Below are 57671 nucleotides of genomic sequence, written 5' to 3' on the forward strand. Positions count from 1 at the left end.
ATATAGATATATTAAAAGCTTATTACTATAACACCGTTACGAATGAATATACAATTGCATTAGCACATTTAGAACAATTCCGAGAAAAACTAAAAGATATACCAATTTTTCAAGACGATGGACTGTATTATCTTGAAAAAGGAAAATCTCTGTATGGTTTAAAACATTACAAGGAAGCTTTAGAAGTATTAGATCGTGCTATCATACCGGATTATATGAGTCATCCACTTGATCAATCGTGGTTATTAACAGCTGGATCTTATCGTGCCCTTTGCTATATAGAACTTCAAGATAAAAAATCTGCCTTGAAAGAAGCAAAAGAAGCAGTTCAAGCGATAGATAGCTATCCTGATTCCATCTTCTCTTCATTTATTAAAGAAACATTACAAATAATACAAAAACTTTAAAAATGTCTCGAAATGGTATATTATTCCTCCTTTTTTGCAAAGATAATAATGATGGGAGGAATATAAATGAATATACAACGTGCAAAAGAGCTTTCCGAGTCATCTGAAGAAGCCAATGTCAGTTTTCAAGGCATGCCTGTTATGATTCAACACGTCGATGAAAGCAACGAAACCGCCCGCATATATGAAGTAACAAATCCAAAACGCGAATTAACTGTTCCAGTTAATAGCTTAGAGGAAATATAAAAAATACCACTTCGACTTTTGAAGTGGCATTTTCTTTTATTATATGCTGCATCACTTGTTTTTCCTTTTTAATAAACCGTACAACCCTATACAAATTACAATGAGACCTACTATGCCAAAAGCCAGTTTTTCAAATAAATCTCTTGTTTCATACCTCCTCATATCTACTATACTTTTGTCTTGTCTTTCAATTTCATTTTGCTTTGCTTCTACTCGCTCCCCATACACTAACAAACGATATTTACTTGATGTATATGGTTCACACGTAAGCAGTGTAACTTTGTCTTTTCCTTTTATTACATTTAATTTATCCACTTGATTTGGATAAATAATTTCACGGCCAATTACTTTATACACTTGCTGCTTTCCAAATACCTTTACATAGAATACATCTCCATCACTCAACTGATCAAGATGACGAAACATCGTTGCCCCGTGATATCCACGATGTCCTGCCAATACAGCATGTGTATCTTTCCCACCAATCGGTAATGAAGTCCCTTCAATTTGCCCTACTCCTTTACTTAAGTTTTCTTGACTTGCTCCTAAGTAAATTGGCAACTCCTCATTTATTTTTGGAATAGAAATCGCACCAAATATTTCATCTTTGTTTATAAAATTTAACGGTTCCGTACTTATTTCATCATCCTGTACAAATGGGTCACTCATTTTGAAAGTAGTTTTCCCTAACGATTTATTATATGTTTCCATCTTTCGAAACTTCTCATTAACATCTTCTACTTTTAAATCATCAACCATTTTTTCATAACGTATCACTTCTGTCTTATACACATACTTGTTTATATAATTAGCGATCATTGGATATATAAATAGAGATAATCCTGTAAGAAACAATACTACGCTTATAACTCCCCTTCTCACACACTCACCACACAATACATACTATTTTCGTTTTTTTAAATAGATTATTAGAAGGACAATGCAAATAATACCAATAGGAAAAACGATCATCCAATCTTCTAAAATGAAAGGTTTTGTAATCATTTCTTTTTCTTCAGCATCATATGGAACACGGTGTCCTCTCACTAGTAACCTATGCGTGTTCACTCCATAAGGGGTACACGTAATTAATGTTGCGTAATCTTGTCCTTGTACAACTAATAAATCTTCTGTTTCATTTGGTAATACGATTTTTATTTGATCTACCTTATAAGCAAGTACTTTATCTAACGAATGAATATAAAACACATCATTCTTTTCAATTTTGTCTAAATGGGTAAACATAAGCGCTGAGGGTAAACCTCGATGTCCTGTTAAAACTGTATGTGTATTTTCTCCACCTACCGGTAATGAGGATTCATTTAATTGCCCAATTCCACGGCTTAGCACTTCTTCCGCCGTTCCTTGATAAATTGGAAGGTTCACATCTATTTTCGGAATTTCTATATATCCCATAATTTCGCCGATATTTAGCACATCTACATGGGAACTTTTTTTCTCCTCACCATTTTCATGAAACGGATCCGAAAATGTCTGCGTCGTATTTTGAACTTTCTTATTATACTCTTGTGCTTCTGTTTCTTTACGATTAATCTCTTCCTGCTCCAGCCCCTTTATCGCTTCAGCATACGTACTTACTTCTGAATAATGTGTTCTTGTTGCAAACCAATTGCTTACAGTTGGATAGAGAAATATACTTAATCCTAGTAAAAAAATACTTCCAAAAATTATATTTCGTTTCATAATAGCCTCTTTCACTACGGATAAAATGTGGAAAAGAGGAAAGCAATATGCCTTTCCTCTTTACTAAACTCAATTATTATAAAGATATCAATTAAGAATTCTTAACAGGTTTCTTTCTAAAGAAAATAAGCGCTGCTGTCATCATTAATAAAAGACCAGTTACTGTGAAGAGAATTGTACCCATACCACCTGTTGCTGGAATAATCCAACCGCTCTTATTATTCTCAACTTGTAGCTCTATTGTTTGATGTTTTTCATCAATCGTAATATCAATCGGATCTCTTAACTTTTGATAGTGTTCGACTGCACCGTCTTTATCTTTATACTTTGGTGCTTCCGTCTCAACAATTTGATATTCACCGTACGGGATTTCATTCCATGTAATAATACCATTTGCATCTGTTATATCATTCATTTCTTTCCCATTAACTTTTATAACATTACCTTTTTTATCTTGTAATTGGAACTTCGCACCTTCTAATTTAAGCGTCTTATCCTTACCATCAACTTTTTCAATTTTAATATTTCCCGTTGTCGGTGTGACCACCACTTCATTAGATGGCTTTCCATCTTTTTCTGATGAAACATCATCTTTGTTTACAAAATCAAGTACTGCTTTGTTTGGAATTTTCACTCCAGATTCAACATCACTTTTAATTTTTGCAGTAATTTGTAAATGAAGCTCTTTTCCATTTATTTTTGAAAAATCTTCAATCGTAGCGGTTACTTTTTGGCCTTCTACAACTACTTTTACACTATCATCTTCAACTTTCTTTCCATCAACCATAACAATTGGTAGGCCTTTTATTTCCAAACGATCATCTAAAATATCTGTTACAACATATTTTTTATATGATTGAATATCTTCAGGAAGTAGTGTTTTAATATCATACGTATAATCTGTCTCTTTATTAATTCCAGCTACTTTTGAACCGTTATTTATACTTTTAGTAATGGTAGGTTCTTTATAGTTCTTTATATCATCCAGCTTAACTACTTCACCAGATTCCTTAATAGAGAAAGGACGCTCCTCTTTACTAGTTAAATAACCTGTTGGAGCCTTATGCTCAATAAAATAATAATAATCCCCATATTCTAGCGAATCAACACGAACTTTACCATCTTCACCTGTTACTAATGAACTCGGTGTCTTAACTTGTGTACTAGTTCCATCCTTATTCTTTTTAAATAAATGGAACTCTGCATCTTTTAATACTTTACCGGCTTCACCTTTTTTTACGAATTCTACTGAACCACGTTTTGTTTCATTTTTAGGGTAAATATGAACATCGTAATTTAAATCTTTACCGTCTGCACTTGTCATTGGAATATCGACAATAAAAGTAGTCTTATCCAACGCAATATGTTTTGGACCTTCAATTGCTTTTACTTCATAACGTCCTAGCGGAAGATTTGTAAAAACAGCTTCCCCTTTTGTGTTTGTTACCTTTGTTATTGCAGCGTCTTTTACTGGTTTTGCATCTTCTTTTATAACAGTTCCATCATTTGAAATTTTTTCAAATGACTCAATTCGTTTAATTTCAAAAGTTACACCTTCTAAAGGATTTGCATCTTCTGGAACAGTTTGTCCTTCTTTCCCATTACCTTCTGTAGTTGTTTTAGAACCTTTACTTTGTTCAAACTTGTGAATCGTTAAAGTACCTGTACTCCTAGATTCCGCACTAACAATTATGTTAGATAACGTTGAAAAAGCTAACATACAGATTAAAAATAAACTAAAAATCTTTTTCATTGTCGTCCACTCCCTATCATTTTCATTACTTTTGTTATTTCTATCTCTCATTGTTTCTCTTTCTAACAAAGAGGAACAATGTAACCAACATCAATATTCCACCAATTGCATAATAAATAATTGTCCCTATTCCACCAGTCTCTGGAATAACAAATTCACTCTTCTTATTTACTACTCTTATTTTTTGTGAATCCATTCCAGACTTCACTTCTATTTCTACTGGCTCTCTCATCAACATATATCCTTTTGGTGCCTGTACTTCTTTTAATGTATATTTCCCAATTATTAATGGAGTTGAAGTTGCTAAACCATTTTTATCAGTTGTTAATGTACATACTGTATGTCCATCTTTACTTATCACTTCAAATACTGCGCCTTCTAATTTGAGATTTTCATCGTTCGCATCTACTTTTTCAATCTCAAACTTCCCTAATGTTGGTGGTACTACGAATGCTTCATTTGATATGGATTTCCTCTGATCAAACAGTAACTCCGCTTTATTTGGAATACCATTATTCTCTTTATGTTTCGTTAGTATATCTGCATTTACATTATCGTTTAGTCTTGACTTAATATGCATTGTATACGATTGATTCGCAAGATAATCATAATTTCCATCCTGCTTCGGTAACTCAATACTTACTTTCTTTAATTGTTCATCAATTTGCGGTATAACTTCTATTTCTTCTCCATCGCTGTTTACAAGTCGTACTTGTAGGATAGTTAAAACATCTTCTAAGTCATCCTGCAATACCACTTTTTCAAGGTTCATAACATCATTACCAAAATTATAGTTTACATGCCATGTAAACTCTTCATCTATACTTTGTAATGTCGCTTTTTCCACTTCTTTTTCATCTGCATCCGAAACCATCTTTCTTACTTTAGGTTCCTTTGCTTCCACATTCGTTTTTACATTCGGTTTTTGTGGAGGTAAATCTTCATTATCTGGTGTTTTCCCTTCAACAACTGCTATGTTCTCAATTTCTTTAGTTTTTAATGCATCTTGCGTAACTTTCACTTTAAAAGTTACCGTTCTTTCTTCTGTATCAAGTACGTCACCAAAGTTTACTTTGATCGTGTTATCCTCATACGATCCTTCATCTTCGTCAATTGCATCTGTCAATAATTTTCCATTCAATTTCATACTACCGGCTACATATTCTACTCCTTCAGGAAGTTTATCCATTAGACGCATATCTTTAATAAGCCCATTTTCCACCTTATTTCGAACTTTAATTTGATACTCGAATTCATCATTGACATGAAATTTTTCTTGCCTTTTATCAACAATCTCTTTCTTCGATTCTAGTTGTCCAGACAACGGGTCAACCGGTGTTTCAACTTCTGGTTTCTCCTTATCTTTCGAACTATCCGTCTCAACTATTGCTATATTTTTTATTTTCTTATTTGCCATCTCCGGCTTTACAACAACTTCAAACGTAATTGCTTTCTCTTCCTCACCTTTAAGGTCGCCGAGATGAGCATAAATCGTTCCATCTTTTATATGTGCATGATCTTCATCTTCAACATCCGTTTGTTCCTTCCCGTTTATCTTCAACGTATTTGGAACATATTCTACTCCTTCAGGGAGTTTATCCGTAATTTTAACAGATTTTAAGAGAGAATCTGGCACACTATTTTTAGTATGAATTGTATACTCTAATTTGTCGCCAACTTTCAGCGTACCACCGTTTATATCTTTAGCTAGTTTAGTAGCTACTAACTTCCCAGGTTTCTCTTCTCGTTCGGGTAATACTTTAACTACTACTTTATTAGAACCATTAGCTTCAACCTGACTTCCTGTTAACTCATCAATCCCTTGAACCACAGCGATATTGGGAATTTCTGTTTCTACCTTTTCTCCCTTTAATTTCGCTTTAAATTCAATGGTTGTCTCAGGTGTTTTATCCGTATAGATTCCACCTTTTGTAGCATTTGCTCCTTCACCTATTCTTATTGTTAACTTTCTTGTTTTTGCATCATAGTCAACCTGTTCTGTTTGATTTCCAGCATTCGGGCCAGAAATGATTTTCACCGAATTCGGCACAAATTCTAGACGCGAATTTAAAACATCTTCAATTTTTGTATCAACAGAACTCGAATTCGGTTCAATGTTTTTCACCCTTAAACGATATGTAACTTCATCACCTGGCTCGTATTTTTCTTTTGCATCTACTACTTCCTTATCGATTACAAGCTCTGGCGCTGTTGCATTTACAGCAAAGGCTAATGTGTTTAATACATAGTCATCACCAGATGTCGCAGCTTTTAGGCGTATTTCCTTTTGCTCTGGTTTAATATATCCTGCTGGTAACCTAATTAAATCTGCATCAATCCCTAAATTATTTTTATAATCGGGATTAAAAGTAGCTGGATACTTATCTCTCATATGTTCCTCATATTCAGAAATAGTGGAATTAAATATATTACCTGTTGGATTCAGCTTATCAGTAACTTCCTTCCAAGTATTATCTGTATGAACAAAAAGTTTATCACCTTGCCAATATCTATCACCTTGGACAGCGAAAACAGAAACTTTTGGATCTAAATCTCCAGTTTTTGAAGCAAGAAAGTTTTTCACCGTGAATTCTTTTTCACCAGATCCAGTAGCTCTTTTCAATCCACCATCATAAACAGTAAATGCTTTTCTTGTTTTTGACTTATCCTTTGTAATTACTAACATGTACCATCCGGCAAAAGAATAATATCCAGAATTATACGCAAGTTTTGTATTTGGATAAGGGATATTTGCTAAAGTATAGCTTCCTCCTTTTGAATTAGAAGACTGTAAAAGCTTTGTAACATCTGCATAGTTAGAATAATAAGTACCATCAATACCAAAACCATAAAGCAAACCACTTCCGTAATACGTATTACTTGGTTTTACTTGAAAGCTCTTCCCTACCGGAGTAGTAAACTTAATTGGTGCTACATACTGCTGTTGCGTTAATTCGTAACGTGTTGAACTCCAATAGAGTCCCGCCCATTCAACTTCAGCATCTTCTGGAACAGGAATGTATGCCTTAGATGAGTTTGTAGTCATTGGATCATCGTCCACGTCAATTAGTTCACGTATATAACCATTTGGTGCTGTCCCATAAATAGATGTTATATCCGAATACAACGCCGTTTTCTTCTGAGCTTCAGTAGCTTTAATACCTAAATTCACATTCCCAGTAGAATACATATCACCTTTATGAATAGATTGATAAGTAGGTGTATCAAACCCTTCTGCATCTGTAACTGCTGCCGTTGCCTTATCAATCGGACTTAAAAACTGTAACTGAGATAACAGCAAGAATAAACTCATAACAACTATAAATACATTTAATATTTTTTTATTTTCTTTTATCCTACTGTGCAAAGAGGTCACCTCCTTCAATAAAATTTATTAACATATTATATAAATATACCTTACACGTATTATTCTAATATAAATCACATGTTTTGTTAACAAAATATGTGATTTTTTCCTATTTTAAACATTTATATATAAAGATTTTTATATTTAGTGATAATAAAATTTCGAACATCAATATAGAAACCATCTTACTTCATTCAAGTGACAATAAAAAAAACGAAATATTAATAAGAACCCATGACTTCTTTTCTATTTATTACATGCTAAACTATATGAAAAGGAGGATTGTATATGAAAAATACTTCACAAAAAACAAGTCATTATTATGCTGTTATATTCACTTCTAATTTATCAAATGATACAACAGACTATAGTGCCGTTGCTGAAAAAATGGAGGAACTTGCAAAGCAGCAACCCGGATTTCTAGGTGTAGAAAGTGCACGAGATCATTCAGGGCTCGGAATCACAATTTCTTATTGGAAATCACTTGAGGCAATTGAAAATTGGAAACAGAACGCCTTACATAAAGAAGCGAAAAAAAGAGGTCGTGAGCAATGGTACAAAAACTTCCACCTGCGCATCTGCCTTGTTGAAAAAGAATTTAAGTTTCATAGAGGTACTTTATAACGATGAAGAAAAAATTAGCTCTCATTGCTGTTCATGAAATATATGGTGTGAACGACCATATGCATCACGTTATCCATCACTTTACTTCATCTCATATAGATGTATTCTGTCCTAATCTGCTACAATCACAACATGCATTTCCTTATAGTAATGAAGAAAAAGCATATCATTTTTTTATGAATCATATTGGATTTGAAGATGGAAAAAAGCAAATTGAAGAATTCATTACTCATCTTTCTAGTAATTACACACATATTGGACTTATCGGCTTTAGTGTTGGTGCTACCATCTCATGGCTATGTAGTACCAATCCGAAAATAGATTTTATTATTGGATGTTACGGTTCCCGTATACGTGACTATATTCATATGAAACCAACATGTGCTACCTTACTTATTTTCCCTGAAAAAGAAGCTAGTTTTTCAGTATCCTCTTTAATCCAATCATTGCAACAACAAAAAAATCCTTTACTAGAAATACAACAACTACACGGTGAACATGGATTTCTAAATCCGTACACTGAAAAATATAACGGGCACTCTACAAATCAAGCATACAATTTAATAGATTCATTTCTTGTAAAAAACACTCTTATAAAGGAGAGTTAAATGACACTTACATTACTCTTACTGATTTTCATACTCATTGTCTTTTTCTCAGCGCTAACTATCATTTTTGTAACCGTAAAAAAGAGGGAGTTTTCCAAACGTCCCTACTTACAATCTATTATCGTTTACATTTTATTTTTTACAAATTGGATCTTATATTTATCAACTTTTTATGCGTTACTTCCCGAGAAAGTTAGCGAGTTCCTATTCCTGCCCATTTGGTTTTTTCTTTGTATTTTAGGATGTATCGTTTTCTGGCGCGAATGGAGAAATAGTCGTGTGTTCTCAATATGTATAGGTTTTCTTTCCTTTATGAGTTTTTTATTTGGGCTGTTTTTGTTAGTTCTTTCGGGGATGTGACTGTTATAAAGAGGATAAAACCTTCTTTATAACAGTTTTTTTCGTTCCATGACTAAAGGAATTAGTAAATAAAAAGCGTAAGCAATAACCATCCAAATGGTAAATGATATGATTTGCTGTGAGGATAATTGTGAGAATATACGAGAAGAATTATATAAGATGTAAGAATCTAAAATTAAACCGATTGCTGTACCACATATACCTAACTTAATAACTGCATATTTCGAAGTATCCAGTTTTTGATATAGCCACATTACAAAATATAAAGCTATAGCTGTCCCTAATTCAAGCAACGCCATTTGTAGAAAAAAACTATTTGAAGTGTATTCTAATAAGACTGAAGAACCAAAGACAACAAAGAATGCTGAGGCAACAAACCAAATCCCAATAGAAAATAAAATAGTGAGCCAAAGTTTAGTATTCACTACCATTACCTCCTTTTTGTAGCTCTATAAACTTTTCCAATAGCAGGTGCAAATCACCATATACTTTGTATCTGGAAAAAGATGGATTGAATAAGGCTTGTAATGCCAATCCATCAACTAATGCATTACATAAAACGCTCCACGTTTCAGTTGAAATTTGTGATGCCATTCTATCTCCTATTTTTTTATTTAATAATTTTGTTAATTCTTCATTTTCATAATGTAACAGTTCACCAATTTTATCTTTCATTGCATCATTTTGTAATCCACTAGCTACTAATTGAAAAAACAAATGATGATACATTGAATCTTTCACACATCTACTTTCGGCAGACTGCAAAGCCTTTTCTAACTGTACATCCTTTCCTATTTGTTCCCAAGACTCTTTACAAAACGATCCAGTCACTTCAAGTAGTAATTGATCCTTCGTTTTAAAATGATAATATACGGTACCTTGTGTAACTTGAGTACTTTCTGCGACTGCTTTTAATGTCAACTTTTCCATCCCGTGCTCTGCAATAATTTCTTTTGCTGATTCTAGTAACTTCTCTTTATTAACAACATTCGGCTTTGCCATTTCTATGACCACCTTTTAAGTTAGTTAAATAACTAACTTAAATTATACAGAAAAATCAGATAAAATAAAAGGAAGAAAAGCCAACATTCAACTTTTCTTCCTTCTATGTTTACCTTTAGATTTCACTGTCACTGATTCACAAGGTGAATAATAAATTTGAGGTGTCGCCCTATCAACAAACATCATAAACGTAATAAAGCCGATAATAAAGAAAATAAACAACGTTAACAAAATTGCTCCTATCGTTAAAAGTATCATAACACCACCCCTATATTTTTCATGTTATTACACCTTTCGCTATTATATGAGCGTAATCCTTTTTAGAAAAAGAAACGTAACAAAATAATCACAATCACTCCCGTTAATACTGTGCCTAATAAACTACGAGTATATATTGCTACAAGAAATGTTGGAATTGCTGCGATAAGGTAATCCCACTGCACCGTCTCATGCATAAATAATACTTGTGCTAAAAGTGATGCTAATATCGCAATTGGTATGTAATTTAACCATTTTAAACCCCAGTCTGGAATTTGTAGTTTGCTAAATACGAGTAGAGGTAAAATACGTGGCACGAGTGTGACAGCTCCTGCTGCTAGTAAAAGTAATAGTACGTCTAATCTCATTTCCATTTTTCAATTACCACTCCAATCGTCGCAGCTAGTAATGTTGCGATAATAACCGCTATACTATCTGGCATAAATAAGTGTGAAACGTATGCAATCATCATCGCTACAATTGCAACAGTAAGATGAATTGCAAGTTTCGGTTTACTACTGATGAGCTGAAGTACAAATAATCCGATAAACATCGCTGGTAATGCATAATCCATCCCGTACGTATGTGGATCTGGTATCCACTCACCAAATAACCCGCCAATAATAGTAGCAAGAATCCAATTTAAATATGCTGTGACATTTAACCCCATCATCCACCTGTCACCTACATATCCTTTTTGCGCTGCATGCTGCACTGCAACGCCGAACGTTTCATCTGTAATTTGAGAACCGATCATTACATTTTTTAATAGCGGAAGTTTCGTAAAGTATGGTGCAAGGGCAGCACTCATTAGAAGGTGGCGTAAATTAACAAAAAAGACGGTGAAAATAATTGCTGAAGCAGGAGCACCAGCTGCATACATACCAGCTAATATAAATTGGGCAGAACCTGCATAAATTAAAGTGGACATAAACGCAATTTCAATAATGGAGAAACCTGCTGTTTTTGCAATTACACCAGCTGCTATGCCGATGCTTAAATAACCAAATACAGTTGGTAAACAATCTTTTACTCCTTGCTGAAATGTATCATCGCTCTGCAAAGCTACATGTGCCTGAGCTTTACTCATCTCTATCACCCTCCATTCCTTCTAAAGTTCGTTTCCCTGTTACGACATGAACTAAATCTATATTTTCACGCCATAACGTATCTAACTTATCCGCCCCAAATTCCTTCGTGATTTCTTCCACCATAATATCGTGCCGCACATACTCTGTAGCAACAAGAACTAGTGCTGGGTCATACGTTGTAACGGCCCATGAAGTGCTATCATTTGAGAAGTTCGCAATTAATACTTCCTCTCCATCACGAGCAATAACAGTTAAATGACCACCCATTCTCTTTTCAACAACATGGGGTGTCATATAATTATGGTGAAACGTCGCGCCTATTTTTGTATTGGGAGCGCCAAATAAGATTGAAAATATATGTACACCTTCCTCTTCCTTTTGACGAATATATGGCTCAATTTCATGCACTTGATCTTCCCATACAGAAATCCATAACTCTTCCTTCGCCCTATTAATTATATTGCATATTTCTTTTAAGACACGATCATTTGAACGAATATGCGAAATTACATCTATTTGTCGCTCTTGCTCTAAATAATTTAATTTCTCGTCTAAAAATTCAAAGGACTTCTCAAAATCTTTTCGCATTCGATTCATTAATTCGGTAGCTGGTACTGGTACATATTTCACAGGTTCTGACGGAACGATATGCACCGCTCCTTTATCCATTAATTTACCGAGCACTTCATAAATCATCGAACGAGGTACCCCTGTTTGTTTACTCACCTCATACCCAGTTACTGGGGAATGTTTTAATAGGCCAATATACGCTTTACATTCGTACTGAGAAAAACCTAACTTTTGTAATTCCTTTATAATTTCATCCATCAGTAATCCCTCACATTCTATATAACTCTCATTTAAAAACGATGCATGTATATTAGTAGTTATTACTATACCTACTAATATAAAAAAACAGACCTACAAAGTCAATTGATAATTCCGAAATTTATACCAAAAATAAAAAGCCTTCTTATGAAAGGCTTTTTCTACACACTATTCTACTTATTTTAACTGCAAAGTTTTTGGTGACTTCCCCCCTAAATGCTCTCGTAAAGTAGAACCTGTATACTCTTGCCTAAATACACCGGCCTTCACGAATGAAGGAATAACTTCACTAAAGAATAGATCTAGTGACTTTGGCGGTCCTCCTGGAATAGCAATAAATCCATCTAACGCTCCTGCCTCAAATCTATCCATTATTTGTTTCGCAACGTCTTGCGCTGTACCAACCGCAACCCAATGAGCCGATCCAACAACTTCTGGTCGTTCTAGTATTTGTTCAACAGTTGGTTCATTTTTAATAATGTAGTTCCGCAATAATTCTGCATGTGTTTTACTCCGAACAGTTTGATCCCGACTTGGCAGCATCTCTTCCGTAATCTTACTTTCTAGTGGAACCCCTCTAGCATCTAATCCGAGAACCATTTCGAGTAACGAGTATCTCTTCTCTTTTGTGAGATGTTGATGGGCTTGCCTATGCATTTCTAACGCTTCTTCATATGTATCACCTATAAAGAAATATAATCCAGGTAATACGCGTATATCATCTTGGTTACGGCCATGCTGTTCTGCTCTTCTTCTTAAATCTTGACGCAGTTCCATTCCGGCCTCTACATCCGGCGTTGCAGCAAAAATTGCATCCGCAACAGAAGCAGCGAAATTCCGGCCTGACTCTGAAGCACCTGCTTGGAATAACGGCATTTCCCCTGACATATGCTGCGGAATATTAAGTGGCCCTTTCACATCAAAGTATTCACCATTATGCTCGATAGGCTTTACCATCTCTCTAATCACATCAGGGTTATCTACTTTCAATACTTCATTAGGATGACTTCCCCAAAGTTTTCTTACTAACGCTGTACATTCTGCTGCTTTCGCGTATCGTTCCTCTGATGATGGCATCACTTCCTCACCAAAGTTTTCAGCGCCGTCAATGGATGTAACAATATTCCAGCCTACTCGGCCGTTACTAATCCAGTGTAAAGATTGTAATTGCCTCGCTAATATATATGGTGGATAAAACGAAGTTGAAGCAGTCGTAACGACTCCAATTTTTTCTGTTGCATAAGCAATAGCAGTAAATAGTAACGTCGGATCCAAAATGACATTTCCTTTATTACGAGCGATTAAATCTGGGTGGGCCACTAAATAATCTGCTTTGAAAACAAAATCTAACTTAGCCTTTTCTGCCCGTTTCGCTAACTCTACTTGTTCGTTAATTCCTGAATCAAATAGACTATCTTCTTCTTTCTTGCTAGAAATTAAACATAACCCAATGCAAAGTTGTTTCTTTGTAGACATATACACACCATCCCCTTGTTTTTAATTTACCTAGTTAAGCAATGTTGCTGTCATTATGAAATTCCATTCTTATGAAAAAACATAAAACGATATTGATAATCATTATCATTTTATGATGTAACTGTAATAAAAGCAATAATAAAAAAAGACTTCCGCTATGGGAAGTCTCTTATCTCAATATTTCATTCGCTTCTTTTTCATAAATTTTATCAAATGAAGTCATAACGCGTTGTGATGCTTGAATCATTTTTTGATCCGTCATAAGATCAGCCATCTCTTTCGTCATATCTACATTTGAATTTTCTAGCATATGATTTTTTACTGTCCCTGCTCCGTTCGGTAAATCAGCAATGTTTCCTTCTGCTAGTGTAAAGCTTTTGTTCTCTCTCTGTACGAGACGATTATTCGCTTCTGCACCTACTGTTTTTGTTTGCAGGCGGGCAATATTATTTTGTGTTACTGCATCATATAACGTACCGTCTGCTTGTACAGCTACTTTTGCTCCTTCTGGAATACGAATACGTTCATTATTCTCTCCCATTACGAAAGCGCCTGAAGTTGTTTGCAGGTAACGATCACTATTTAATGTAAAACTACCGTCTCTCGTTAAAAACGTTTCATTATTTTTAGATGTAACGAAAAACGAAGCTGTGCCAGCAGTTCCATCATCTAAAAAGAAATCTGTATCACTATTTGTCATTTGTATATTTCCTTGTACTAAGTTCACATGCGTTGCGGCTGGTACTACAGCGTAATCAGTCGAACCGATATTTGTCACGGCCCCATCTCCGCGGCGATATGTGTCTTGTACATCAAACACTTTAGAAGTCATATTTTCTGCTTTAAATCCTGTCGTTTGAGCATTTGCAACGTTATTCGAATGAACATTAATGCGCTGCATGTAATTCATCATACCCATAGAACCTATATAAAGACCGTTCATATTCGTTTGAATAAGGCAGTTGCCTTATCCTTCACCTCTTTTCTATGATGTTTGCAACATTTGTTTCGCTAAATGTTCAGCTGTAGCGATATGTATATGTTGCTTCACGTCTTGTCCGTCTGTCATTAATACAATTGGAGCCGATGATACTGCTGGAATTTTCAATAATTCACCACTACTTGCTGTTTCATCAAATTTCGTAAATACGATACCATCAATATGAATATCTTTAAAATTCGTAATGATTTCAATCATGTCTTTACTTTTCATCGAAGCTGATAACGTTAAACAAATGTAATCTGGCTCTACTTGTCCCATCGTTTCAATCATTTCTTCTACTGTTTCTGACGCACGATAATTTTTTCCGGCTGTATCAATTAAAATATAATCGACGCGCGCTTCTTCTTTAAAATACGTAAGTGCTCTTGTCATTGCAGCTTCATCACGTACAGCGATTACTTCAAATCCAATTGTCTTGACGTAATCTTGCAGTTGCTGTACTGTCCCGATGCGTGAATGGTCTGTCGTAATAAAACCGACCGTTTTTTTCTTACCGTGAAACTGCCATGCCATTTTCGCAAGAGTCGTCGTTTTTCCAACTCCAGTTGGACCGATTAATGCAATTGTTTGCACTTCTTTTTCAAAAACGTTTTCCGTATTGAAATGAGATCTCATATCTTCCAATATGTATCCGATCACTTCTTCTTCTGTAATCATCGTTGCATTCTCAAACTTCACTTTTAACTTTTCAGCATATGCATGAATGAAATATTGTTCTACATCGTTTTGCTCTAGCATGCGAATTACCTTTTGAATAATAAAAGGTACAGATTCTTGCTTTTCTTTCTTTACAACAACTTCTTCTTTCTTAACGGGAACGACTTTTTTCACAGGTTTTTGCTTTTCCGTTACTTTCGTCTCTTCCGTCTGTTTCACAACGACGATACCTTTTTCAAACAGCTTTAATAGTTTCTCTTTCTTTCTTGTCCATTCTTCACTATTTCCTGTTTGCATCGCCGCATATGACATAGAAGTCGTCACGTTTTCTAAATTGTGCAGTACCGATTGAATTCCGTTCGCCTTCACAATTTGTTCTGAATGATCATTTACAACATCCATTAGTTGTTCATGAAATTGAGCTGTGCCTTCATTCACTTCTTCCTGTTTATCCTCTGGAAAAGCAACTAACATTTCATAATTCTTTTTCCAAAAAAACGGGATATTTCGTTTTACACTTTCATCGACAACGTAATAATAATCTGTACCATATTGGTCAAATAACTTTCGATACAATTCATTTTTCGAAGCTGCTTTTATTCGCATTAACGCTTCTTTCTTTTCTGTACTTTCCATTACTTCACCCCCTACTATTCAATATAGGCAATTTGATCTACAACAATTTCCGGTGCTAATTCGCTAATACAAAGTACTTGCGCTTCTACTTGATAACGCTCAAGAAGTCTTACAATCGCAAATCTGAAATCTTTTCTACGCGTTAATAATACTGGTTCTCTTCCCATTAAACGAGCTTGTTTAAAGACACGCTGTACTTGTTCAACAACACGTGTTTCTAAATCTAAATCCCAGTTTAATAAGTAACCTTGGTATGAATTATTTACAACATCCGCATCTAACTCGATTGAATCTGAGAAGAGCGCCGCATAAATTTTACCGTCAGGATTTTTTGCATTTTCACAAATCACTTTTGAAATACATTCACGGACGAATGACGTTACACCGTCTACATGATTTTGATAAATTTCTTTTCCGTCAATAATACCTTCGATAATAGTTGGTAAATCACGAATAGAAATACCCTCTTTTAACAATTGTTTAATAACATTTTGAACGAGTGATAAGTCGATTTCTTTCTTCTTAATTTCTTCTAATAAAACACCGTTATCATTTTCAAGCGAGTTAATTAAGTCTTTTACATGTTGACGCTGAATTAACTCATGAAGATTACGTCTAACGATAACATCTAAATGTGTAATTAATATGCTAAGCGGCTCTAATACTTGATAGCCTTTCATTTGTGCATCTTGTACCATATGCTCTAAAATCCAATATCCATCTTCACCGAAAATGGGATCTTTCGCTGGTTCTGCATCTAAATCGGCCATTACATTCGGTGTTTTCAATGCTAATAAATAACCTGATTTTAAAACACCTTCAGCTGCCTTCGCACCTTTAATACGAATAATGTAACGTCCACGTGGTCTAAAACTCGTATTATCTTTAAAGTTAATGCCAGGAACGTTAATACCAAGGTCGGTAATAATCGACTTCCTCATTAAAACAACTTTATCACGAGCTGTTTCCCCGTTAATTTTCTGCTTTACAAGGGCTGCTAAATCTAAACCGAGTTCTACTATAATTGGATATTTATCTGTAAATACTCCGAATGAATCTTCCACTTGTTGCAGCTGCTCATCTTCGCCTTGAATCATTTCTAATTCTTTTTGAAGCTCGTCTTCTTTTTCTTTCTTTATTCGGTTTTTATTACGAATTCCTAAGAAAATAATTGTTCCACCAACAAGAGCAAATGGTAGAAACGGTAGCGGAGTGAAAATACCCATCGCAATAAATAAACCACCAAGCGCATATACAACAACTTCATGTGCTAATAACTCTTTAAAGATACCTTCTGTTACTGTATCCGCTGAACCATCAAATACACGCGTTACGATAATACCTGTTGAAATCGCAAGCATTAACGAACCGATTTGGTTTACGATTCCGTCACCGACAGTTAACTGTGTATAGTGAATAGCTGCATCAGCAAAACTCATCCCCTGCTGCATCATGCCGACAATTAAACCGAAAATAATGTTTACGAATAAAATGACAATCCCGAAAATAACGTCCCCTTTAATGAACTTCCCGGCACCATCCATCGCCCCGTAAAACTCTGTTTCCATATTTAATTTTTTTCGTTTTGCCTGTGCATCTTTTTCAGTAATAATACGCTGGTTTAAATCCGCATCGATCGACATTTGTTTCCCGGGTAAAGAATCAAGTGTAAAACGAGCTGCAACTTCAGCTGTACGAGATGCACCGTTTGCAACGATAAACTGGAATATAATTAATACTATAAAAATAACGATACCAATTAATAAGTTCCCGCCAATTACAAACTGACCGAACTCTTCAATAACATGCCCCGCATTTCCGTCTGTCAAAATCGCTCGCGTCGTCGATACGTTAATCGATACGCGGAAAATCCCGATTAATAACAGCATCGTCGGAAATGACTTTAATTCATCCCACTCGTTAATACTTGTTGCTCGCATATAAATAAGCACTGACATACTTAGTAAAAAAACGATAACGATATCAAGTATAAATGGTGGAAGTGGAATTAAGAGCGCCACTACGAATGACGCTGCTAAAAAGATAGAAAAATAAGTTCTTGCAGAATCTATCTTAAACACAAGAGATCTCCTCCAACCGCGCTATTATACTTCAAGCTCATTCGTTTGAATTAAATAGCGCATAACTTCAATTACAGCTACGTATAAATCTTCTGGAATCGTCTCATCTTCCTCGACTTGATAATATAAAGAACGAGCAAGCGGACGGTTTTCCACCATTGGTATTTCTTGTTCTCGGGCAAGCGTTCGTATGTATAATGCGAGCTCATCTTCCCCTTTTGCAACGACAATTGGCGCCGCATCAAGCTGTTTATTGTAACGAAGTACGACCGAAATATGAGTCGGGTTGTTTACAATAAACGTTGCACCATCCATCTTCTTCGCAATTGTCCCTTGCAAGATCGCATGCATAAAGTTTTTTCGTTTCCCCTTTACTTGTGGGTCCCCTTCATTATCTTTATGCTCTCTTTTTACTTCTTCTTTTTTCATCTTAATATCTTGTTCGTACTCCCATTTTTGATAAATAAAATCAATAATAGAAAGAACGATTAATATAATTAAAATAGCTAAAAAGATAAATTTAATTTGCCTAATAATTTCAGTAAGTGACGCAGTCCAGTTAAATCCAATCATACTAACGATTTTCTCTAAATTCTTTTTAAAGAGAACGTAAGCGACGTAACCGATTAATCCCATATAAAACAGTGATTTCAAAATATCTACTAAACTTTTACGACTAAACAATCTTGTAAAATAGTTTTTCGGGTTAATACGTGACGCTTTCGGCTTAATGACTTTAGAAGAAAATAAGAAACCGACTTGAATCATATAATTAAATAAATGAAAAGCATATACGAGTATTAATATTGGAGCTGATACTTTTAGTAATAAAATACCCATTAAATAAAAATACTCGGTCGAATCTGTATTTTTTCCAATTTGATCAAACAGCACCGCTACAGAGTTTGCAATCTCATAACCGAGCCAATCTCCGAAAAAATAAACGACAACTGCTAATACAAGAATGGAAAATAAATTATTTAAATCTTTACTACGGGCAATATTCCCTTCTTCACGCGATTTCTTACGCTTCTGCGGGGTGGCCTTTTCTGTTTTATTATCCTTTGCCATGCGCGTCCCCCTACTTCGTTAAGAAAAAGTTAAATAGTTTCGTATATTCCTCAAGCAATACATCCGTCATATTTTTAAACACATAACCGAGCATCGGTACACTCATCGCAATAAACAAAATACCACACGTAATTTTAATAACGTACGCATTCATAAAAACGTTTAATTGCGGAGCGTTTTTTGCGATTAAAATTAAAACAAAGTTAATGATGAACAAACTTCCCATGAGCGGCAGAGCAATTTCAACCGCTGATGTGATCGCAAATAATAACGTTGCGAGTAGACTATCTAAAAAACTAGTCGTCAGCAATTTTGAAATCGCCTCTGTATATTGAAACGACTTTAAAATCGTGGCAACGAAATAATTAATGCCGCCAAGTGAAATAAAAATAATGAGAAAAAATATATCAAAAATGGTTGATAGTAAAGTAGACTGTGAACCTGCATTTACATCAAACAAACTTGCCTGTGATAAACCGATATCAAAGTCTAAAATATGCCCAGCCATTTTCGGTATATTCCACAGCATCTCTACAATTTTTGAAAGCGATAATCCAATTACAATTTGCGTTCCTGCATAAGCTGCAACGTCCCAAACTGTCTTGATGTGAGAGACGTCAACTTGATCGGCAACTGTAATGGAAAGAGCAAGCCCAAATGTAACCTTCGCCATTGCTGGAATGGATCGACCTGAGAAAAACGGTAAAAAATATAAAAATGAAGTAATGCGGCAAAACGCAAAAAACGTCGCCGCCCATAATTCCATATTCATTTCAGTCCACCTATCTTAGTACGAACGCAATAGCGATGGAATTTTATCAAATAAATCTAAAATAAGTGTCGTTAATTCTTGAAACATCCACGGACCTAAAATGATAATAACGAGTACAATACTCGCCATTTTCGGTAAAAACGTCAGCGTTTGTTCTTGAATTTGCATCATCGCCATAATGACAGCGATGATAATAACGACAATCATACTTACGCCGGCAACCGGCATTAAAATCATAACCCCTTTATAAAAAAAGGTTTGAAAAATATCTATAATTGGTGACGTATTCATTTATATGACTCCTATCACATAGCATCAAACGCTTCAGGCGACTGTTTTAAACATAATGTCGACGATTTTTGTATATCCACCTAAATATACGAAAACGAGTATTTTAAATGGTAAACTTAAAATCATCGGCGGTACCATCATCATCCCGAGGTACATTAACAGTGTACTAATAATCAAATCTATAAATACAAACGCTAAATAAATGAACATCCCCGTTAATAATCCCTTTTGAATTTGCGTTAACGTAAAGGATGGTACGAGCGTAAATAAGGAAAGATCTTTCAAATCTTTCGGCAACTCTTCTCCGCGCACTTTCAGCATCATTTTTAAATCATGCTTATACGTATGCTTTGACATATACTCTTTCATAATCGGAGCTGTCGTCTCCGCAGCTTGACTTACCGTTATTTTCTCTTTCGTCATCGGATCCCACACATCGCTCTTTAGCTGCCCAAGTACAGGCTGCATCGTAAAGAGTGATAAAAACAATGCAAGTCCAACAAGTACTTGGTTCGGTGGTAAATTCATTACCCCAAGTCCTTGACGTGTAATCCCAAGAACGATCATAAAATAAGTAAAATGTGTAAATAATAGAACGATAGAAGAAGATAATGATAAAAGGGTAACGAGCGCAAATAATTGTACACTTGAATTACTCGTAAACTCTTTTCCATTTTCGAAATTAATAAAACCGTTCGGGGCCGCATACGCTGGATTTACAAAAATAATTGAAAAAACGATAGAAAATACGAAAATAACGGCTAATAATGATAACTGTTTCTTTATTCTCATGATGGATCCTCTACTTTTTTCGTTTCACTCTTCACCGCGTCTTCTAGCGCTTGTTGAAACTGATTTCCTGTTCCTGTTAATTGCACAGATTGTACACCGTTATTACTAATAACAGTGAACACTTGCTTGCCATCAACTTCAAATAAAAAGGCGCTCGTTTGATGATTTAAATAAACGCCGTCCTTCACTTGAATATGGCCATTTTCACCTTGCTTAAAAAACTGCTGCTTGCGCGTCTTTTTCGTCATATAATATGCACCGTAGCCGAGCGCACCAAACAGTAAAACGACTTGAAATAAGGTCGTCATATACGACATATGACTCCTCCTCTACTCTTTATCTTGCATCTGACTTTGCGCTTTCATAAGCGCAGCTTGCTTCTTATCAGCTTCAATTTCAGAAATGATAATACCGAACTTCTCGTCCATTACGATCGCTTCCCCAATGCCGACTTTCATATTACTTAAATACACATCTACTTTATGTCCTAAGTTTTTCTCTACTTCAAGAACATCGCCCACTTTTAATTGCTTCACATCACCGAGCGTAATAGATGACTTTCCAAGCTTTACACCAAGTTCAATCGAAATGTCTGAAACAGTATCAATATGTGCTTTACCTGTCTCATTTCGCTTTCCTGCAAAATCTTCTAATCCCATTAATGACACAGGAGATACTTCATGCTTCATATGGATCCTCCTACTCTACAAAACTTTTAAATAAGAGCGCCTTACGCGTTCCATCTTTTCCAATAAAACAATTAAATTTATGCTTTCCATCTACATAACCAAGTAATTCATCCGAAACTTTCGTATGAAGCGGAATAATATCGCCTTCTTCAATTTGTTCAATCTCACCCATTGTCATCTTTTGCTCGCCAATTGCAACGTGAACAGGTTTATACACTTGATTTACTTTCACTTCCACTTCAGATGTATACTTTTTACGTTTATCCGAAGAATGTTCCACAATATTTTCAGATGTTAACTTATCCATAATTTCTTCAACAGATAAGAACGGAATACCGATACGCACCGTCGTATCCCAAAAATCCGTTTTCATATTTACGTTTAATAATGAAATGATATCACTCGCTGTCGTAATCTTTAATGCATTCGGATCGGTCTCCGTCGTTACAAATTTCGGTTCAATCGCCACAACACTTTCAAATGATTGCTCTAAATTTTTACATAGAAGAGCAAAAATATTATCAAGCGTTAAAAACTCAAACGCGGTAAGTGGTCTGCGCATCGTAAAGTTACGCTTACTATCTCCACCAAGCCAACATTCATGAATATAAATAACGAACGCTAAATCAATCTCAATGACAATTTCTCCAAGCTCTGGAAGACCAAGATCAATAACGCAATATAAATAATAATCTTTCGGCATTTTCTCCACATACTCACTCGTAAATGGAACTTGCTCCACTGTCGAAGGCTCTAATTCAATCGGAATACGCATACGCGCTGACAACGTCTGTGACGTCTGTTTACCAAACGTAGAAGCAATCGCTTGCAAACTACGTAAATGTTCAACACCGAACTTCTCCGGTCTATTAAAATCGTACTCTTGAAATTTCTCTTGCTTCCCTGCTTCTTGTGCGAAAGCTGGCATTTCCTCGCCTTCATTTACCGCCTTCAGCAGGGCATCAATTTGCTCTTGGCTTAATTTTTCGCCACTCATGACAATCCCCTTCCCTACCTTTTCAATTCAACGATTTCAACGTACATCTTCCCGTTTTTCGTCAAAATCTTTCCGGTTCCAATCTCTTCATTCTCAAGCATAAGACGCACCGTATTTTTCGTTGAATTTTCAAGACGATACAATGTACCTTTCGTAATATGAAGCAAATCTTCAATTTTCTTTTTCGTATTTCCGATTTCAAAATAAATTGTTAACGGAATATCATCTTGTAATTTCAAATCTAGCCAACTCCCATATCATGTTCACGAAAATTTCATGTTCTCTCTATATATGAAATTTCTTATTTTGAAACGTCGATATTTAATATTTTTTTAATATATCCTTGCGTTTCTTTAAATGGTGGTACGCCTCCGTACTTTCTCACATTACCAGGGCCAGCATTATAAGAAGCAAGTGCCAATACTAAGTCGCCATTATTTTTCTTTAAATAACCGCTTAACTCTTTCACACCGCCTTCAATACTTTCAGCTGGTGAAAATGGATTTTTTATACCCATCTCTTTCACATTCGCTGGCATAAGCTGCATAAGACCCTTCGCACCTGCATGTGACACCGTTTTCGGATTAAAATCAGATTCTACTTCAATCATTTTTTGAATTAACGTTTTCGGAATTCCGTATGTACGACTAGTGCGATCTATAATATCCTCATACTTCCCTTCATTGGAAGAACGTATTTTTTGAATATTATACTTCTTCGTTAAATCCCACGTATCAGCAGCCTCATTTTTCGTTTCTGGGAAACGTCGTTCAAACTCTTTTTGTGCGACTTGCACTTCATCGGCTTTCTTCGTTTCAGCCTTTTCTTCAGGCTTACTCGCTTCCTCTACTTTATTAATAGATTGTTCCGTTTTATTTACGACCGTTTCTATTTTCGTAGATTGTACCGGCTGACTCATATCCTCTATCTTTGCCGGCTGCGTAGTACCCTTCGTCTCCTTCGCAGGTTCACTCTGCAACTTCTCTTGAAAACGACTACTAACAAATGCTTGTGGACTACTTAACTTTTGCTGAATTTGTCCTTTCTTATATGCAAGCACTTCTTTTACTATATTTCCAACTAACATAATATCACCTTTTCGGTAAACAAAGATAATCTAATATTAGAGTTTTTTTTTAAAGTTTGCAATAATCCTTTTAATAATATTGTAATAAAAAAATGAATATATTGTTAAACTGTTATTTTTTTATATTTATTAATTCGAATTTTTAGTTGACACCCGCTATGACAGGGATTACAATAAATCTCGAAATTGATTTTTTCGCATATTACCGTTTTTCAATTTGCAGAAAAGTCAATATAAAAAAATGGGGGTTCTTAACATGAGAATTAATACAAACATTAATAGCATGCGTACTCAAGAGTACATGCGCCAAAACCAAGCAAAAATGAGCAATTCTATGGACCGTTTATCAAGCGGTAAACGTATCAACAACGCTTCTGACGATGCAGCAGGTCTTGCAATCGCAACTCGTATGCGTGCACGTGAAAGCGGATTAGGTGTTGCTGCTGATAACACGCAAAACGGTATGTCTTTAATCCGTACAGCTGACTCAGCAATGAATTCAGTATCTAACATCTTACTTCGTATGCGTGACATCGCCAACCAATCTGCGAATGGTACGAACACTGATGATAACAAATCTGCATTACAAAAAGAATTTGCTGAATTACAAAAACAAATTACTTACATTGCAGACAATACGCAATTCAATGATAAAAACTTATTGAATGCAGACAGCGAAGTTAAAATCCAAACGCTAGATTCAAGTAATGGTGGACAACAAATCAGTATCGATTTAAAAGCTGTTACACTTGAAAAATTAAATATTAAAGATATTTCTATCGGTAAAGCTGACGCTGCTGGTAAACCAGTTGTTCCTGGTGCTACAGTTGACCAAAAAGATCTTGATTCAGTTACAGACAAAATTGCAGCCCTTACAGAAAATTCAGCAAAAGCTGATATCGATGCAATTCAAAGCTCTCTTGATAAATTCAAAGCTAGCATGACTCCAGGAGATGTTAAAACACTCGAAGATGCTCTAAAAGGTTTCAAAGAAGGACAATCTAGTCCTACAGATGCAGGTGTAGATGCAATTCAAGATGCTTTAACTAAAGTTACACTTCCTACAGCAGGAGCACCAGCAGGAGCACCAGCAGCTGACGCTGATAAATCTGATGCATTAGCTGCAATCGCTGCAATTGATGCTGCTCTTACAAAAGTTGCTGACAACCGTGCAACTTTAGGTGCTACATTAAATCGTTTAGACTTTAACGTAAACAACCTGAAGAGCCAATCTTCTTCTATGGCTTCAGCTGCTTCTCAAATTGAAGACGCTGACATGGCGAAAGAAATGTCTGAAATGACTAAGTTCAAAATCTTGAACGAAGCTGGTATTAGCATGCTTTCTCAAGCAAACCAAACTCCACAAATGGTTTCTAAATTATTACAATAAGCCATTTGATTTAGTTTCATGAATAAACCTCTCTGCTTGCGGAGAGGTTTATTTTTTCTATATAAATGAATTATTTGTAAAACCTTTCTTTTTTAGGTAGGATAGAGCATCCACTTTGCGTAGAAGCGGTCAATCCTTATCTCTATTCCCCCCTTATGTTAAAACACAACTAGAAGATAAGCATAAGTCCTTTTTTTCATAGCCGCTTATTAACTTTAAGACCATATATGAAAGTATAAAATAAGGAGTGTCTATTATGCGTATTGGTACGAATGTTTTAAGTATGAATGCTAGGCAGTCGTTGTATGAGAATGAGAAGCGTATGCATGTTGCGATGGAGCATTTGGCGACTGGTAAGAAGTTAAACCATGCGTCTGATAATCCAGCTAATATTGCGATTGTGACTCGTATGCATGCAAGAGCGAATGGTATGCGCGTGGCGATTCGTAATAATGAGGATGCAATATCGATGCTTCGCACAGCCGAAGCTGCACTTCAAACTGTTACAAACATTTTAAAACGTATGCACGATTTAGCTGTTCAATCTGCAAATGGTACAAATTCAAATACAAACCGTGATTCACTGAATAAAGAGTTTCAATCTTTAACAGAGCAAATTGGCTATATTGGCGAGACGACTGAGTTTAATGATTTATCAGTATTTGATGAACAAAACCGGCCTGTTACGTTAGATGATATTGGTTATACAGTAAATATGATAAAACATATTCCCCCTTCCCCTACACAACATGACATCAAGATTTCAACAGAACAAGAAGCAAGAGCGGCAATTCGTAAAATTGAAGATGCTTTACAAAACATATCACTTCATCGTGCTGATCTTGGGGCTATGATGAATCGTTTACAGTTTAATATTGAAAATTTAAATAGCCAAAGTATGGCCCTAACAGATGCTGCATCTCGAATTGAAGATGCGGATATGGCGCAGGAAATGAGCGATTTTTTAAAGTTTAAATTGTTAACTGAAGTTGCACTTAGTATGGTTTCACAAGCAAATCAAATACCGCAAATGGTTTCCAAGTTACTACAGTCTTAAAACATCATCTTCCTTCTTTGAAACGATTCCATACAAAACAAAAGGGAAATACATATAAACTATGTATCTCCCTTTTATTTTGTACCCAAATTTTATTACTGTGTTACAGTCATAACCTGTCCACTACGATCAACCATAATTTTCATATTACCGTCTTGTGCGTTATATAACCCTAATTTATGCAAATCTTGTTTACATTCTTTTACGAAGAAAGGCAATGTGCGAATTTGATCGATATCTGAACTCGTAATGAAATGAATTAAATGATGCGTCATTTCTTTTATATCATGAACAAGTTCTTCCTTTTCTCGCTTTAGCTTTTCATTTTCAGCCCGTAATACATGCAATTCGCCTTCGAGACCACGTGCGTTCTTTTCATCTTTTGAACGCTCTGCAGCCATGCTAGAAAGCTTATAGATTCCTTCCATAAACTGATGTAGTTCATACTCTTTTCTTTCACTACACTGACTAATCGTTTCGAAATTATCAACAATACCAGATATAACTGTTACAAGATTTTTTTCGGTCTCTGTATTTGGAACTTCATTTCTTAATTCTTGTTTGTTTTCTTTTTTCATTTCAACAATTGGTTCTTTTACAGGCGTATATTTTCGCTTTCGTCCTGGTTTTTGTTTTTCAATATTTTCAAACGGTATTTCACATTTTTTTAATTTGTAATACGTATTTTGCAATTGACTTTCTGTTTTTGGAAAAAGATTTAGTTCTTTTTTACTAACGTATTTTGAGATATTAATAATGTTTAAACCGTGACGTTGGCAAAATTGATACACTTCATACAGTAACTCTAGTTCAGACTTCAGCCATGTAATTGTAGATTTTTCATAAGCCCGCTTCCCGCCATTTTTTTCAATATCTATTTGAAATAATACCATTCTATTATATAAATCAACTAGTTCTTCATATTTTACTTGGAATTGTTTTTCTATTTTTTTTAATTCCGCTTCTAGTTGCATATCGTTCATTTTATTATTTGACATGTTTTGTAAAAGACTTAATACATTGATTGCTGTGTGGTGATACATAATCTGTGTCACTCCCCCTCATCCTTTCACAATTCTCATCTGACTCCCATGTCTTCTCAGAAAATAGCATTTTTTTCATATCCATATTATAACATTTCTAAATTATCTGTCAAATATTTAACATACAAAAATGTATAGAAAGTATAGAAATAGAAAAATTATTTTTAATTAATATGTATAATTACATATTAATTATATTATATGGTATTCCGAATATATTTTCACCGAAAAAATTTGCGTTACTACGCAACCTAACTAGCATATTCCAAAAATACGCTCTCTTATATTTTCAAATAAACAAGCTGGCTATTTATTCATTAAACGAATTGAAAATCTCGAAGTAGAGACTATTCATACAGCCACAAACACTCCAGAAACGTTTAATCTTTCTACCTGTACAGTAAAGTATAGAATGCAAAAAAGGAACTAGCCAGTACTACTTACACGTGGCTAGTTCCCTCCTCCCTACTAAAAAAATAGAGTTGTATATCAGTTCTTCAAACCCTCAATCAAAGGCTCTTTTCTTCTACTGACCTAAAACCACTCCATATATCTGGTCTCACATCGCATAGGGCTCTATTAGGCACTGACCGCTCTACGCATAGCTAGAGCTTCTATTCCAGCTAAAAAAAGCTTTTCAAAACGTTTTTTACAGCACTAACTTATCAACTAAACCAATTAACTCTTGAATATCCGGCTTACTTACTTGAGCATTTGCTCCTACAGCTTCGCCTTTATGGAATAATTCATTTGTAATTAATGAAGAGAAAATAATGACCGGTAAACGATTCATTACTTCACTATCTTTAACCACTTTCGTTAAATGATGTCCATCCATTTTCGGCATTTCAATATCAGTGATTAGCAAGTGAATATGCTCAAACATTTTTTCACCTTGCTCTTTCGCTAATTTTTCAATTTGCGCTAACGCTTCTGCACCATTGCTGAAGAAATTCATTTTCGTATATCCAGCTGATGATAATGTTTCTTCTAATATTTGGCGAAGCATTGCTGAATCTTCTGCAATATAAATCACCTTTTCAGCTCGATCTGTTTTCTGTTCTAACCCTGCAAGTGATTTATTGTCATAACCAGTACCGCTAATTTCACATACAATTTTTTCATAATCTAATAGTAAAATGATTTGCCCATCTAGTTTTACAATACCAGATGTCGTTTCTTCTAGTCCCATAGACAATGAAGCTGGTTCATCAATTTGTTCCCAAGAAATACGTTGAATACGATGCACTTCATCAACACGGAAAATAACTTTCATTTGATTTAATTCAGAGATAATAAATTTCGTTTGATCAAGTGGCTTTGTCGATTTTAAATTAAGAGCTGTCGCTAAGTTAATAACAGGTAAAATTTCACCACGTACTTGAACAACACCTTCAACTGCATGATGAGATTCTGGCACAGTTGTAACAGGGAATGGATTAATGATTTCACGTACTTTCATTACGTTAATACTAAATAGGTTTTCACCAACAGTATATGTAACAATCTCTAATTCATTTGTTCCGCTTTCTAATAAAATACTTTGTGCTTGTGACATAAAGGTGTCGCTCCCCTTCCATTAATTCCGTATATCTAATTATTAAGCTTTATTAAAACGAAAAAGTCAACTATCTATATAAAAAATATAGATAGTTGGACGATTCATTTATTTAAAAAGACAATTAATCTTGTATAAACGAAGCAAGTGCCTCTAATAACACTTCTTGTGCTCCTACAATTTCTGTTGGCATTGCTTCCCACTTTTTCGAAAGCTCCGTTTCTACTCTTATTCTTAGCTCCGAATCCATTTCTTCTAGCACATATTCTTTCGTCGCTATATCAACATCAAGTAGCGCAAGTGCATATAATTCTGGATCATTTATTTTTTTAAATAATTGTTTCAATATAGCTGGTGCTATATGTTTTAATTTTTCAATATGAATTTCCTTATCCGAAAACAGTAACTCATATTGAATAAACGTAACATTTTCTTTAATCACTTTAAAATAGCAATTATTTTTTTTATCATTTACAAAATAACCGTTCGGATCTGCAATAATACTCTCTACTTTACGAATTAAATCTGGCAAACTACTCGCCGCCATAACAGTCCGCTGCTCAACCTCACTTGGCGAAATGAATGTAACGCGATACTTATTCTGCGCCATCCTCCTCACCTCTCCTTTTATAGAAATCTATCGTCACATACTATCCAGAAGGCACTGGCCTAATATGAAATGATTATCTCATCCCCAACCATCTCCGTACGCCTCTATAGCTCTATTCTTACAAATAGGAGCTCGTCTGGATCATAACTGTTTATCCACACTAAACTTTGCTTACCTCTTCTTATACTACCCTAGTAACTCTCCATACCTCTGTCCTTACACACCAGTCGCGGCCCTATTAGGCACTAACCGCTCCAAAACAACGCTAGGTCCTCTCTTCAACCCTAAAAAGAGCTTTTAAGGTCTTTTTAGATCTTTTTAAGAGCTTTTCAATAACTCGATGTTATTGAACCAAAATGCAATCTGCTGATCCGTTATCCCTGATAGTGTAATAAAAAACTCACGGCACTTCATCTCGTCCTTAAACAGTTGATACTTCCATTCTCCTTCGCTACCAACACTTACGAAATAAAACTCATGAATACGGCCAATAATTGATTGCTTTTCACCAAATGAATATGGAGGTACTTGCTTAATTTCAAATTGATCAGGTAAATATATATGCTCTTCTCGTTCCATTTTTAACACTTGCTCTGCAAGTTCACGTTTATTTTCGAAAAAAGGCAATTGTAAAATTCGTTCTTGTCTTGTCATACGAATAGAAAACCCTTTCTACTACATTACAAATTTTCTTTATTATATATTATCGAATTAAGTTTACAACTTCATTTAATACTTCATCTGACACTTTAATTACTTTCGCATTTCCTTGGAATCCACGTTGATAAAGCATTAAGTCAACGAATTCTACAGATAAATCTACGTTTGAACTTTCTTTTGCTGACCCTCGTACATTACCTGCACCATTCTCACCAGCAACACCTATTCCTGGAATACCCGCTGATGGTGTCGCAACGTAATTTCCATTCCCAGTTTTCATTAATCCACCTGAATTCGGGAATGTAGCTATAGCTAGTTGTCCTACAACTTTCATACTACCATCCGAATATTTCATCATAACGAAACCACCATCAGAAATAGAGTAGTCATTTGCAATCGCAGCTGGGCGCCCCGTTACTTCTGTTGTAGAAATAGTTTTCCCTGTCGGATAATTTGTTAAACCACTTAAATCCAGTTTCAATCCCTTTCCAAAAGGAATATCAATCGTTCCACCTTTAGTAATTTCGCCAGTTACTGGATCTTTTTGTACAGGTTCATCTGTTTGCTTTAAATTTCCTAATGTATCAAATATAAGCGGTTTATTGTCCGGCATACCTTCAATAGGCTTAAATTCTTTTTCGTTTTTAGAATCATTTCTTACAGAAACTGAATATGTATATTCACCTGGCACTGGCTTTTCAACTTCTTTACCATCTACAGTCTCTTTTGTAGTCTTTTGTTTAATATTTACACGTAACGTTAACGAGTTCCCTTCCGCATCAAAAACTGTGAATTCGTGAGATAATGCATTTTGGTTTCTAGGAAGGTTTCCGCCTATTGTCGCTTTATCTGTTTGAATCCCACCAACAGCTGATCCCATTGGAATTTGAATTGGGCTTGGTCGTGAAGAAAAATCTACTTCTTGTGTTCCTGTTTTTACACCATAACCTAGTACATACTGTCCACCTGTATTTGTAACATAGCTATCTTTCGATACACCGAAAGACCCTTTTCTCGTATACTCTACATTTCCACCGTTACGATCACCAACTAAAAACAAACCGTTTCCTTCTATCGCTGTCTCCATCTTATCACTAGTTAAAGTAATAGAGCCATCACTAAAATCTGTAGATGTCCCACTGAACTTTACACCGTTACCAATACTCTTTGGATTCGTACCAGCATAAGCACCATCACCACGTGAACCAACCGTATTATTATATAGCAAATCATCAAAAATAGCCTTTTGCTTTTTATATCCAACTGTTTGTGCATTTGCAATATTATTTGAAGTAACACTTAATGCATTTTGTGCTGCATTCATCCCTGTAATACTTGTATATAACGCTTTAATCATAACCTTTGTACACTCCTTTTATTAATCTTGTTTAACCTCTTCATTTTTTTCTATATCATCTTTCTTCTCATCTTCCGGATTAGTTTCTGTTATCGGTTTATCAGAAACCCTTTCTATGAAACGAAGTGAGACAACTTGATTATCAACAATAAGTTGCACATCGTTATTTTCAGCAAGTCGAACTGTTTCCACTTGACCAGTCACTTGCTTTCCATTATTGCTTACACCTCTAACGTACTTTCCTAAAAACTTCATCCCTCCATCAAGAGCCGTCGAATACATCGTTGATTGCAGTTTATCTACTGCTTTCGTCATATTCTGTACTTGCTCCATAAGCGATAGCTGTGCTGTTTGGTTCATCATTTGGTTCATATCCATCGCATTAAACGGGTCTTGATGTTGAAAGCTTGCTAAGAAAAGTTTCAGGAAATCATCTTTATCCATAATACCGGGTGTTTTTTGAGTACTTGTTGATACTCCGTTTGCTTGTTGAGCTGTCGACTGTGCACCAGTAACAGATGCATTTTTTGTTTGTGCTCCTGCTTGTAACGGAATATGATTTGTACTCGTTGTATTTAATCCAACTGTTGGCACACTTTATTCCTCCAATAATCCCGCAAATTCTTTTGCATGTTGTTTTTCATGTTTCGGACTTGCTAATTTTTGTTTTTGTCTTTGCTCTTGTTCTCGCTGTTCTTTTCGATTTTCATCTTTATCTGAATAGCTAATTTGAATATTGATTTCTTTTTCTTTTAACTTCAGTCTCAATTCATCAAAAATGATTTCAACCCGTTTTTTCGCATCGTGTTTTTCCATTTCTACGTGAACATCAATTTGATCTCCATGCTTTTTCATAAACACTGTTAATGTACCGAGTTTTTCTGGATTTAACTGAAATAAAACACGCTCTTGTTTCACTACAAATTTTTGCAATGCTTCTACTTGCGCTTCCATTTTCTTTCCTAAATCAGGCAATGAAACTTTCTCAGCGCCACTATTTGATTTCCCTATTGGATCCGTACCCGTTGCTTTATTTAATAACTCCGCACCAGTTGAACTCGAATCGTTTAATACATCACCTTCTGGCAACTCTATCTTTACATCATCGCCCTCAGCTTTCGAAAGATCTACATCTAAGTCTTTGGACTCTTCTTGTTTCTTTGCGATATTACAAGTTTCTGTTTCTACTACTTTCAATACTTGCATCGTTTGCTCTGGCATCTTCACTTTATCTAATACCATTTGCATTGTATCTTCTAAACATATAGCATTTTTGATATTCATATTTGAAAGGAGCTCTTGTAACTGTTGTAATTCACCTGCGGGCAATTCATTAAGTTTTACATTTCCATATTCTTTATACAACTCTTGTATTTTTTGTATGTATTGATATAACAATTCTGGCTGCACACGTAATTGTTCAATTGCAACCATTTGCTCAGATACAGCTAATAACAACTGTTCTGTCTCTTTTTTTTCTTCTTTCTTTACAATTGGCTCTTCTTTCGTTACTGATTGTTTAGAAAGAATATATTCTTTTTTTTCTTCTTTTGGTGCTTCTTCTCGTTTCATTTTCTCCGTTTTCGGCTGCTTTTTATTTTCCATTCTCATCGTACGATCGAATGAAGAATCTTCACTTTTTGATTGTACTTCTAGCCCTTTTTCTTTTTGCGGAGGTAAACTTTGTTGCACCGGTAATACAGACTGTATCACTATATTCACCTCATCCATTCATACACATTTTCAAATCAAGAAGCATTTTTTCTTCCTGCTTTTCTCGTACTTTTGCAAGCTTTTTACAATCTTCTTGATACATCTCATCAATGACACGTTCTTTTTCTTTTACTTGTTCTAAAAGGCTTTCATTTTTTTGAATAAAATCTTCCGTTTTTTTAATTTTCCGATTCCATTCTTCTATTCTTTCAGGTGAAAACGTATGTGACGAAAGCATGCCAGCCATTATACGTTGCCCAGTTTGTACGACTTTACTACGCGATTTTACAACATATAAATCATATTCTTTTTTTTGTTCTATTTTTCTTTTTTCAGCTGTTAATTCATACACTTCTTTCAAAATCTGTTCTTTTTCTTGATTTATTTGCAATTTTATCGTGTCGTACTGCTGCTTATCCACCTGTTTTTATAGCCCCTTCCTATTATAACGTTCTCTTTTTCTATTATATAGTTTTTTTCCGAAAAAATCTGTGAAATATTAAAAAACAAAAAAATAAGACCTCTTGAGCAGAGGTCTTATACTATATGGTGCATCTCTTCAACAATATCATCAAATTGGAAACGATCTGATCGACCTTGTTTTAAAAACGTATTTATACCTTCTACTTTGTTTTTACATTCAAAAATATAAGCATTTTCTGCATTTTCTTGAATCGTTCCTAATTTAAAATACAATTCATTTTCTTTATAAATAGATAAGATTTTTCTCATTTCATTTGCAAGTTGCCAGTGATTTGGCAACACGATTTCTTCCATAATCCTACTTACTGAATCTAGCACTGAAATAGCAGGGTAATGACTGAGCGTTGCAAGTTCACGCTTTAATACAATATGTCCATCTAAAATACCACGTGCTAAATCTGGTACAGGTCCGTTTAAATCGTCTCCATCAACGAGTACAGTATAAATACCTGTTATAGATCCCTTTTGCGTTTTCCCAGATCGCTCTAACAGCTTCTTCATATAACTTTCCATTAAAAGTGTTTTACCGCCAATCGGTAACTCTTTAACGGCAATATCAACACTTCTACGTGCATCAGCAAAACGAGTAACAGAGTCCATCATAAGTAGTACGTTATTGCCCTGGTCTCGGAAATGTTCCGCGATAGATGTTGCAAGCTTAGCTGCACGAAGTTGCATAAGATGACTTTCATCTGACGTCGCTACGACAACGACGCTTTTCTTCATGCCTTCCTCGCCTAATTCTTTTCGAATAAAGTCTTTTACTTCCCGGCCACGTTCTCCTACTAAACTAATAACGTTTATATCAGCTTTTGCATTTTTAGCAATCATTCCGAGTAAAGTAGATTTACCAACACCAGAGCCTGCAAAAATACCAATCTTTTGACCGATGCCAATCGTTAGCATGGAATCAATAGATTTGATTCCCGTTTCAAATACGTCAGTAATCTCTTCACGTTCAAATGCATGAATAGGTGGAGCATCTAGTTTTATTTTTTGCAGCGGAATGTTTTCAGCGTTTTCATTTAACACTTCACCATTTGCGCTTAACACTTTTCCAAGCAAATGATTACCACGAGGTATAACAACATCTTCAGCAATTAATGTAACAGAATCTCCGTAACATACTTTTTCTGTCTGTCCAAACGGGAGTAACATATTGTTTTCTTTTTCAATTGCAATTACTTCACATAAGACGCTATGTTCTCCAACAAGACAAACATCACCGATTTTCGCCTTTGGCCCTTTCGCTACGAAAAACTGTTCTTGTACACTATGAACTTTACCGACTTTCGTATAAAACGGCGTTTCAATAAATGTATTCCATTTTTGGTTTTCATTCATTAATAGTCGATTCATACATTTTGCTCCTCAAATAACTTCTCCTCTTCCCATTTCTGGCGAAGTTTCGCAAATATAGGTGCAAATTTAAATTCAAAGAACTCTTTCTCTTCTTCTAGAACAAATTCACCGAACTGTAAGGAGAAATCATATTTCCATTCTACTAATTGTAGTAACCAATATTCTTTCGTATTTTCCTTCTCTTCTTGAATACGTTCAAATGTTTCTGGATGTACGGTAATAACTAGTTTTTCAAACGAAGTAGGCAACGTTTGAACGATGCCAGTTAAAATAGGTAACACATCAAGCGATCTAGCATCTACTGCTTGATTCACAATTTTTTCTGCTAGTTGAAAAGATTGATTCCATAATAACTCTGTCCATTCATATGCTGTTTCTTGTTGTTCTTTTTGAAACTGCATACGTGCTGCTTCCATCTCTTTCATCTGCTGCTGAACATGCATTTGAAATTGTTCTTTATCTTGTAATAACTGTTGACGCTCTCGTTCTAACATTTGTTGTTCTTGCCTTAGTTGATTCAGCTCAATATGTAATGATTGTTGCTGTGCAAGAAGCTCTTCATGGTCCACCTGTATTTCTTCTTCTACTTGAACTGGTATTGGTTTTGGAAATTGTAATTCATACGTTTCTTCAGAAAAAGAAACAGAATTCTTCGGAATTCTGTTTTTAAATAAGGACATCATCTTCACCTCTTTGAACGATAATTCTTCCTTCCTTCTCTAGCTTTTTCACTGTGCCTGTAATCGTTTGCTGTGCCTTTTCAGCATCCGTCATCTTAAGCGGTCCTAAGCCATCTAATTCTTCTAGAATCATCTCTTTACGGTTTGAAGACATACATGTAAATAATTTCTCTTTAATCTCTTCTTTTGCAATTTTAAGTGCTTTCGCAATAACACCGTTATCTGTAATTTCTTCTAATACACGACGAAGTGCAAGATCTTCAAGTCCGAGTAAGTCTTCAAATACAAACATGTTTTCTTTAATTTTCTCAGATAACTCATAATCCATTTCATCCAGCTTTTGAAAGACTGTTTTTTCAACACCTCGTGAAACGTTATTTAAAATGTTTACTATTGTTTTCAAGCCATCTGTTTTATTAATTGCATTAAATGCCATATTATTTAATTTTGATTTTAATAAATCCCCAATTTGATTTATTAATTCACCATCTACTTGCTCTAGCTTCGCAATCCCCATTACCGTTTCTACTCGCTTATGATCTGGTAATCTCTCAATTAATTGAGAAGCAAGCTGCGGTTTAATATAAGAAGCGATAATCGCAATCGTTTGTGGCGATTCATCATTAAGTACAGTAAGAAGTGGTTCTAAATCCGCAAGTGAATTTAAGAATTCAAACGGATTATCTTTGTTATACCAAAGATCTTCCAATAATTTTTCTAGTTCGTCTTCTGGCATATTTTTAAATATGCGACGAATATATTCTTTATCTGGAGTCACTAGGTTTAATTCTTTTACATTTAATTCATACAAGAACTCCCCTAGTACATTTTCTAACGTTTCCGGTTTATATACACGAAACTTCGCGATTTCACGAAGTAATACTTCTTTTTCCTCAGCCGTCATATATTCAATGACTTTTGCTGCCACCCCTTCTTCTAATGTACGAATAAGGATGGCAGCTTTTTCTTTGGAGGAGATTTCATCTAACATCGTTGTTCCTCCCTTACTGTCCATTTAACCATTTTTTAATTACTTTTGCAGTTCCTTCTACATGTTCTTTCGTAGCATCATGCACTTGTTCATCTAACGTTGGTTCTTTCGGTTCTTCTGGTTCTGGTTTTGGCTCTGGTACTATTTTTTCTTCAGGAATTTCCATGATACTTTCATTACTTGCAGCAATTTCCTCTTCTGCTAAGTATTCTTCATATTCCTCTTCTTCTTTCTTTCTCTTACGTCTTGCTAATAAGAACCATACTAGACCACCAATCGCTAATAAACCAGCTGGAATTCCACCGAATAACCACCAGTTTATACCGCTTTCTTCTGGTTCTTTCTTCTTCTCTTCTTTCGGTTGATCAAACTGAACAGTTACAACGTTAACTTGACCGTTTGTAAAGTTCCCATTTGGATCAGCTTGAAGCCCAGCTGCTGTACCGATTGCTTCTTTGAAAGTAGTCATATCCATTTTTCGTTTTACTAACGTATCATTGTCTACCCATACTACAACATTTGTTTTCGTTAATTCTGGATGTTTCTTAATCGTTTCAACCGTTTTATCTATTTCATAGTTTTCAATTTTGTTACCATTCTTATTATCATAGACGATTTTACCATTTTGATTATTGTTCGTACCGTAATTTGGCACTTCACCGTTCGCTGTAATACCAGCACCTTGTTTTGTCTCTGCTCCTTCTTGCGCAGTAGAGCTTTCTTCTTGCTCTTGTTTACTACGAAGTACACCTTTATCACCATATTTTTCTGACTGGCGTGTAACTTCATCATAGTTTACAGACACTTTCGTATTCACTTTATATTCATTCGGTTTAAACATCGTCATTAATGTTGCGTCAATATCTTGCTTTAATTTACCTTCAATTTGATGTTGCATCTCTACTTCTTTTTCATAAGAAGAGGAACTAGTAGAATGTGCTTCATCTGCTCCTTTTGAGATAATACCTTTTTTGCTATCAATCACACTTACTTCTTCTGCTTTCACGCCAGGAACTGCAGCACTAATCATTTGCTGTATACCTGCAACCTGATCTGCCGTTAATAATTGGCCACGTTTCACACCTACAGTAATCGCAGCTGTTCCTTTTGCTTTTTCTTCATCAAAAATTGTCTCTTTTTCAGGTAATGTAATTTGAACATTTGCCGTTTCAACTGTCGCAAAGTTTCTTACGATATCTTGCTCCAATTGCTTTTTCGTACCGACAATTTGCTTCATTTTTTTATCTTGCTCACTTGAACCGAGCGAGCTTTCTAATAAAATTTCCTCACCGCTTTTAGAATTAAACGGTAAGCCCATCCCATTCATTTCTTTTCGAACCCATGGAGCATCATTTTTTTGCACACGAATCGATCCATCGGCCGCTAACTGATAATCGACACCTAACTTTGATAATTCTGCTGTAATCTCTTGCTTATCTGCATCATTTAAATTTTGATATACAACAACATATTTATCTGGCAAGGTGAAGTATAAAAGTGCTCCTGTTACAATCGCTAAAAGCGCAGCACCGATTACTAACTTATGCCACGTTTTTAACGATTGGATAACATTTTTCATCTTTTCCATTTAAACACACCCGTCCACTTTCCTAAATTTGCATATTAATTAGTGACTTATAATTTTCAATAAGATTATCACGTACGAGAGCAGCCGTTTTCATTTGAGATTCAGCCTTCTTCTGCTGAATTAAAACGTCATGCGTTTCTCCTACCCCTTTAGTTAGTAAATCATATACTGCTGTTTGCGCATTGTTTTGCGTTTGATTCATATCTTCCAATAAATCAATAAACTTTTTCCCTTCAACTACAGATGTTTGAGAAGTTTTCGGTGCACCAATTGACTGAATTGCTCCAAATGGTTGCGTATTTAGCATTGGTTGGATTTTCATATTACTATATTCCCCCTTATCCTCGGCCGATTTCTAAATCTTTATCAAGCATTTTTTTATTCGCATTTAATACACTTGTATTCGCTTCATACATTTTTTGAGCAACCATTACATTCGTCATTTCAGCAGTCACATCAATATTTGGATAACGTACATATCCCTCTTCATTCGCATGTGGATGTGTTGGGTCATACACTAAGTTTTCAGTTTTATCTGCTTCAATACTTTTTATTTTTACCCCATTAGTAGGAGACCCATCTAACATATTTGCAAAACTATTGTTTGATTCTAGTACTACACTACGACGCTCATATAAATTTGCCCCCGGAGCAGCCGTTGTATTTGCATTTACAATATTGTTCGAAGTAACTTCCATCCACTTTCTCGCTGTCGTTAGTCCTGAGCCACTTGCATTAATTGCCTGAAACATCATTGTCTCTCCTTCTACTTTTAACGTCCACGTGCCGCTTGGTTAATTGCATATTGTGTATTAATCGCGTTAATTGAAATACCGTATAACTGATTTACTTTCATTAAATCTAGCATTTCTGTCGTTACATCCACACTATTTCCATCTTTATTCGTTTGCATTGACTTCGTTTGAATCTTTGCATATGTATTTTTCGTATTCACTGTCGGTAAGTGCATTTCATTCGTTTGATATAACTCTGGATTACTCTTTAAGTCTGCAACATTGTTTTTATATAATGCACTACTTTTATTCATTTGCTCAGCAAATGCTACATCTTGTGCTTTATAACCAGGTGTATTCGCATTTGCAATATTACTAGAAACCGTATTTCGTTTCGTTACTAAATAATTCATATAATGGCCTACATCACTCACTAAATCCGGCATATTCCACACCCTTTCTTTTTTAACTTAATGATCCACTGATGGAAGTTTCACTTCATTATTTATTTTCTTATATGTATTTATTAAAATATTAACAATCATGTACCCTTACATATTTTATTCCATTTTTTCATTGTTGTCTTTAGAAAAATACAAAAATATAAAAAAGAATACAAAAAACTGTATACACGCAATAATCTATGAAACATTTCAATATATGATCTACACACTAAAGTCCATTTTCACATTATTTAGATTACTACTATTTTTTCATTACAGTCATAAAATGAAACCTCAATCAGCGGAGGTCTTTATTTAAACAAAGGAATGGATCCCCTCTTAAAAGGGGAATCCGTTTCTAAACTCTATCACTAAAATTTACCGTAAAATGAATTAGCTTTCATGCGCCCATCATTTGTCATAATCATTTCTTCTAAAATCTTTTGCTTATCTCGAATATGCTGCGCCGCCTTAATAATGAATGGGCTTACTTCTGCTGCAACTTGTGCACGCGTTTCTTCATCCAATGTCATCATCCAACGATTTAACATCTCACTCTTCTCAGCAAACTCTCCATCTGACACTTGTAATTCACCGATTTCATTAAAACAGCCAACAAACGTCCGATAAATATCATTGTTCATTTTCAAGTGCTCCGCGGTAACCATCTATTAAATCTTGTAACACTTTCACAATCGCATCCATGTCTTTTGCTTCACGTGTTACTCTCATCGTTTGAATTTGAATGCTAATCCAATCGTATAAACCATATAAACTATCATATAAATCTTTCGTAATCTCAGGATTTAATTGAAGTTTTAATTCTTCAAAAATACGTTCTAACTTTTCAAGAAGTGCATCTCCTTCTTGTAGTTTAAAAGTATGTAAAAGTTCTTCTAAATTACGAAACTCTACAATGCATCTTTCATAAATAAAAATTGTATTTTTAATTGGATTACTCGTCATAATATCATTTTGCATATAACGTTGCCATGCTTGCATACAATCACTTCCTTACCTTTCATTAATCATCACTTTTTTGTTTTGTCATTGCTTTAATTGTTTTTAATTGGCTATCTAGCGCTGCTAATGTACTTTCTAGCTTTTGATACTTCTTCACAATTTCATCTTGCTTTTGCAAGTTTTGCGTCTCAATATCTTTAATCTTTTTATCTAAATCACTTACACGTGAATCAATGTTTTTTACTCGTTCTCCAACTACACCTTTATCACCAAATAACTTATCAAGTGGCTCTTCCATCATTTTTCCTAAACCGTTAGAACTAAAGAAAAATTGCTTCGCTGCATCTGGCTTCTCTTTTAGTGCTTGTGTTAATTTTTCATCATTAACTTCCATCGTTCCATCTTGCTTTAATTGAATACCAAACGAGAATAAATAATTACCATCTTGTGAAAATGTTACAACATTGTTCATAGCTTGACGCACACTTTGCATAATAGCTTGTCCTTGAAAGGCTCCACCTTTACCAGCAAAGATATCTACAGTAGAAACAGCTTTATTATAATCTGCAACCATCTTTTTAATACTATTTGATGCGTCTGTTACGTTTGAGTCACTTACTGTGAATTTTAGATCTATGCCTTTTGCTTTTGGTTCTGTTGTTGTACCTGCATCTGATGTTCCTTCTACTTTCGGCTCAGTTACTTTTAACAATTCAATTTTCACGCCTGGAAGAGCTTCAATTGTATTGCTAGGACTTTTACCTTCAATACCATTAATAGTATATTTTGCATCTAATGCTTCGTTAATAGTATTTAATTTCATTTCCGTGGCAAGTGGGTCTTTTCCTTCCACTTTCGAATAAAATAAATCTGTAAGTACATTAGACGGTGTCTTTTCTAATTTAATTTCATTCATTGCCCCTTCTTTTTTCGAGGTCATGAAAATTTTATCTCCAAGTGTATAAGCCGATACACCATAATCTCCGTCATTAATTTTATTAATTAAATCTTTATATGTCATATCAGTTGTTACTTTTAGTTCTTTATCACCTAGTTTGATTGTTTCATCTTTAGGAAGCTTCGCATTTATATTAGTAACCTTATTAGAGGCTATTTGATGACGCTGTGCAAGCTGAGTAATCGTCATATTAAAAGTGCCAGCAATTGCACCACCATCAGCTTTTACATCTATATAGCCTTCTTGCGTTGTCGTTACTTTTTTTTCATTCCCTTTAAAAGCCGCTAAGTTTTTAAAAGTTTGTGTGAAAGAGCTAAATTCCGATTTCAAACTTGTATATAATAGTTTATCATTTGTAAGATCGTTCTTTTCTTTCGTATACGGTGTTTTCCTCATATCTAACGCTTGCAGCTCTAATTCTACTAGGTTAGAAGTATCGATCATATTATTTCCAAGGTTCCAAATCTGTTGTCTACCACCAATACCTGTCATCGTTGTTCCTGCCATTTTTCTCACTCCTTGTATATTACATGTAGTCTAAAATACTCGTTTTACTCATCGTACTAACTGCTTTAAGCGTTGCTTCATACGTCGCATTAATATACGCTAAATCAGAGATTGCTACCGCTAAATCAACATCTTCAATTTCTTTACGATTTTCTTGAAGTGCTAAATTTTGTTCACTTAAAATCGTTTTAAATGTCTCCATTGTGTTCATTGTCGAACCAACTTCAGTTGTACGGTTAATGATGCCATCTAGGTTTTTCTTATTTTCTCCTAATAACGGCTGTAACGCTTTTTGGTCACCGTTTTGCATCGCTTCACTTATCTGTTTTAACGTTTTTATAACAGGGGATAATAATGCTTCGCCGTTACGGAATGCTTTTAATTCATAGCCATCATTTAGTTGCCAGTTCACATCATTTTGTCCACCTTGATACGTACCATCTTCTGTAAATGGTGGCTTCTCTGTACTATCACCACCAAAAATATAACGACCTTGCTCTTTCGTATTGGCTAAATATACAACTTGTCTTAAAATTTGATCAATCTCTGCACCGATGGCCTTCAATTCTTTTTCACCATTTTGCTCACTTAACGCCTGCAACATTAATTGATCTGTTCTCGTTACAGATTTCAAAACACCTTGTAAAGTATTTTCAGTTTGTGTTAATACATTTTTCGAGTCAGCTAAATCTTTTTGCATTTGTTCAATGTTCGCCAATGAATGTTGAATCGCAAATGATTTACTTGCCGCAAGTGGATCTTCACTCATAAAAAGGTTTTTCTTCCCTGAAGTTACTTGATTTCGGTGGTATTGTTGTTGCACATTCAAATCCATTAACTGATTCTTTGCCCAGCTTGCATTTTGAAATGTAGATACTCTCATTTCTATCTCCTCCTTATATATTTCCAATCAATTACTATCACTTATCGAATAATCGAAAATAGACTATCAAACACTTCATTCATCGTAGTAATAGCTTTAGAGTTTGCAACGAAATATTTTTGGAAGGCCATTAAATTAACCATTTCCTCTTCCATATTAACGCCTTCAACACCCATTTTTTCTTGCTGAATCCCCTCTAATAAATCCCCATGAATTTTTTGATAAGCATTCACTGCACTTTTATCAGATGCAACACCAACTACGAATTGGTCTAATGCTTGTTTATAAGAAAGACCTTCTTTATAATTTCCATCTGTAATTGCTGCTAGTTTATTTGCTGTTTCAGCTGATATTTTCATTTTCGAAACATCTTTTGCAAATTCAGGGTTTAATTTCATATCTTTCGCTTGATCTCCAACGAAGAACTCTTTCCCCATTACTGTGTTCACTTCATTCTTTACAGAACCCATTAGTTCTTCAAGGTTTTTCTTATAACTAGCAATCTTCGCTTTCGTATCGATCGCTGATTGGATTGCTCCACTAGTTAAAGGAATTTCCGAACCGTAAATTTCAGCAGTCATTGGTTCTTTTTCTTTATTTAATTGAAGTGGATATGTATCTTGTCCATTTACTGTTAAAACACCATTCATTCTAACACTCGCGATATTAGGATTCATAGATTCATAAGACACTTCTATATTTGCATACTTAGACATTTCTGTAATGATACGATCACGTTCATCCAAAAGTTGATTTGGCACTTGTGTACCTGCTTGTCCAATTTTTTTATTCGCTTCCGCTAAGCTGCCAGCAAGACGATTAAATTCATTGACATGCGCTTCAATATCTTCTCTCGTTTGTGCTTCTGCTGTATCTAAGCCTTTCGCCAGACGATTTACTTGGCTTGTAAACTTCCCAGTTTCAGCAATTAATGTGTCATAGTAATTTGGTTGTTCTGGATTTTTCGCAACTTCACGAAAGGCATTAAAGAAGCCATCCATTAAACTAGATAATGAATTCTTTCCTGTCGTTCCAACCATAGATTCTACACGTGATAAAGTCGAATTCATGTAGTTATAGTAAGAGAGTTGAGATAATTGATCGTTAAACTGTTTCGTCTTCACTTCATCTGTAATACGGTCAACGCCTAACGTTTGTACACCGTAACCTATTTTTTGTTCTGGTGAATAGCCCTGACTTGCTCCAGCCGATCCGTAATTCACCATTTGACGCACATAACCAGGCGTATGAATGTTTGATAAATTTTGTTTCGTCGTTTGTAATCCCATTTGTGCCGCTAACAAACCCGATAGCGGCGTATTATAATCAGATAATCTCATAATGTTTCACTTCCCCTTTACAATAGTTCGTTCATAAAGATTTGTGAATTATTGTTTCGCTCTAAATTATATTCAGAAACGGAATCCACAATACTTTCTGTAGTTTTTAATAGTACGTTTAAGTAATATTGATTTTTCAAAAGAATCATTTTTACATTCTCTTCTAATTCAGCTACAGTTTTTTGTAATTCTTCCATTTTTTCAATTTCTTCGTTAGAAAAATACGAAAATAACGCACTTACGCGAAATGATTCCACGCCCTGTTCTTTACAAAACTGAACAACTATTTCTTCAAATGAACTTGATAACTTTTTTAAACCATCAATGTACTGCAATTGCTCTACTTGTAACTTTTGAACTGCATTTACATTTTTATGTTTTAAATTCTCATATATTTGTTCTCCAAGCGCTTGAATGTTTTCATATGCTTTTTGAATAATAACGAGCTTTTCATATAATTGTATGTACATATAGCTTCCTTCCCTTTTACAAGACTAAATTTACAATTAAACCGTGGATCTCTCCAATTTGATTTAACATTTCTAAATGTCCTGTTTTCGTATTAATTAAGTTCATAACATCTTCTAACTCATTTAATCCCATTTCCGCCTGTTTCACAATCGTCATTTTCTGTGAATATCCATAACGTGGATGACGAGACATGACATCTTTATATTGCAATACATTGTCAACGTAAAAATTCAAAAATGATTTTACTGTATTTTTGTATTCCATTACGTTATCAAGTGTTAATTCCATTTCAATTTTCTCTTTAATTTCTCCAATGTTATCGACAAATGCTTCCATTTGTTCTAGCAATTTATCTTTTTTCGGATCTGCATGCAAATTATCCGAAAATGCAAGTCCTGTCCTGACATTTGCTTCTTTCGGCATTTGAGTAGCAGGCGGTATATGCGATAAAATTGGATTATGCGAGATAGAACGCAGCATATATATCACCTTTTTATTTTTTTATTTCTTCCTAAAGTTAATCGTAAAATCTAGTTATTTATAATTATACTCTGAACACTAATATTTTGCAGTTATTTTTTATAGAAGATATGTTACAATTTAGCATGAGGTGGCACAATTCTATGAATATTTTTCTTTGTGGTTCAAATCAATTAACAGCATTAGATCAAGAAGAAATTAAAAAATTTTTAACTGACTATGCTCACAAACATAAAATTTACATATTATGTTATAAATCTATTGAAAATGAGGTACTTCGTTTTTTCGTCGAAAACGAAAGACTCGCTCAAAATTTATGCCTTTACACGCTACAACCGTTTCAAGCAGTAACAGATGAATTTCAAGAAATCGTTGATTATTTAAAAACACACGGAGCCGAGTATGTTGCTTTTGATCATCCTTCCGACTCTATTTACCGATCAGATTATATGTTTTTTGTTAAACAAATTATTGAAGATACCGATTTAGTTCTCTGTTTTTATAACGGAGACAAGCATACATCTGTCATTCCCGTTGATATTGCAAAAGAAGCTGGGATTGATGCTGTTATTTATGATTTACCAGGTTTACATGAAAAACAGATGAAAAAAAACTTTGAACAAAAAATCCGTATGATGTAAAGGGGGAGGCACAATATTGTTATTGTGCCTATTATAAATATGATAATTGAACAAGATTATGATCATTTTATCGCGAGTTTTAAACAACAATTCAATATGGATATCGCTTCATATAAACAAGATAGAATGCGTCGTAGAATCGACGCTTTTATTTCGAGAAAGGGCTTTGAGAACTACACTAGTTTTCTAAGCAATTTACGTACCGATCAAAATTTATTTTTAAGTTTTATTGATTATATTACAATTAACGTTTCAGAATTTTTTAGAAATAAAGAACGTTGGCAAACGTTAGAGACGAAAGCACTACCAAAATTACTTGAACAAAATAACGGAAAATTAAAAGTATGGAGTGCCGCTTGCGCTGCCGGTGAAGAACCGTATACACTCTCTTTAATTTTATCGAAGCATCTAGCTCCATTTCGTTTTGATATACAAGCAACAGATCTTGATTTTCACATTTTAGAAACTGCAAAACGCGGTCAATATACAGAACGTTCTTTAAAAGAATTACCTATCGATTTGAAAGAGCGTCATTTTACAAAAGAGAATGATATATATTCATTACATCAAAATATTAAGCAAAACGTCACGTTCAAACAACACGACCTGTTAATGCAGTCGTTCGATACAAATTACGATTTAATCATTTGTCGCAACGTAATGATATACTTTACTGAAGAAGCAAGGGTAAAACTTTATGAAAAGTTTAGTCGTTCTTTACGAAAAGGCGGCGTACTATTTGTTGGTAGTACCGAACAAATTTTAACACCTGAACGTTATAATCTTCAGAGATTTGATACATTCTTCTACGAAAAAATATAAAAGAGGTCGTCACAATGTAAAGTGACGACCTTTTTATATAACTCGAATTAAAATAATACAAACTACCCATATAAAGAGAAAAAGAAACGTCATTGACCATTTATGTTCTTGCATCGTTTGTTTCAACGCCTGTGATAATTGTGTCATATTCATTTCTGCAAGTGCTCTCCATACACTTACATCCCGCTCTTTAGCAGTGCGATCTGTAACGCTAATTAAAATAGTTTCGTTAGACAATTTCATTATGTAAGCAGTAATAACCGTTACCATTAAATTTATATTTCCTTCTGACGAATCACTTTCCACTCTAGAAATGAGTGCACTTACATCTAATAACGGAATATGTACCTTTCTACCAAATGATAGTTGTACTTCTGCGAAATCATACGTTCCATCTAACAAAGGAAGTTCTTTTATATGCGCCTGCTTAACAAGTCCTTGTAAACTTCTCATTACTTGTTCAAATACTTTTTCTGTTTGCTTCCCTTCTTCAGATAACGTATGCAACTTTTTAAAGAGTTGCAGTACTGTATCCATCTCTTTAGAAAGCATTTCCTTCATAACCTTTCCATCACCTAAACTCGCAAGTAAAATCCCTATTTCATTATTTTTCGAAATAATCTTAGACTGTCCAGTAAACACTAGATTACTATGCTTTCGTTCTTTCTGGATTTCATGTTCCGAAATAGCTGCAGGCTGTTTTAATGGTTGTAGCGTCTTATCTTCAATTGTCGTACGTTTAATTTCCATTTAAGCGCCTCCACTACTATGAAATACTTAGCCCCATTCTTTATTACTCTTTAAAACTAAAAATAGTACGAATAAACCTGACATGATAGTAAATACATTAGAAGCTTGTATTCCCTGTTCACTTTTTGCTTCTTTCTTGTCTTCTGGCTCTTCTTTTTTCTTTTTCGAAATGACTTGATTGTTATTATCTTTATCTTTTTGAGCCTTCGTTTTATTTACTTCCTTGTTGTCTGTGAGAGGCTCTTTTATAACATAAGTAATTTTTTCTTTCTCTTTCAATGGTTCTTTTATAAGATCGTTTACTTTCTCTTCTTTTTTTGGAATTTGAACAACTTGTGGTTTTTTTTCCTGAAGCGGGATTTCTACTTTCGAGTCTTCCTGCTTCTCAGTTTCTTTCTTATCTTCTAATTTATTTTCTAATTCATCTTCATTCTCTCGTTCTTCTATCTTTTTATCCTCTTCTGTTTTTTGCTCCAAAACAGAAACGACATACTCACTTTCTTCAACGAGTTTATTGCCTGCCGCATCCACTATCTCTACAAGTAATTCGTATGAGCCAATTGGCAACGCATCCGTTATTTCAAATACCTTTTGCCAATCCATATCGCGCTTATTGTAATCTAATAAAAATGTAATTTCTTTATTTTCTTTCCCCTTTAATGTCACACGAACCTCTTTCACAACCGATTCTTTGTCTGCCGCCTTCACTCGCACACGTATAGAATCACCTTGTTTCCGTTCAATTAACTTCTCTTTCGCTTCATCAATAGTAACTTTATGTAACTTCGGCAATTCTTTATCTATAGTTGGCGTTTCATTTTTAATCTGAACGAGCGGGACTTTCACTTCATTTTCAGTGAGTTCTTCTTTCTCATTTTCTTTAGAACTTTGAATGAGCTGCAGGTTCCAATCACCTTGCAAATCAAAAGTCTCGACCTTGTAGTTAGCAATCCATCGATTCGTTTCCTCTTCATACTTAAACGATAGCACTCTTTCTTGTTCATACTGATCGCCGTTTTTTGGCAAGCGCAAAATACCTTTTATACTTTGAACATTTTGCTCTTTCGGCTCTACAATAATCCGCACTTCTTCGCCAACCTGTAATTCTGGTTTATTTACTGTAATAATCCCTTGATCCGTCTCTATCTTTTTTTCGACCTCTTGTTCATTTGTTACTTCTTGTTGTTCCTCTTTACCTTGATTCACTTGCTCTGGCTGCTCTTGAATTTCTTTGTTTTCTTCTTGTACATTCATTTCATTTAGTTTTTGATCTGGCTCAATTTGTTCTTCCGCCTGACTTTGCAGAGGGAAGAACAGACACACATTTATGAATAACCAGCTCATTAGAAAAAACTTTACGTTTTTCATCTACTAGCTCAAACTCCTATTTCAACGACTTATAGCGATTTCGTCACTTTTACTCCGAAAAATCCATCTACATTTACAAGTTCACCATACGCCACCAATACATCATTTACATAAATACGAATTGGCTCGTCAATATCCTCATCTAGCACAACTGCTTCATTCTCTTGTAAACTTAAAATATCTTGAATGGTTTTCACTGTGCTTCCAAATACAAATTTCACATTCATTTCTACATTTTGTAAGATGGATGTGTCCATGTATACTGGTTCCATTTGTTTTACTTCTTTAAATTCAATAGGTTGTACAACAGATTCTACAATTTTTTCTTCTTCAATTTCTTCTGTAACAATCTCTTCTTCCTCTTCCATCATTGGATATAGAAGTCTTCTTACCATTTCTTTCGCTTCTGAAATCGGTAAAATTTGATACATTTTCGATTGAAGCAGGTCGCCAATTTCAAGGTTGAACGTAATTTGAACGAGTTCGTCCACTTTCATTGACTCTCCCAAATATTCCATTTCTTCTTTTAACGTTACGAATTTAACATTTGGTGGTGTCATGTCCATTTTTTCTTGAAACATTTCTGACATCGCTGTTGCAGCGTGCCCCATCATTTGGTTCATGATCTCTTTAATACCGCTCAGTTCTAATTCACTAAGTTCTTTCTCTGGATCAACTTCCCCTGTTCCCATCATCATTAAATCTACCATTGTTAAAGCGACATCTTTCGTAAATACGAATACATTCTCATTCTTTAGTCCTTCAACAAAATCAACATTTAAAATAACAAATGGGACTGGTACTCCGTCATAATGACGAACATTGATTGATTCTACATTGGGCGTACTAATTGTAACTGGCTGATTTAAAAGTGTTGACAATACTGTTGAAGCGGAACCAATTGAAATATTTGCAATTTCCCCAAGGACATCTTTCTCTTCTTGTGTTAAATGCTCTTTTTCAACTTGTTCTTCTACAATCTCAGTTTCCACTACTTCCGCTGGCTCGTCTTTTTCTTCTACTCCACCAGATAATTGCATTAATTTATTTACCATTCGTTTCGCATGTTCAACTGAAACAATTTGCACAAGTTTAGAGTTTACAAGATTATCTATCTTTAAATCAAACGATACTTTAACAATCGTTTGATTCCCATCGATTTCAGAAATTTTTTCCATTTCTTCTGATAACTTTACAACTTTAATTGTCGGCGGAGACATATCTACTGTATCTTGGAAGAATTCAGACATAGATGTAGCTGCGAACCCCATCATTTGATTCATCGCTTCTTGTACAGCACTTAGCTCTAATTCACCAAGTTCTTTTCCGTCTTCCACTTCACCTGTTCCCATCATCATTAAATCAGCAATAGATAATGCAACATCTTGCTTAAGGACAAGAAGGTTTTCCATATCTAATCCTTTTGTAAAATGAATGTTTAATACAACGTGTGGAACTTCGACGTCGCTTGAATCATATAAATCTACCAATTCTATGCGAGGAGCAGTAATGCTTACTTGCCTATTTAAGATTGTTGATAATACAGTCGAAGCTGAACCAAATGATATATTTGCAATTTCGCCAAGAATATCGCATTCTTGAGGCGTTAAATGCTCATTTTCTTTTTCTAGCACAATTGTGCTCGTATCCCCTTTTGTGTGTTGCTCAGGCATTTTCTCTGCCTCCTCATTTCTGTTTTTCTATCAAATGATATAAACTCTCATTTTATTTTAACAAACTTATTATATAAAACGTTAATATGTATTTATTCCCATTTTTAGATTAGTAACGATTAACCAAAAAGCTCCCCAATTGTATACAAGTGGGGAGCTTTCCTTCATTCCTATTATAAACCTTCTGGGTTTAAAATGAGGACCACTCGTCCATCACCGAGAATTGTCGCACCAGAGAAATAATTAGAACTCTCTGCAAAGAAGTCACCTAATGACTTTAGGACTATTTCTCTTTGACCGATAATTGTGTTTACAATAAGTCCATAGCTGCGATGTGTATTACGAACAATTAACACAGGAACCATTTGACCATCATATGACGCAAACGCCTCATCTACTGTTTTCTCACCAAATACAGTACTTAAATGCTTCACTTCAATAATTTGATTACGGTAATTTAACACATCTTTTCCTTGTAAGGATTGGATGTCTTCTCTCTTAATCCGAATTGCTTCAACAATATTACCAAGAGGGAAAGCATAACGTTTATCATTCGTTTGAACAAGCATAGATTGAATAATGGACAACGTTAATGGCAGTTCAATTCTAAATGTACTACCTTTTCCTTCTTCAGAATCAATAATTAAATGTCCACCTAAACTATGGATCGTATGTTTCACTACGTCTAATCCAACGCCACGACCAGAAAGGTCTGATACAACTTCAGCTGTACTAAATCCTGGTTGGAAGATCAAATCAAATACTTCACGATCCGTTAATTTATTTGCCTCAGATTCTGTTACAACACCATTTTTAATCGCTTTTTCTAATACTTTCCCTTTATGAATTCCATTTCCATCATCCGTAATTTGAATAACGACATGATTTCCACTATGGAACGCTTCTAATTTAATTGTACCTGTCTCATTTTTACCAGCATCACGACGTTGTTCAACAGTCTCAACACCGTGATCAATTGCATTACGAATTAAATGAACGAGTGGATCACCGATTTCATCAATAACAATTTTATCAACTTCTGTGTCTTCACCTGTAATTTGTAAATCAATTTTCTTCCCTAAATCTTTCGCTAACATACGTACCATACGTGGGAAACGATTAAAGACTGTTTCAATCGGCACCATACGCATATTTAGTAGTACATTTTGAATATCTTTTGAAATATCGCCTAATCGATTTAAATGCTCAATTAATTCCTTGTTTTGAATTGCTTGTGCCAATTCATCTATACGACCACGCTCAATTACACTTTCTTCAAACATGTTCATTAATCTTTCAATTTTTTCTAATTGAACGCGTATGGAACGATTTTCCACTTTACCATTTTTCGTTTTTGCAGTGCTTTTAGCTGGTGTAGCACTAGCAGGTTGCTTCGATACTTCTTTAGTTGATTCCACATGCGTAGCTGCTTGTATATCTTCCTGCACGGCTTCTTGTGTACCCAATTCTTTCGAGACTACTTCTTTTAATGTATGTCCTTGCTTCACTTCTACTTTCTCAATTTCAGAAACATGAAGCACTACTTGTTTTAATTCTTCTTCACTTTGATCAGTATCCATAAATACTGTGAATTCAAATCCGAAAGCATCCGCTTCGATTTCTTCAATACTAGGAACCGTTTTTTGTATCTCACCCACATTTTGCAGTGCTTCAATACACATAATCGCACGTACTGCTTTTAAAATCGCTTGCTGTTCAACGGTTATATGCACTTCATGTGAAACTGCATCATCATTATTTATAGTTTTTTGTTCTATATGTTCCGTAGGAATTTCTATATTGCCATTCAATAATGCTTCTAATTTCTGTTTAGTTGCAACTACATCAATATTGCCCATTCCGCCTTGTTGCACATCTGCAACCATCTTCTCTAAATTATCAATGCACTCAAAAATCACATCAATAATCTCTGCATTTACAACTATATTTCCATGACGAATTTCATCTAAAACGTTTTCCATTTTATGCGTTAAATCCGCCATTTCCGTAAATTCCATACTCGCTGACATACCTTTAAATGTATGGGCTGAGCGGAAAATTTCTCCCACAACATCCATATCAGTGGGATTTTGTTCTAAAGTTAGCACATTTTCATTTAGCGATTGTAAATGTTCTTCTGATTCCTCAAAAAATATATTTAATAGATCTGTTTGCATTTTCATCCCCTACCTGTCTAACAAACATTTCATTTATGTATAACAATTTAGTGTTTTAAAGCAAGAAAAAAGGGGGCCACACGCATATCCGCTATCAATGTTTAGATTCCTTGTGGCACCCCTTCTATATTAGCTGTTTGCTACTTTTGTTAAAGCTTCAATTACGCGATCCGCTTGAAATGGCTTTACAATAAAGTCTTTTGCTCCACCCTTAATTGCATCTAATACCATACCTTGTTGTCCCATTGCAGAACAAATAACAACTTTTGCACTTGAATCAATTTTAATAATTTCTTTTAACGCTTCAAGTCCGTCCATTTCTGGCATAGTAATATCTAATGTTACAATATCCGGTTGAAGTTCTTTAAACTTCTGAATTGCTTCTACTCCATTCTCTGCTTCACCAATAATTTCAAATTCAGAATTACTTTTTAATAGGTTTTTAATCATCGTTCGCATGAACATCGCATCGTCTACAACTAAAATTTTATGTGCCATTCTTTTTAATTCTCTCCTTCTATGTATAAATATATCTTAATATTTCACCTTATCATTCTCACTCATTATACAAAATAAAATGATAAAATTTAATATTTTTTTAAAAGAATTTTCGTATTTTCATTATTTTATTATTAAAATGATAATATACTATTCTTTTATGTAAATGACAACGCGACGGTTTTTCTCCCAATTTTGCGGTGAATCATTTGGTACAACTGGCTTTGTGTCTGCATATCCTACCGCAGCTAGCCTTTTATCATCCACATTATACACTTCAATTAAGTGATGAATCATATTAGCTGCCCTTGCTGAAGATAACTCCCAATTAGAAGGGAATTTGTCGTTATGAATCGGTCTACTATCTGTATGCCCTTCAACAACAATCGGATTTGGTACTGATTGGAAAAATCCAACTAATTGACTTATTATCTCTTTCGCTTCCGGTTTAACATTTGCGTCACCCGTATCAAATATTAAATTATCTACTATGACGACGCTTACCCCAGTATCCTCACGATATACATTCACTTGACTAATACCGTTATTATCTACATATGCTTTTAATTTCTTATATAATTCATCCATTCTTTTTTTCGAGACCATTTTTTCATCATTTTTTTCATGTGAAATATCTGGTATTGTACTTTCCATTACTTTTGCATCTACTTGCTCCACGTCACTAAACTTTTCAAGCATCTGTGACAATTTTACTGCATCCTGCTTTGATGTAGCAACTAGTAATACAAAGAAAGTTAATAATAACATCGTTAAATCTGTAAAAGTCGTCATCCAACGAGGCGATCCCTTTTGCGGTCGTTGCATCATAACCATACCACTCCTTGAAATATTAGGCTGCTCGTTTTACTTTTTTTATCTTTGTTTCGTATACATATGTATCGAGTTTCAACTTTAATTTAGAAGGAATTTGACCGCGATATAATTCTGAAATCGCTTCAATAACAAACTTCTTCTCTGTATATAAATCTTCAATACCACGATACACCTTTTCAGCAAGAGGGATTGCAATCATATTTGCAAGTACTGACCCATACAATGTCGTTAACATCGCAACTGCCATCCCTGTACCAATCTGCGATGTGTCTTGCAAGTTTTGAAGCATAATGATAAGACCGATTAAAGTCCCTATCATGCCCCAAGCTGGAGCAAAATCGCCAATTTTATCTAATAATGCTGCCCCTTTTCTTAACTCATACACTTCCGTTTCAACATCTTTCATTAACACTTCTTTTAATTCATCTTCATCGTAACCACTTAACATTAATCGAATTCCTTTTTGAATAAAAGGATTGTCTACTTGCTCTCCATCAACTTCTAAAGAAAGCAAACCGTGTTTTTTAGACTTTTTCGAAAAATCGACAAACAAATCCGTTAACTGTTCTAAATCTTCTTCTTTTCTATGTAAAACAGTAAAAATACTTTTCGTATATTTTTTTATTTCTCCAAATCGATATGCCACAACAATTGTCGCAGTTGTTCCCCCTATTACAATTAAAATAGATGAAACATCTAAAAAGTTTTTAAAAGCTTTTACTCCGCCGCCGCCAATCATAATTGCCGCTATTACAATAGCAAAACCTACTATTATGCCCACTGGGCTAGAAATATCAAACTTCCTTTTTTTTCTTTCTGGTCTAGCAAACACTTGATTTTCGTCTCCCATATTCCGGCCCTTCCCTTTTCATTTTTATAAAACATTTTTTTATTTTAATAATGCGTTTTCACATATAATAAGTATTATACGCTCATCATCTATTTATCGCAATATACTCATAGAATTGACACATTTCATTTCCATATTAGAATTATAGTATGGAAATATGAGGAGGATCACGATGGAACATAACATTTTACAAGTCATTGCACTAGCAGAAAAACTAAAATATGAAATGCGACATAGCTGGCTTTCTAACGGACGTCAAGAAAGCGTTGCTGAACATACTTGGCGCATGTCTCTAATGGCCATTTTAGTTGAGCCTTATTTAGATCAAAAAGTAAATATTGAAAAATTACTTAAAATGGTTATCATTCACGACCTAGTCGAAGCTGAAGCTGGTGATATTCCTGCTTTTGATACAATGAATAGTCATGAATTACAATTACAAAAACAAAAAAATGAGCAAGAAGCCATTTTAAATATTAAACGAACACTAAAAGGTTCTCTCGGTGAGGAATTATATGATTTATGGATGGAGTTTGAAGCGAAAGAAACGTACGAAGCAAAAGTTGCCAACGCACTTGATAAGCTTGAGGTGAAAATTCAGCATAACGAAGCTGATATTGATACGTGGCTACCAATTGAGCATAAAATGACATTCCAAGTGGCAAAGCATACAAACTTTGATTCTTTCCTATCTAAATTACAAAAAATGATTGAACAAGATGGAGAAAAGAAATTACTAGCTGCCGGCATTGACGTGGAAGCTTGCAAACGATAATGAAAAGACACTCAAATTGAGTGTCTTATTTCATTATCGTTGATACAGCCTGCTTGTAAATCAGTTGTTGTTTTCCATCAACTAACATTAAAACGGTAAATTTGTCTATCGCAACAATTTCTCCTACTATTCTAACGCCACTCTTTAAAAAAACTGTAACAATACCTTTTTCTTCTTTTATTTGTTTATATAACTCTTCTTGTAAATGTTCCAAATAATTTTCTCTCCTTTTTCGCAAAATATCCTAATATAAAAAACTACAAATTATTTATGTAATTTATCTTTTACATTCATAAACTTATTAATAAGTATATCTAAATCTCGGCTAAATAACAAAACTTTATCATGATCCAATCCGTGTCTAGCAACAAGTTGGATTAGCTCTTTCTTTTTGTTTTCTATTTTATTGTGTAATTTTCCCATCTCCATCTCTTTACTAAAACTCCCTTTTCCCATAATATTACTTGTAAAATTATAGTACAAATCCTCTCATAAAAAAATATAAAAATGGTTTTTTTTACAATTTTTATATTTTTTTATGAACAAATCGCAAAATATATAACGATTTCTTCACATACCCCTAGCACAATATACAATCAAAATAACCATACAGGCGTTTGTCTAATTACAAAAGAGACTGGCTCCTTTTCCATACAAAAAACATACTGTATATAGTAGTCCATGAATTATATAGATTAACTTACTCAAAAGGAGGAAAACATATGAGCTATGGTGGAAGTTGCTCTGGTTTCGGCGGTGGATTTGCTTTGCTTATCGTACTATTCATCCTTCTAATCATCATCGGATGTAGCTGCTGGGGTGGCGGCGGATACGGATACTAATATATCCTATCCTTAACAAATGAACGAAAAACTATGCGAAAACAGCTCATATTTGAGCTGTTTTTTCATACTTTCGTATGAAGTGATATCCCTCCTTTTTGTGATTTCAACTAATAAAAAAAAGTTTACTATGAAATAAGAAATATTTTACTAAGGAGGATTACAATGATTAAAGGTCTTTACGAAGCACATTTACCTGTCAGTAACTTAGAGATATCAATATCTTTTTATAAATTACTTGGACTGAAATTATATAAAAGAGGAGATGATATTGCTTTCTTTTGGATTAAAGAAAACGAAAGTTGGCTCGATCTTTGGGAAGGCACAGAATACAAAGTTAATTATCATCCCTCTTTACGACACATCGCCTTTCAAGTAAGCTTACATGATTTAGAAAATGCGATTCATTGGCTAAATCAAAAAGGCATTTCAGCACGAAAAGATTTTGGAATGGAACCAATTGAACCGATTGTTTTTCCAGAATTAGCGCATGCCGCCGTATACTTTAACGATCCTGACGGAAATAGTTTAGAATTAATTGCACAATTACCTGTTGGACTTCCTACAGAGGAGAAAGTGTATTTAAGTGAATGGAAGAAACAAGTTCAAGCATCATTATTACATAAGGATTAATCTTTTATGTCAATTTCTTATAGCACACTTTTGAAAACAAATAATACCTTCAAAAAACTATTTTATGGGCAAACATTAAGTGTACTTGGAGATTGGTTTCATACGGTAGCTTTATTAACATTTGTCTACAGCATAACGGAATCGCCTTTTATGGTCGCCCTTACTTTGATAAGTAAAGGTTTACCACAGCTTCTTCTTAGTCCATTCATAGGCGGGATTGTAGATCGTTTTCCTAAAAAGAAGATTCTGATTTTTACTGATATTTCACGAGGCATAATCGTCCTCACTTACTTATTTGCACTATATAAAATTGAAATTATTTTCATTTCTAACATATGTTTATCCGTACTTTCTTGTTTATTTGAGCCGGCTAAACAAGCAACCTTGAAAAATATCGTACACCAAAATCATTTCGTAACTGCTAACTCTCTTTCTAGTACAATTAATGGTTTTATGTCTATTATGGGTGCTTCTTTAGGCGGAATCATTGCACAATCTTTACATATTGAGTTCGCTTTTTTAGTAAATAGCCTATCATACTTTATTTCAGCCTATTTTATTTATAATATGAGTGTTCCTTCTCATGATACTTGTGGCAAGAAAAAAGCATTTTTTACTGATATAAAAGATGGTTATACATACATATTACAAACAAAAATAATTTTAACGTTAATTCTTGTCGGCATTTCATGGGGTATTATTGGAGGCGCTTATCAGCTACTTCTAACAATTTATGC

The 57671-nt window shown here is 34.6% G+C and carries 67 protein-coding genes (1 of these 67 running past the window's edge); 13 read left to right on the top strand and 54 right to left on the bottom strand.

Annotation, left to right across the window (positions count from 1 at the left end):
• On the top strand, window positions 1-407 hold a 407-nt coding region (locus DN394_RS17845; protein WP_370458315.1), incomplete at its 5' end, for a tetratricopeptide repeat protein.
• A 66-nt stretch (window positions 408-473) separates the two neighbouring features.
• Window positions 474-653: an H-type small acid-soluble spore protein gene (locus DN394_RS17850; protein WP_001025736.1), complete on the top strand. Its 180-nt coding sequence runs from the start codon at window positions 474-476 to the stop codon at window positions 651-653.
• Window positions 654-704: 51 nt separating this feature from the next.
• On the opposite strand, the gene DN394_RS17855 is transcribed toward DN394_RS17850, so the two are convergent.
• The 4 genes from DN394_RS17855 to DN394_RS17870 form a co-directional block, all read right to left on the bottom strand.
• Window positions 705-1535, bottom strand: a complete 831-nt coding sequence (locus tag DN394_RS17855; RefSeq protein WP_179953653.1) for a class C sortase — start codon at window positions 1533-1535, stop codon at window positions 705-707.
• Between the two features lie 21 nt (window positions 1536-1556).
• Window positions 1557-2357, bottom strand: coding sequence for a class C sortase (locus DN394_RS17860; RefSeq protein WP_149294052.1), 801 nt, complete (start codon window positions 2355-2357; stop codon window positions 1557-1559).
• 91 nt (window positions 2358-2448) lie between these two features.
• Window positions 2449-4110: a SpaH/EbpB family LPXTG-anchored major pilin gene (locus tag DN394_RS17865; RefSeq protein ID WP_098705254.1), complete on the bottom strand. Its 1662-nt coding sequence runs from the start codon at window positions 4108-4110 to the stop codon at window positions 2449-2451.
• A gap of 40 nt (window positions 4111-4150) precedes the next feature.
• Window positions 4151-7477 carry an isopeptide-forming domain-containing fimbrial protein gene (locus DN394_RS17870; RefSeq protein WP_149294053.1) on the bottom strand — a complete coding sequence of 1109 codons (3327 nt, stop codon included), beginning with the start codon at window positions 7475-7477 and terminating at the stop codon, window positions 4151-4153.
• A gap of 288 nt (window positions 7478-7765) precedes the next feature.
• Between DN394_RS17870 and DN394_RS17875 the strand changes: the two genes are divergently transcribed.
• From DN394_RS17875 to DN394_RS17885, 3 genes are read left to right on the top strand one after another with little or no spacing between them, the layout of a single operon-like run.
• A complete protein-coding gene (locus DN394_RS17875) occupies window positions 7766-8101 on the top strand; it encodes an antibiotic biosynthesis monooxygenase family protein (protein WP_098705243.1) in 336 nt (111 codons plus the stop codon).
• Window positions 8102-8103: 2 nt separating this feature from the next.
• Window positions 8104-8709, top strand: coding sequence for a dienelactone hydrolase family protein (locus DN394_RS17880; RefSeq protein WP_098705244.1), 606 nt, complete (start codon window positions 8104-8106; stop codon window positions 8707-8709).
• Window positions 8710-9069, top strand: coding sequence for a hypothetical protein (locus tag DN394_RS17885; protein ID WP_098705245.1), 360 nt, complete (start codon window positions 8710-8712; stop codon window positions 9067-9069). It abuts the gene before it with no gap.
• A gap of 26 nt (window positions 9070-9095) precedes the next feature.
• Here DN394_RS17885 and DN394_RS17890 read toward each other — a convergent pair whose 3' ends face one another.
• The 19 genes from DN394_RS17890 to DN394_RS17980 all read right to left on the bottom strand — a co-directional run bounded on the left by DN394_RS17890 (window position 9096) and on the right by DN394_RS17980 (window position 23800).
• Entirely contained in the window at window positions 9096-9494 is a 399-nt protein-coding gene (locus DN394_RS17890; protein ID WP_149294054.1) for a DUF5367 family protein, read from the bottom strand.
• Entirely contained in the window at window positions 9484-10071 is a 588-nt protein-coding gene (locus DN394_RS17895) for a TetR/AcrR family transcriptional regulator (RefSeq protein ID WP_149294055.1), read from the bottom strand. The genes DN394_RS17890 and DN394_RS17895 overlap by 11 nt, the downstream gene beginning before the upstream one ends.
• Window positions 10072-10158: 87 nt before the next feature.
• Window positions 10159-10329 carry a DUF3951 domain-containing protein gene (locus DN394_RS17900; protein WP_089170749.1) on the bottom strand — a complete coding sequence of 57 codons (171 nt, stop codon included), beginning with the start codon at window positions 10327-10329 and terminating at the stop codon, window positions 10159-10161.
• A gap of 62 nt (window positions 10330-10391) precedes the next feature.
• Window positions 10392-10703, bottom strand: coding sequence for an AzlD domain-containing protein (locus DN394_RS17905; protein WP_149294056.1), 312 nt, complete (start codon window positions 10701-10703; stop codon window positions 10392-10394).
• Window positions 10694-11419 carry an AzlC family ABC transporter permease gene (locus DN394_RS17910; protein ID WP_149294057.1) on the bottom strand — a complete coding sequence of 242 codons (726 nt, stop codon included), beginning with the start codon at window positions 11417-11419 and terminating at the stop codon, window positions 10694-10696. Before DN394_RS17910 ends, DN394_RS17905 begins: the two co-directional genes overlap by 10 nt.
• Complete coding sequence (locus DN394_RS17915; protein WP_149294058.1) at window positions 11412-12248, bottom strand: TrmB family transcriptional regulator; 837 nt, start codon at window positions 12246-12248, stop codon at window positions 11412-11414. Before DN394_RS17915 ends, DN394_RS17910 begins: the two co-directional genes overlap by 8 nt.
• Before the next feature lie 177 nt (window positions 12249-12425).
• Window positions 12426-13724: an NtaA/DmoA family FMN-dependent monooxygenase gene (locus tag DN394_RS17920; protein WP_149294059.1), complete on the bottom strand. Its 1299-nt coding sequence runs from the start codon at window positions 13722-13724 to the stop codon at window positions 12426-12428.
• Window positions 13725-13893: 169 nt separating this feature from the next.
• Window positions 13894-14667 carry a flagellar basal-body rod protein FlgG gene (locus DN394_RS17925; protein WP_149294060.1) on the bottom strand — a complete coding sequence of 258 codons (774 nt, stop codon included), beginning with the start codon at window positions 14665-14667 and terminating at the stop codon, window positions 13894-13896.
• Between the two features lie 42 nt (window positions 14668-14709).
• Window positions 14710-16020, bottom strand: coding sequence for a flagellar biosynthesis GTPase FlhF (gene flhF / locus DN394_RS17930; RefSeq protein ID WP_149294061.1), 1311 nt, complete (start codon window positions 16018-16020; stop codon window positions 14710-14712).
• A gap of 14 nt (window positions 16021-16034) precedes the next feature.
• On the bottom strand, window positions 16035-18101 hold the full coding sequence (flhA, locus tag DN394_RS17935) for a flagellar biosynthesis protein FlhA (protein ID WP_098084411.1): 2067 nt from the start codon (window positions 18099-18101) through the stop codon (window positions 16035-16037).
• Between the two features lie 24 nt (window positions 18102-18125).
• Window positions 18126-19172 (bottom strand): flagellar type III secretion system protein FlhB, encoded by a 1047-nt coding sequence (gene flhB / locus DN394_RS17940; protein WP_149294062.1) that lies wholly within the window; start codon window positions 19170-19172, stop codon window positions 18126-18128.
• Between the two features lie 10 nt (window positions 19173-19182).
• A complete protein-coding gene (locus DN394_RS17945) occupies window positions 19183-19944 on the bottom strand; it encodes a flagellar biosynthetic protein FliR (protein WP_001055697.1) in 762 nt (253 codons plus the stop codon).
• 15 nt (window positions 19945-19959) lie between these two features.
• Window positions 19960-20235: a flagellar biosynthetic protein FliQ gene (locus DN394_RS17950; RefSeq protein WP_001098085.1), complete on the bottom strand. Its 276-nt coding sequence runs from the start codon at window positions 20233-20235 to the stop codon at window positions 19960-19962.
• A 33-nt stretch (window positions 20236-20268) separates the two neighbouring features.
• Window positions 20269-21027, bottom strand: a complete 759-nt coding sequence (locus DN394_RS17955; protein WP_001220582.1) for a flagellar type III secretion system pore protein FliP — start codon at window positions 21025-21027, stop codon at window positions 20269-20271.
• On the bottom strand, window positions 21024-21344 hold the full coding sequence (locus DN394_RS17960; protein WP_000121176.1) for a hypothetical protein: 321 nt from the start codon (window positions 21342-21344) through the stop codon (window positions 21024-21026). The genes DN394_RS17955 and DN394_RS17960 overlap by 4 nt, the downstream gene beginning before the upstream one ends.
• Window positions 21345-21356: 12 nt before the next feature.
• Complete coding sequence (gene fliN / locus DN394_RS17965; RefSeq protein WP_149294063.1) at window positions 21357-21716, bottom strand: flagellar motor switch protein FliN; 360 nt, start codon at window positions 21714-21716, stop codon at window positions 21357-21359.
• Window positions 21717-21726: 10 nt separating this feature from the next.
• On the bottom strand, window positions 21727-22713 hold the full coding sequence (gene fliM, locus DN394_RS17970; protein WP_149294064.1) for a flagellar motor switch protein FliM: 987 nt from the start codon (window positions 22711-22713) through the stop codon (window positions 21727-21729).
• A 14-nt stretch (window positions 22714-22727) separates the two neighbouring features.
• Window positions 22728-22952 carry a flagellar motor switch protein FliN gene (locus DN394_RS17975; RefSeq protein ID WP_000775712.1) on the bottom strand — a complete coding sequence of 75 codons (225 nt, stop codon included), beginning with the start codon at window positions 22950-22952 and terminating at the stop codon, window positions 22728-22730.
• Window positions 22953-23014: 62 nt separating this feature from the next.
• Complete coding sequence (locus tag DN394_RS17980) at window positions 23015-23800, bottom strand: lytic transglycosylase domain-containing protein (protein WP_149294065.1); 786 nt, start codon at window positions 23798-23800, stop codon at window positions 23015-23017.
• 256 nt (window positions 23801-24056) lie between these two features.
• Here DN394_RS17980 and DN394_RS17985 point away from each other — a divergent pair, with 256 nt between their 5' ends.
• Together DN394_RS17985 and DN394_RS17990 are read left to right on the top strand one after the other, a co-directional pair.
• Window positions 24057-25190: a flagellin N-terminal helical domain-containing protein gene (locus tag DN394_RS17985; protein WP_149294066.1), complete on the top strand. Its 1134-nt coding sequence runs from the start codon at window positions 24057-24059 to the stop codon at window positions 25188-25190.
• 256 nt (window positions 25191-25446) lie between these two features.
• A complete protein-coding gene (locus DN394_RS17990; RefSeq protein WP_149294067.1) occupies window positions 25447-26247 on the top strand; it encodes a flagellin N-terminal helical domain-containing protein in 801 nt (266 codons plus the stop codon).
• Window positions 26248-26342: 95 nt separating this feature from the next.
• Here the strand turns inward: DN394_RS17990 and DN394_RS17995 are convergent, their stop codons facing one another.
• From DN394_RS17995 to DN394_RS18100, 22 genes are all read right to left on the bottom strand, one after another.
• Window positions 26343-27290, bottom strand: coding sequence for a DNA-binding domain-containing protein (locus tag DN394_RS17995; protein ID WP_149294116.1), 948 nt, complete (start codon window positions 27288-27290; stop codon window positions 26343-26345).
• 649 nt (window positions 27291-27939) lie between these two features.
• Window positions 27940-28848: a chemotaxis protein gene (locus DN394_RS18000; RefSeq protein ID WP_000075958.1), complete on the bottom strand. Its 909-nt coding sequence runs from the start codon at window positions 28846-28848 to the stop codon at window positions 27940-27942.
• A 124-nt stretch (window positions 28849-28972) separates the two neighbouring features.
• Window positions 28973-29458: a hypothetical protein gene (locus DN394_RS18005; RefSeq protein WP_000068318.1), complete on the bottom strand. Its 486-nt coding sequence runs from the start codon at window positions 29456-29458 to the stop codon at window positions 28973-28975.
• A gap of 318 nt (window positions 29459-29776) precedes the next feature.
• Window positions 29777-30112, bottom strand: coding sequence for a DUF3964 family protein (locus DN394_RS18010; RefSeq protein WP_061680551.1), 336 nt, complete (start codon window positions 30110-30112; stop codon window positions 29777-29779).
• A gap of 49 nt (window positions 30113-30161) precedes the next feature.
• Window positions 30162-31475, bottom strand: a complete 1314-nt coding sequence (flgE, locus tag DN394_RS18015; protein WP_149294068.1) for a flagellar hook protein FlgE — start codon at window positions 31473-31475, stop codon at window positions 30162-30164.
• Window positions 31476-31496: 21 nt separating this feature from the next.
• Window positions 31497-32069: a flagellar hook assembly protein FlgD gene (locus DN394_RS18020; protein WP_149294069.1), complete on the bottom strand. Its 573-nt coding sequence runs from the start codon at window positions 32067-32069 to the stop codon at window positions 31497-31499.
• A 3-nt stretch (window positions 32070-32072) separates the two neighbouring features.
• Window positions 32073-33188: a flagellar hook-length control protein FliK gene (locus DN394_RS18025; protein ID WP_149294070.1), complete on the bottom strand. Its 1116-nt coding sequence runs from the start codon at window positions 33186-33188 to the stop codon at window positions 32073-32075.
• 10 nt (window positions 33189-33198) lie between these two features.
• Complete coding sequence (locus tag DN394_RS18030) at window positions 33199-33609, bottom strand: hypothetical protein (RefSeq protein ID WP_000360869.1); 411 nt, start codon at window positions 33607-33609, stop codon at window positions 33199-33201.
• Between the two features lie 116 nt (window positions 33610-33725).
• Window positions 33726-35030, bottom strand: a complete 1305-nt coding sequence (locus tag DN394_RS18035; protein WP_149294071.1) for a flagellar protein export ATPase FliI — start codon at window positions 35028-35030, stop codon at window positions 33726-33728.
• Window positions 35027-35713, bottom strand: a complete 687-nt coding sequence (locus DN394_RS18040) for a FliH/SctL family protein (RefSeq protein WP_149294072.1) — start codon at window positions 35711-35713, stop codon at window positions 35027-35029. The genes DN394_RS18035 and DN394_RS18040 overlap by 4 nt, the downstream gene beginning before the upstream one ends.
• The gene (locus DN394_RS18045; RefSeq protein WP_000883360.1) at window positions 35700-36704 is read right to left on the bottom strand and encodes a flagellar motor switch protein FliG; all 1005 of its coding nucleotides are present in this window, start codon (window positions 36702-36704) and stop codon (window positions 35700-35702) included. The genes DN394_RS18040 and DN394_RS18045 overlap by 14 nt, the downstream gene beginning before the upstream one ends.
• Window positions 36705-36717: 13 nt before the next feature.
• Window positions 36718-38292 carry a flagellar M-ring protein FliF C-terminal domain-containing protein gene (locus tag DN394_RS18050; protein ID WP_060630283.1) on the bottom strand — a complete coding sequence of 525 codons (1575 nt, stop codon included), beginning with the start codon at window positions 38290-38292 and terminating at the stop codon, window positions 36718-36720.
• Window positions 38293-38314: 22 nt separating this feature from the next.
• On the bottom strand, window positions 38315-38614 hold the full coding sequence (gene fliE, locus DN394_RS18055; RefSeq protein ID WP_000701682.1) for a flagellar hook-basal body complex protein FliE: 300 nt from the start codon (window positions 38612-38614) through the stop codon (window positions 38315-38317).
• A 16-nt stretch (window positions 38615-38630) separates the two neighbouring features.
• Window positions 38631-39044, bottom strand: coding sequence for a flagellar basal body rod protein FlgC (gene flgC / locus DN394_RS18060; RefSeq protein WP_042511534.1), 414 nt, complete (start codon window positions 39042-39044; stop codon window positions 38631-38633).
• Between the two features lie 20 nt (window positions 39045-39064).
• Window positions 39065-39472 (bottom strand): flagellar basal body rod protein FlgB, encoded by a 408-nt coding sequence (gene flgB, locus DN394_RS18065; protein ID WP_149294073.1) that lies wholly within the window; start codon window positions 39470-39472, stop codon window positions 39065-39067.
• Between the two features lie 368 nt (window positions 39473-39840).
• Window positions 39841-40113: a hypothetical protein gene (locus tag DN394_RS18070; RefSeq protein ID WP_001058080.1), complete on the bottom strand. Its 273-nt coding sequence runs from the start codon at window positions 40111-40113 to the stop codon at window positions 39841-39843.
• Window positions 40103-40471, bottom strand: a complete 369-nt coding sequence (locus DN394_RS18075) for a flagellar export chaperone FliS (protein ID WP_149294074.1) — start codon at window positions 40469-40471, stop codon at window positions 40103-40105. Before DN394_RS18075 ends, DN394_RS18070 begins: the two co-directional genes overlap by 11 nt.
• 22 nt (window positions 40472-40493) lie before the next feature.
• On the bottom strand, window positions 40494-41897 hold the full coding sequence (locus DN394_RS18080; RefSeq protein ID WP_149294075.1) for a flagellar hook-associated protein 2: 1404 nt from the start codon (window positions 41895-41897) through the stop codon (window positions 40494-40496).
• Between the two features lie 19 nt (window positions 41898-41916).
• Window positions 41917-42780: a flagellar hook-associated protein 3 gene (locus DN394_RS18085; protein WP_149294076.1), complete on the bottom strand. Its 864-nt coding sequence runs from the start codon at window positions 42778-42780 to the stop codon at window positions 41917-41919.
• Window positions 42781-42821: 41 nt separating this feature from the next.
• The gene (gene flgK, locus DN394_RS18090; protein WP_149294077.1) at window positions 42822-44120 is read right to left on the bottom strand and encodes a flagellar hook-associated protein FlgK; all 1299 of its coding nucleotides are present in this window, start codon (window positions 44118-44120) and stop codon (window positions 42822-42824) included.
• Between the two features lie 17 nt (window positions 44121-44137).
• On the bottom strand, window positions 44138-44590 hold the full coding sequence (locus DN394_RS18095) for a hypothetical protein (RefSeq protein ID WP_149294078.1): 453 nt from the start codon (window positions 44588-44590) through the stop codon (window positions 44138-44140).
• 16 nt (window positions 44591-44606) lie between these two features.
• On the bottom strand, window positions 44607-45071 hold the full coding sequence (locus tag DN394_RS18100) for a YaaR family protein (RefSeq protein ID WP_000946323.1): 465 nt from the start codon (window positions 45069-45071) through the stop codon (window positions 44607-44609).
• A gap of 143 nt (window positions 45072-45214) precedes the next feature.
• Between DN394_RS18100 and DN394_RS18105 the strand changes: the two genes are divergently transcribed.
• Both DN394_RS18105 and cheR read left to right on the top strand, forming a co-directional pair.
• A complete protein-coding gene (locus DN394_RS18105) occupies window positions 45215-45712 on the top strand; it encodes a hypothetical protein (protein ID WP_001020104.1) in 498 nt (165 codons plus the stop codon).
• 39 nt (window positions 45713-45751) lie between these two features.
• The gene (gene cheR, locus DN394_RS18110) at window positions 45752-46534 is read left to right on the top strand and encodes a protein-glutamate O-methyltransferase CheR (protein WP_149294079.1); all 783 of its coding nucleotides are present in this window, start codon (window positions 45752-45754) and stop codon (window positions 46532-46534) included.
• Between the two features lie 33 nt (window positions 46535-46567).
• On the opposite strand, the gene DN394_RS18115 is transcribed toward cheR, so the two are convergent.
• The 7 genes from DN394_RS18115 to DN394_RS18145 form a co-directional block, all read right to left on the bottom strand.
• Window positions 46568-47284 carry a hypothetical protein gene (locus tag DN394_RS18115; protein ID WP_149294080.1) on the bottom strand — a complete coding sequence of 239 codons (717 nt, stop codon included), beginning with the start codon at window positions 47282-47284 and terminating at the stop codon, window positions 46568-46570.
• A 27-nt stretch (window positions 47285-47311) separates the two neighbouring features.
• Window positions 47312-48652 (bottom strand): transglycosylase, encoded by a 1341-nt coding sequence (locus tag DN394_RS18120; RefSeq protein WP_149294081.1) that lies wholly within the window; start codon window positions 48650-48652, stop codon window positions 47312-47314.
• A gap of 29 nt (window positions 48653-48681) precedes the next feature.
• On the bottom strand, window positions 48682-50325 hold the full coding sequence (locus tag DN394_RS18125; protein ID WP_061673257.1) for a flagellar motor switch protein: 1644 nt from the start codon (window positions 50323-50325) through the stop codon (window positions 48682-48684).
• Window positions 50326-50498: 173 nt separating this feature from the next.
• Window positions 50499-52502 carry a chemotaxis protein CheA gene (locus tag DN394_RS18130; RefSeq protein ID WP_149294082.1) on the bottom strand — a complete coding sequence of 668 codons (2004 nt, stop codon included), beginning with the start codon at window positions 52500-52502 and terminating at the stop codon, window positions 50499-50501.
• A gap of 129 nt (window positions 52503-52631) precedes the next feature.
• Window positions 52632-53000: a response regulator gene (locus DN394_RS18135; protein WP_000940570.1), complete on the bottom strand. Its 369-nt coding sequence runs from the start codon at window positions 52998-53000 to the stop codon at window positions 52632-52634.
• A gap of 150 nt (window positions 53001-53150) precedes the next feature.
• A complete protein-coding gene (locus DN394_RS18140) occupies window positions 53151-53828 on the bottom strand; it encodes an OmpA family protein (protein ID WP_097918037.1) in 678 nt (225 codons plus the stop codon).
• A gap of 22 nt (window positions 53829-53850) precedes the next feature.
• Window positions 53851-54684: a flagellar motor protein MotP gene (locus DN394_RS18145; protein WP_000502146.1), complete on the bottom strand. Its 834-nt coding sequence runs from the start codon at window positions 54682-54684 to the stop codon at window positions 53851-53853.
• A 172-nt stretch (window positions 54685-54856) separates the two neighbouring features.
• Between DN394_RS18145 and DN394_RS18150 the strand changes: the two genes are divergently transcribed.
• Entirely contained in the window at window positions 54857-55459 is a 603-nt protein-coding gene (locus DN394_RS18150; protein ID WP_000400774.1) for an HD domain-containing protein, read from the top strand.
• Window positions 55460-55484: 25 nt separating this feature from the next.
• On the opposite strand, the gene hfq is transcribed toward DN394_RS18150, so the two are convergent.
• Window positions 55485-55673 (bottom strand): RNA chaperone Hfq, encoded by a 189-nt coding sequence (hfq, locus tag DN394_RS18155; RefSeq protein WP_000400662.1) that lies wholly within the window; start codon window positions 55671-55673, stop codon window positions 55485-55487.
• Window positions 55674-55723: 50 nt separating this feature from the next.
• Window positions 55724-55942: an aspartyl-phosphate phosphatase Spo0E family protein gene (locus tag DN394_RS18160; RefSeq protein WP_002108625.1), complete on the bottom strand. Its 219-nt coding sequence runs from the start codon at window positions 55940-55942 to the stop codon at window positions 55724-55726.
• 239 nt (window positions 55943-56181) lie between these two features.
• On the opposite strand from DN394_RS18160, the gene DN394_RS18165 reads away from it, so the two are divergent.
• From DN394_RS18165 to DN394_RS18175, 3 genes are all read left to right on the top strand, one after another.
• Entirely contained in the window at window positions 56182-56301 is a 120-nt protein-coding gene (locus DN394_RS18165; protein WP_000120183.1) for a YjcZ family sporulation protein, read from the top strand.
• Between the two features lie 165 nt (window positions 56302-56466).
• Window positions 56467-56934, top strand: a complete 468-nt coding sequence (locus DN394_RS18170; protein WP_149294083.1) for a VOC family protein — start codon at window positions 56467-56469, stop codon at window positions 56932-56934.
• A gap of 6 nt (window positions 56935-56940) precedes the next feature.
• A protein-coding gene (locus DN394_RS18175) for an MFS transporter (protein WP_149294084.1) crosses the window boundary here: on the top strand, window positions 56941-57671 show its 5' portion. It continues 484 nt past the right edge of the window; 731 of the gene's 1215 nt are visible here — the first part of the coding sequence; its start codon is at window positions 56941-56943; its stop codon lies off the right edge, out of view.

Source organism: Bacillus sp. BB081, from assembly GCF_008368895.1.
GTDB lineage: Bacteria > Bacillota > Bacilli > Bacillales > Bacillaceae_G > Bacillus_A > Bacillus_A wiedmannii.

What these genes read in the sequence shown, in the direction of transcription:
- DN394_RS18050 (WP_060630283.1), bottom strand. Translation starts at nt 38,292, where the DNA reads ATGGAAAAGATGAAAAATGTTATCCAATCGTTAAAAACGTGGCATAAG.
- DN394_RS17985 (WP_149294066.1), top strand. Translation starts at nt 24,057, where the DNA reads ATGAGAATTAATACAAACATTAATAGCATGCGTACTCAAGAGTACATG.
- DN394_RS18145 (WP_000502146.1), bottom strand. Translation starts at nt 54,684, where the DNA reads ATGGGAGACGAAAATCAAGTGTTTGCTAGACCAGAAAGAAAAAAAAGG.
- DN394_RS18105 (WP_001020104.1), top strand. Translation starts at nt 45,215, where the DNA reads ATGAATATTTTTCTTTGTGGTTCAAATCAATTAACAGCATTAGATCAA.
- DN394_RS18135 (WP_000940570.1), bottom strand. Translation starts at nt 53,000, where the DNA reads ATGGCACATAAAATTTTAGTTGTAGACGATGCGATGTTCATGCGAACG.
- DN394_RS17905 (WP_149294056.1), bottom strand. Translation starts at nt 10,703, where the DNA reads ATGGAAATGAGATTAGACGTACTATTACTTTTACTAGCAGCAGGAGCT.
- DN394_RS17850 (WP_001025736.1), top strand. Translation starts at nt 474, where the DNA reads ATGAATATACAACGTGCAAAAGAGCTTTCCGAGTCATCTGAAGAAGCC.
- DN394_RS18100 (WP_000946323.1), bottom strand. Translation starts at nt 45,071, where the DNA reads ATGCTGCGTTCTATCTCGCATAATCCAATTTTATCGCATATACCGCCT.
- DN394_RS17960 (WP_000121176.1), bottom strand. Translation starts at nt 21,344, where the DNA reads ATGTCGTATATGACGACCTTATTTCAAGTCGTTTTACTGTTTGGTGCG.
- DN394_RS17995 (WP_149294116.1), bottom strand. Translation starts at nt 27,290, where the DNA reads ATGTATCACCACACAGCAATCAATGTATTAAGTCTTTTACAAAACATG.
- DN394_RS18120 (WP_149294081.1), bottom strand. Translation starts at nt 48,652, where the DNA reads ATGAAAAACGTAAAGTTTTTTCTAATGAGCTGGTTATTCATAAATGTG.
- DN394_RS18070 (WP_001058080.1), bottom strand. Translation starts at nt 40,113, where the DNA reads ATGAACAATGATATTTATCGGACGTTTGTTGGCTGTTTTAATGAAATC.
- fliN (WP_149294063.1), bottom strand. Translation starts at nt 21,716, where the DNA reads ATGAAGCATGAAGTATCTCCTGTGTCATTAATGGGATTAGAAGATTTT.
- DN394_RS17900 (WP_089170749.1), bottom strand. Translation starts at nt 10,329, where the DNA reads ATGATACTTTTAACGATAGGAGCAATTTTGTTAACGTTGTTTATTTTC.
- DN394_RS17980 (WP_149294065.1), bottom strand. Translation starts at nt 23,800, where the DNA reads ATGTTAGTTGGAAATATAGTAAAAGAAGTGCTTGCATATAAGAAAGGA.
- DN394_RS17920 (WP_149294059.1), bottom strand. Translation starts at nt 13,724, where the DNA reads ATGTCTACAAAGAAACAACTTTGCATTGGGTTATGTTTAATTTCTAGC.
- DN394_RS17880 (WP_098705244.1), top strand. Translation starts at nt 8,104, where the DNA reads ATGAAGAAAAAATTAGCTCTCATTGCTGTTCATGAAATATATGGTGTG.
- DN394_RS18150 (WP_000400774.1), top strand. Translation starts at nt 54,857, where the DNA reads ATGGAACATAACATTTTACAAGTCATTGCACTAGCAGAAAAACTAAAA.
- DN394_RS18035 (WP_149294071.1), bottom strand. Translation starts at nt 35,030, where the DNA reads ATGAATCGACTATTAATGAATGAAAACCAAAAATGGAATACATTTATT.
- DN394_RS18075 (WP_149294074.1), bottom strand. Translation starts at nt 40,471, where the DNA reads ATGCAAGCATGGCAACGTTATATGCAAAATGATATTATGACGAGTAAT.
- DN394_RS18170 (WP_149294083.1), top strand. Translation starts at nt 56,467, where the DNA reads ATGATTAAAGGTCTTTACGAAGCACATTTACCTGTCAGTAACTTAGAG.
- DN394_RS18115 (WP_149294080.1), bottom strand. Translation starts at nt 47,284, where the DNA reads ATGGAAATTAAACGTACGACAATTGAAGATAAGACGCTACAACCATTA.
- DN394_RS18040 (WP_149294072.1), bottom strand. Translation starts at nt 35,713, where the DNA reads ATGTCCTTATTTAAAAACAGAATTCCGAAGAATTCTGTTTCTTTTTCT.
- flhB (WP_149294062.1), bottom strand. Translation starts at nt 19,172, where the DNA reads ATGGCAAAGGATAATAAAACAGAAAAGGCCACCCCGCAGAAGCGTAAG.
- DN394_RS18005 (WP_000068318.1), bottom strand. Translation starts at nt 29,458, where the DNA reads ATGGCGCAGAATAAGTATCGCGTTACATTCATTTCGCCAAGTGAGGTT.
- flgC (WP_042511534.1), bottom strand. Translation starts at nt 39,044, where the DNA reads ATGTTTCAGGCAATTAATGCAAGTGGCTCAGGACTAACGACAGCGAGA.
- flgK (WP_149294077.1), bottom strand. Translation starts at nt 44,120, where the DNA reads ATGAGATTATCTGATTATAATACGCCGCTATCGGGTTTGTTAGCGGCA.
- DN394_RS17990 (WP_149294067.1), top strand. Translation starts at nt 25,447, where the DNA reads ATGCGTATTGGTACGAATGTTTTAAGTATGAATGCTAGGCAGTCGTTG.
- fliM (WP_149294064.1), bottom strand. Translation starts at nt 22,713, where the DNA reads ATGAGTGGCGAAAAATTAAGCCAAGAGCAAATTGATGCCCTGCTGAAG.
- DN394_RS18140 (WP_097918037.1), bottom strand. Translation starts at nt 53,828, where the DNA reads ATGATGCAACGACCGCAAAAGGGATCGCCTCGTTGGATGACGACTTTT.
- DN394_RS17885 (WP_098705245.1), top strand. Translation starts at nt 8,710, where the DNA reads ATGACACTTACATTACTCTTACTGATTTTCATACTCATTGTCTTTTTC.
- DN394_RS17925 (WP_149294060.1), bottom strand. Translation starts at nt 14,667, where the DNA reads ATGAACGGTCTTTATATAGGTTCTATGGGTATGATGAATTACATGCAG.
- DN394_RS18125 (WP_061673257.1), bottom strand. Translation starts at nt 50,325, where the DNA reads ATGCCTGAGCAACACACAAAAGGGGATACGAGCACAATTGTGCTAGAA.
- cheR (WP_149294079.1), top strand. Translation starts at nt 45,752, where the DNA reads ATGATAATTGAACAAGATTATGATCATTTTATCGCGAGTTTTAAACAA.
- DN394_RS17950 (WP_001098085.1), bottom strand. Translation starts at nt 20,235, where the DNA reads ATGAATACGTCACCAATTATAGATATTTTTCAAACCTTTTTTTATAAA.
- DN394_RS17865 (WP_098705254.1), bottom strand. Translation starts at nt 4,110, where the DNA reads ATGAAAAAGATTTTTAGTTTATTTTTAATCTGTATGTTAGCTTTTTCA.
- DN394_RS18130 (WP_149294082.1), bottom strand. Translation starts at nt 52,502, where the DNA reads ATGCAAACAGATCTATTAAATATATTTTTTGAGGAATCAGAAGAACAT.
- DN394_RS17955 (WP_001220582.1), bottom strand. Translation starts at nt 21,027, where the DNA reads ATGAGAATAAAGAAACAGTTATCATTATTAGCCGTTATTTTCGTATTT.
- DN394_RS17910 (WP_149294057.1), bottom strand. Translation starts at nt 11,419, where the DNA reads ATGAGTAAAGCTCAGGCACATGTAGCTTTGCAGAGCGATGATACATTT.
- DN394_RS18010 (WP_061680551.1), bottom strand. Translation starts at nt 30,112, where the DNA reads ATGACAAGACAAGAACGAATTTTACAATTGCCTTTTTTCGAAAATAAA.
- DN394_RS18045 (WP_000883360.1), bottom strand. Translation starts at nt 36,704, where the DNA reads ATGTTAGATGAAATCTCCTCCAAAGAAAAAGCTGCCATCCTTATTCGT.
- DN394_RS18095 (WP_149294078.1), bottom strand. Translation starts at nt 44,590, where the DNA reads ATGTACATACAATTATATGAAAAGCTCGTTATTATTCAAAAAGCATAT.
- DN394_RS18080 (WP_149294075.1), bottom strand. Translation starts at nt 41,897, where the DNA reads ATGGCAGGAACAACGATGACAGGTATTGGTGGTAGACAACAGATTTGG.
- flgE (WP_149294068.1), bottom strand. Translation starts at nt 31,475, where the DNA reads ATGATTAAAGCGTTATATACAAGTATTACAGGGATGAATGCAGCACAA.
- flgB (WP_149294073.1), bottom strand. Translation starts at nt 39,472, where the DNA reads ATGCCGGATTTAGTGAGTGATGTAGGCCATTATATGAATTATTTAGTA.
- DN394_RS17875 (WP_098705243.1), top strand. Translation starts at nt 7,766, where the DNA reads ATGAAAAATACTTCACAAAAAACAAGTCATTATTATGCTGTTATATTC.
- DN394_RS17945 (WP_001055697.1), bottom strand. Translation starts at nt 19,944, where the DNA reads ATGAATATGGAATTATGGGCGGCGACGTTTTTTGCGTTTTGCCGCATT.
- flhF (WP_149294061.1), bottom strand. Translation starts at nt 16,020, where the DNA reads ATGGAAAGTACAGAAAAGAAAGAAGCGTTAATGCGAATAAAAGCAGCT.
- DN394_RS18000 (WP_000075958.1), bottom strand. Translation starts at nt 28,848, where the DNA reads ATGTCACAAGCACAAAGTATTTTATTAGAAAGCGGAACAAATGAATTA.
- DN394_RS17895 (WP_149294055.1), bottom strand. Translation starts at nt 10,071, where the DNA reads ATGGCAAAGCCGAATGTTGTTAATAAAGAGAAGTTACTAGAATCAGCA.
- DN394_RS17860 (WP_149294052.1), bottom strand. Translation starts at nt 2,357, where the DNA reads ATGAAACGAAATATAATTTTTGGAAGTATTTTTTTACTAGGATTAAGT.
- DN394_RS18165 (WP_000120183.1), top strand. Translation starts at nt 56,182, where the DNA reads ATGAGCTATGGTGGAAGTTGCTCTGGTTTCGGCGGTGGATTTGCTTTG.
- fliE (WP_000701682.1), bottom strand. Translation starts at nt 38,614, where the DNA reads ATGAAAATCCAACCAATGCTAAATACGCAACCATTTGGAGCAATTCAG.
- DN394_RS17915 (WP_149294058.1), bottom strand. Translation starts at nt 12,248, where the DNA reads ATGGATGAAATTATAAAGGAATTACAAAAGTTAGGTTTTTCTCAGTAC.
- DN394_RS18085 (WP_149294076.1), bottom strand. Translation starts at nt 42,780, where the DNA reads ATGAGAGTATCTACATTTCAAAATGCAAGCTGGGCAAAGAATCAGTTA.